At 59.6% G+C, this 43,342-nt stretch carries 43 protein-coding genes and 1 tRNA gene (1 of these 44 running past the window's edge); 41 read left to right on the forward strand and 3 right to left on the reverse strand.

Annotated features, from left to right (window positions below; genetic code table 11):
* From lolA to AC0GUR_RS17685, 14 genes are all read left to right on the forward strand, one after another.
* On the forward strand, nt 1-411 hold the 3' portion of the coding sequence (gene lolA, locus AC0GUR_RS17620) for an outer membrane lipoprotein periplasmic chaperone LolA (RefSeq protein WP_472878806.1). Its footprint begins 249 nt before the window's first position; 411 of the gene's 660 nt are visible here — the last part of the coding sequence; the start codon falls outside the window, past its left edge; the stop codon is at nt 409-411.
* Between the two features lie 6 nt (nt 412-417).
* Complete coding sequence (locus AC0GUR_RS17625; protein ID WP_472878807.1) at nt 418-1,080, forward strand: YoaK family protein; 663 nt, start codon at nt 418-420, stop codon at nt 1,078-1,080.
* Between the two features lie 139 nt (nt 1,081-1,219).
* Nucleotides 1,220-1,885: a response regulator transcription factor gene (locus tag AC0GUR_RS17630; RefSeq protein ID WP_472878808.1), complete on the forward strand. Its 666-nt coding sequence runs from the start codon at nt 1,220-1,222 to the stop codon at nt 1,883-1,885.
* Complete coding sequence (locus AC0GUR_RS17635) at nt 1,869-3,254, forward strand: histidine kinase dimerization/phospho-acceptor domain-containing protein (protein ID WP_472878809.1); 1,386 nt, start codon at nt 1,869-1,871, stop codon at nt 3,252-3,254. The genes AC0GUR_RS17630 and AC0GUR_RS17635 overlap by 17 nt, the downstream gene beginning before the upstream one ends.
* A gap of 116 nt (nt 3,255-3,370) precedes the next feature.
* Complete coding sequence (locus tag AC0GUR_RS17640) at nt 3,371-4,396, forward strand: efflux RND transporter periplasmic adaptor subunit (RefSeq protein WP_472878810.1); 1,026 nt, start codon at nt 3,371-3,373, stop codon at nt 4,394-4,396.
* A 1-nt stretch (nt 4,397) separates the two neighbouring features.
* Entirely contained in the window at nt 4,398-5,711 is a 1,314-nt protein-coding gene (locus tag AC0GUR_RS17645; RefSeq protein ID WP_472878811.1) for an efflux RND transporter permease subunit, read from the forward strand.
* On the forward strand, nt 5,599-7,467 hold the full coding sequence (locus AC0GUR_RS17650; RefSeq protein ID WP_472878812.1) for an efflux RND transporter permease subunit: 1,869 nt from the start codon (nt 5,599-5,601) through the stop codon (nt 7,465-7,467). Before AC0GUR_RS17645 ends, AC0GUR_RS17650 begins: the two co-directional genes overlap by 113 nt.
* 10 nt (nt 7,468-7,477) lie before the next feature.
* The gene (locus AC0GUR_RS17655; protein ID WP_472878813.1) at nt 7,478-7,789 is read left to right on the forward strand and encodes a DUF3240 family protein; all 312 of its coding nucleotides are present in this window, start codon (nt 7,478-7,480) and stop codon (nt 7,787-7,789) included.
* Complete coding sequence (locus AC0GUR_RS17660) at nt 7,786-9,081, forward strand: TolC family protein (RefSeq protein WP_472878814.1); 1,296 nt, start codon at nt 7,786-7,788, stop codon at nt 9,079-9,081. The genes AC0GUR_RS17655 and AC0GUR_RS17660 overlap by 4 nt, the downstream gene beginning before the upstream one ends.
* Nucleotides 9,082-9,178: 97 nt before the next feature.
* Entirely contained in the window at nt 9,179-10,528 is a 1,350-nt protein-coding gene (locus tag AC0GUR_RS17665) for a replication-associated recombination protein A (RefSeq protein ID WP_472878815.1), read from the forward strand.
* 66 nt (nt 10,529-10,594) lie between these two features.
* Nucleotides 10,595-11,170, forward strand: coding sequence for a hypothetical protein (locus AC0GUR_RS17670; protein WP_472878816.1), 576 nt, complete (start codon nt 10,595-10,597; stop codon nt 11,168-11,170).
* A 269-nt stretch (nt 11,171-11,439) separates the two neighbouring features.
* Nucleotides 11,440-12,720: a serine--tRNA ligase gene (gene serS / locus AC0GUR_RS17675; RefSeq protein WP_472878817.1), complete on the forward strand. Its 1,281-nt coding sequence runs from the start codon at nt 11,440-11,442 to the stop codon at nt 12,718-12,720.
* A 10-nt stretch (nt 12,721-12,730) separates the two neighbouring features.
* Complete coding sequence (locus AC0GUR_RS17680; RefSeq protein WP_472878818.1) at nt 12,731-13,093, forward strand: LrgA; 363 nt, start codon at nt 12,731-12,733, stop codon at nt 13,091-13,093.
* Nucleotides 13,094-13,200: 107 nt separating this feature from the next.
* Nucleotides 13,201-13,290: transfer RNA gene (locus AC0GUR_RS17685), tRNA-Ser, on the forward strand.
* A 228-nt stretch (nt 13,291-13,518) separates the two neighbouring features.
* On the opposite strand, the gene AC0GUR_RS17690 is transcribed toward AC0GUR_RS17685, so the two are convergent.
* Nucleotides 13,519-13,977, reverse strand: coding sequence for a hypothetical protein (locus AC0GUR_RS17690; RefSeq protein ID WP_472878819.1), 459 nt, complete (start codon nt 13,975-13,977; stop codon nt 13,519-13,521).
* Nucleotides 13,978-14,387: 410 nt separating this feature from the next.
* Here AC0GUR_RS17690 and AC0GUR_RS17695 point away from each other — a divergent pair, with 410 nt between their 5' ends.
* Complete coding sequence (locus AC0GUR_RS17695) at nt 14,388-15,332, forward strand: RDD family protein (RefSeq protein WP_472878820.1); 945 nt, start codon at nt 14,388-14,390, stop codon at nt 15,330-15,332.
* A 34-nt stretch (nt 15,333-15,366) separates the two neighbouring features.
* On the forward strand, nt 15,367-16,302 hold the full coding sequence (locus AC0GUR_RS17700; RefSeq protein WP_472878821.1) for an energy transducer TonB: 936 nt from the start codon (nt 15,367-15,369) through the stop codon (nt 16,300-16,302).
* 463 nt (nt 16,303-16,765) lie between these two features.
* Here AC0GUR_RS17700 and AC0GUR_RS17705 read toward each other — a convergent pair whose 3' ends face one another.
* Both AC0GUR_RS17705 and AC0GUR_RS17710 read right to left on the reverse strand, forming a co-directional pair.
* Entirely contained in the window at nt 16,766-18,547 is a 1,782-nt protein-coding gene (locus tag AC0GUR_RS17705) for an ABC transporter ATP-binding protein (protein WP_472878822.1), read from the reverse strand.
* Between the two features lie 7 nt (nt 18,548-18,554).
* Nucleotides 18,555-19,505: a glycosyltransferase family 2 protein gene (locus AC0GUR_RS17710; RefSeq protein ID WP_472878823.1), complete on the reverse strand. Its 951-nt coding sequence runs from the start codon at nt 19,503-19,505 to the stop codon at nt 18,555-18,557.
* A gap of 241 nt (nt 19,506-19,746) precedes the next feature.
* On the opposite strand from AC0GUR_RS17710, the gene AC0GUR_RS17715 reads away from it, so the two are divergent.
* From AC0GUR_RS17715 to AC0GUR_RS17835, 25 genes are all read left to right on the forward strand, one after another.
* Nucleotides 19,747-20,073: a hypothetical protein gene (locus AC0GUR_RS17715; RefSeq protein WP_472878824.1), complete on the forward strand. Its 327-nt coding sequence runs from the start codon at nt 19,747-19,749 to the stop codon at nt 20,071-20,073.
* Nucleotides 20,074-20,507: 434 nt separating this feature from the next.
* Entirely contained in the window at nt 20,508-21,827 is a 1,320-nt protein-coding gene (locus AC0GUR_RS17720) for a DUF1254 domain-containing protein (RefSeq protein WP_472878825.1), read from the forward strand.
* Between the two features lie 643 nt (nt 21,828-22,470).
* Nucleotides 22,471-22,737: a hypothetical protein gene (locus AC0GUR_RS17725; RefSeq protein WP_472878826.1), complete on the forward strand. Its 267-nt coding sequence runs from the start codon at nt 22,471-22,473 to the stop codon at nt 22,735-22,737.
* A gap of 96 nt (nt 22,738-22,833) precedes the next feature.
* The gene (locus AC0GUR_RS17730; protein ID WP_472878827.1) at nt 22,834-23,277 is read left to right on the forward strand and encodes a hypothetical protein; all 444 of its coding nucleotides are present in this window, start codon (nt 22,834-22,836) and stop codon (nt 23,275-23,277) included.
* Between the two features lie 2 nt (nt 23,278-23,279).
* Nucleotides 23,280-23,438, forward strand: a complete 159-nt coding sequence (locus AC0GUR_RS17735) for a hypothetical protein (RefSeq protein WP_472878828.1) — start codon at nt 23,280-23,282, stop codon at nt 23,436-23,438.
* 781 nt (nt 23,439-24,219) lie between these two features.
* Entirely contained in the window at nt 24,220-24,504 is a 285-nt protein-coding gene (locus AC0GUR_RS17740; RefSeq protein ID WP_472878829.1) for an energy transducer TonB, read from the forward strand.
* 107 nt (nt 24,505-24,611) lie between these two features.
* On the forward strand, nt 24,612-25,193 hold the full coding sequence (locus AC0GUR_RS17745; protein WP_472878830.1) for a hypothetical protein: 582 nt from the start codon (nt 24,612-24,614) through the stop codon (nt 25,191-25,193).
* A gap of 84 nt (nt 25,194-25,277) precedes the next feature.
* Nucleotides 25,278-25,643 carry a hypothetical protein gene (locus AC0GUR_RS17750; RefSeq protein ID WP_472878831.1) on the forward strand — a complete coding sequence of 122 codons (366 nt, stop codon included), beginning with the start codon at nt 25,278-25,280 and terminating at the stop codon, nt 25,641-25,643.
* A gap of 1,440 nt (nt 25,644-27,083) precedes the next feature.
* Nucleotides 27,084-28,457, forward strand: a complete 1,374-nt coding sequence (locus tag AC0GUR_RS17755; RefSeq protein WP_472878832.1) for a metal-dependent hydrolase family protein — start codon at nt 27,084-27,086, stop codon at nt 28,455-28,457.
* 734 nt (nt 28,458-29,191) lie between these two features.
* Entirely contained in the window at nt 29,192-29,956 is a 765-nt protein-coding gene (locus AC0GUR_RS17760; RefSeq protein ID WP_472878833.1) for a CPBP family intramembrane glutamic endopeptidase, read from the forward strand.
* A 344-nt stretch (nt 29,957-30,300) separates the two neighbouring features.
* Nucleotides 30,301-30,669 carry a hypothetical protein gene (locus tag AC0GUR_RS17765; protein ID WP_472878834.1) on the forward strand — a complete coding sequence of 123 codons (369 nt, stop codon included), beginning with the start codon at nt 30,301-30,303 and terminating at the stop codon, nt 30,667-30,669.
* Nucleotides 30,670-31,039: 370 nt separating this feature from the next.
* Nucleotides 31,040-33,004 carry a S41 family peptidase gene (locus tag AC0GUR_RS17770; protein ID WP_472878835.1) on the forward strand — a complete coding sequence of 655 codons (1,965 nt, stop codon included), beginning with the start codon at nt 31,040-31,042 and terminating at the stop codon, nt 33,002-33,004.
* A gap of 217 nt (nt 33,005-33,221) precedes the next feature.
* Entirely contained in the window at nt 33,222-33,689 is a 468-nt protein-coding gene (locus AC0GUR_RS17775; RefSeq protein WP_472878836.1) for a hypothetical protein, read from the forward strand.
* Between the two features lie 203 nt (nt 33,690-33,892).
* The gene (locus AC0GUR_RS17780) at nt 33,893-34,480 is read left to right on the forward strand and encodes an outer membrane beta-barrel protein (RefSeq protein ID WP_472878837.1); all 588 of its coding nucleotides are present in this window, start codon (nt 33,893-33,895) and stop codon (nt 34,478-34,480) included.
* A gap of 281 nt (nt 34,481-34,761) precedes the next feature.
* Nucleotides 34,762-35,211, forward strand: a complete 450-nt coding sequence (locus AC0GUR_RS17785) for a hypothetical protein (RefSeq protein WP_472878838.1) — start codon at nt 34,762-34,764, stop codon at nt 35,209-35,211.
* A gap of 197 nt (nt 35,212-35,408) precedes the next feature.
* Nucleotides 35,409-36,041, forward strand: coding sequence for a hypothetical protein (locus AC0GUR_RS17790; protein WP_472878839.1), 633 nt, complete (start codon nt 35,409-35,411; stop codon nt 36,039-36,041).
* A gap of 186 nt (nt 36,042-36,227) precedes the next feature.
* Nucleotides 36,228-36,629 (forward strand): energy transducer TonB, encoded by a 402-nt coding sequence (locus tag AC0GUR_RS17795; protein WP_472878849.1) that lies wholly within the window; start codon nt 36,228-36,230, stop codon nt 36,627-36,629.
* Nucleotides 36,630-37,434: 805 nt separating this feature from the next.
* Nucleotides 37,435-37,821 (forward strand): energy transducer TonB, encoded by a 387-nt coding sequence (locus tag AC0GUR_RS17800; protein ID WP_472878840.1) that lies wholly within the window; start codon nt 37,435-37,437, stop codon nt 37,819-37,821.
* Nucleotides 37,822-37,921: 100 nt separating this feature from the next.
* Nucleotides 37,922-38,404: a hypothetical protein gene (locus AC0GUR_RS17805; RefSeq protein ID WP_472878841.1), complete on the forward strand. Its 483-nt coding sequence runs from the start codon at nt 37,922-37,924 to the stop codon at nt 38,402-38,404.
* 95 nt (nt 38,405-38,499) lie between these two features.
* Complete coding sequence (locus AC0GUR_RS17810; protein WP_472878842.1) at nt 38,500-39,048, forward strand: SUKH-4 family immunity protein; 549 nt, start codon at nt 38,500-38,502, stop codon at nt 39,046-39,048.
* Between the two features lie 167 nt (nt 39,049-39,215).
* Nucleotides 39,216-40,001, forward strand: a complete 786-nt coding sequence (locus AC0GUR_RS17815) for a hypothetical protein (protein ID WP_472878843.1) — start codon at nt 39,216-39,218, stop codon at nt 39,999-40,001.
* 225 nt (nt 40,002-40,226) lie between these two features.
* Nucleotides 40,227-41,507 carry a tetratricopeptide repeat protein gene (locus AC0GUR_RS17820; protein ID WP_472878844.1) on the forward strand — a complete coding sequence of 427 codons (1,281 nt, stop codon included), beginning with the start codon at nt 40,227-40,229 and terminating at the stop codon, nt 41,505-41,507.
* 111 nt (nt 41,508-41,618) lie between these two features.
* Nucleotides 41,619-41,873: a hypothetical protein gene (locus AC0GUR_RS17825; RefSeq protein WP_472878845.1), complete on the forward strand. Its 255-nt coding sequence runs from the start codon at nt 41,619-41,621 to the stop codon at nt 41,871-41,873.
* Nucleotides 41,874-41,943: 70 nt separating this feature from the next.
* A complete protein-coding gene (locus AC0GUR_RS17830) occupies nt 41,944-42,279 on the forward strand; it encodes a hypothetical protein (RefSeq protein ID WP_472878846.1) in 336 nt (111 codons plus the stop codon).
* A gap of 91 nt (nt 42,280-42,370) precedes the next feature.
* The gene (locus AC0GUR_RS17835) at nt 42,371-42,628 is read left to right on the forward strand and encodes a hypothetical protein (protein WP_472878847.1); all 258 of its coding nucleotides are present in this window, start codon (nt 42,371-42,373) and stop codon (nt 42,626-42,628) included.
* Nucleotides 42,629-43,342: the final 714 nt, after the last annotated feature.

The raw sequence follows: 43,342 nt of genomic DNA on the forward strand, positions 1-43,342 counted from the left end.
GTCGCTGACGGTAGCCGCGTGTGGTTGTACGACCCGGATCTGCAGCAGGTGACGGTGCGCATGCAGAGCACCGAGGAGTCGCATAGCCCGCTGACCGTGCTTACCGACGTCAAGCAGATGGACAAGGACTTCAACGCGGTGGAGCAGGGTGAGCACGACGGCCTCTCCTGGCTACGCCTGACCTCCAAGGCCAAGGACCCGCAGTTTGACTACGCCGATCTCGGCTTCGATGCCAATGGCCTTGCGCGCATGGTGTTTCGCGATCAGCTGGGCGCCGTCACCGACATCCGCTTCTCCGGTTGGCAGCGCAACGTGCCGATCCCGGCCGAGACCTTCAATTTCGTGCCGCCGCCAGGTGCCGACGTCATTGGCGACCTGCCGGTGATGCAGACCCAGCCAATCAAGAACTGATCGCGCGTGTTGCGTCAGCTGCCGCGCTGGGCCTGGGTGGGTGGCGGTCTGCTGGCGCTCATCGCAGGCTGCATCAATGCGGTTGGCTATCTGTGTTTCCGGCATCAGCCGATCACGCATCTGACCGGCACTAGTACCGAGCTGGGGTTGGCACTGGCCAAGCTGGATACCGGCGAGATCACGCACTGGGGTCTCGCCATCCTGTCTTTCCTCATCGGTGCGATGCTCAGTGGTTTCATCGTGCAGCAGAGCACCCTCAAGCTGGGGCGCCGGTATGGCGTGGTGCTGATGATCGAATCCGTGCTGCTGTTTGCCGCCGGGCCGCTCATCCACCATCAGCACGATATGGGGCTTTATCTCGCCTCGGCCGCTTGCGGTCTGCAAAACGCCATGGTGAGTACCTATAGCGGCGCCACGCTACGCACCACGCATCTGTCGGGCATCTTTACCGATCTTGGTATCTACCTGGGCCAGCGTTTGCGCGGGCTCGAGGTGGATATGTTGCGCATCCACGTATGTCTGCTGGTGGCCAGCCATTTCATCGTTGGCGCCACTTTGGGTGCGATCGGCTTCATGGCATGGCAGGAACACGTGCTGCTGGTGCCGGCGACGCTCACAGGCCTGGTCGGGCTGGGCTACGCCATTTACCGGCATCGCCACGCAAACTGAGGCGTTCCGTAGCAGTGGGCGAGTGGATGCCTGGCATGCCCTATGATGCTCAGATGTTTCCTCACGCTTCGCGCACTCTGGCACTGGATTCGATCGCTCACTTTTCGGGCGACGTGGCTTGTGTACGTGCCATGCCGTCATGCGCCTGCTGATTGTCGAGGACTCCCCCGTGCTCGGGCGCGACTTGCGCGAGGCGCTGGCACGGGATGGACATGCCGTCGACCTCGCAGCCGATGGTGCACAGGCGCTGGCCTTCGCTACCTCGTATGTCTACGACGTGATCGTGCTGGACCTCATGCTGCCCAAGGTGGATGGTTGGGCTGTGCTGCAGCGGGTGAAGCAAAGTGAGGCGGCGCCCGGTGTGCTGGTGCTTTCCGCTCGAGATCAAGTGACTGACCGTGTTGATGCGCTGAATCTGGGCGCCGATGACTATCTGGTGAAGCCATTTGCCTACGACGAGTTGCTGGCACGCATTCTTGCTGTATCACGGCGCGGCTCCGGGCCGGTGCCACTGCTGCGCGCCGGTGCCTTGCAGGTGGATCCGCGTGCACGGCTTGCGCGGGTAGAAGGTCAGGTGCTTGCACTGACACCGAAAGAGTACGCACTGCTCGAAACCCTGCTGACCCAGCGCGGCACGGTGCTTGCGCGCGGCGCGCTGTTCGAGCACTTGTATGACGCGCGCAGTGAAGCCTCGGACAAGGTGATCGAGGTGCTGGTAAGTACCTTGCGAGGCAAGTTGGCGAAAGCAGGCCTGCCTGATCTGATCGAAACACGGCGAGGATTTGGCTATGTCATCGCCGCGTAGCTGGTTGCTCAGCTCCATTCACGGACGCTTGCTGCTCACCCTGTGTGTCGGCTTAAGCGTGCTGATGGCCGCGATGTTCGTCGGGCTCGACTACAGCATCGACAAGCGCATCTACCGCCAACTCGACGACACCCTGCTGGAGCGCGCCCGCGGCATTGTCGCCTTCCTCGAAACGCCCCCAGCCGATCTGGCCATGGCGCGCCTGCAAACGTTGCATCCGGCTTACGCAGGCGGCGGTCATACCGAATTTCTGCAAGTGTGGGACGCCGCGGGCAATACCTTGCTGGTCTCCGGCAGCAACGCGGCAGGGCGATTGACGCCACCAACCCAGGTGCCTGCCAACAAGCCGCTGTTCTACGACCTCGCCTTGCCAGACAACCATCACGGCCGGGCGGTGGCCCTGAAACTGTTGTTCCCTGGTACCGATCAATCTGCCGTGATCGCGGTGGCGGAAGAGCGCGAGCACGTCGATCGCTTTGAGCGTGGTGTGCACGTGGCCTTGTTGGGTGGCGTGTTTGGAACGGCCTTGTCGGCGGCGCTGTTGGCTATCGTCACAGTGCGTCGCGGCCTGCGCCCCTTGCTGCAATTCGGCGCCGCGGCTCGTCGGCCCAATGAATCACTGCAACTACCGCCACACCAGTTGCCACAAGAGCTGATTCCGTTCGCCGAAGCCCTCAATGATGCGCTGGCACGGTTGCAGGCGGGCATGGAGCGTGAGCGCCGCTTTTCCCGTGACGTTGCACACGAGCTGCGTACGCCGTTAGCCGAGATGCGCTCAGCGGTCGAGCTGGCGCAGCGTGATGCCGTGGCGCCGGCGTCGCTGGAGGGCGTGAACGAGGCCATCGACCGCATGCAGCGTTGCATCGATAGCCTGTTGGCGGTATCGAGTTACGAGTCGGGTCTTGCCAGGCCCGAACTCGAGCCCATGAACCTGGTGCCACTGCTTCGCCGTGCGGAGAGTGCCGGTGCACGAGTGAGGACTCAGCTCCCGGTTGAGGCCTGGGTGCAGTCCGACCCTGCATTGCTTGAGCGCATCATCGACAACCTGATGCTCAATGCGATGGAGTACGCACCTGAGGGCGATATCGTGCAAGTCGTGCTGGCCAAGCATACGGGTGCGTGGACACTGCGCATCGGCAATGCGGCTCCCGATCTGAGCGAAAGCGATCTGGCCCATCTCGGTCAACGCTTCTGGCGCAAATCGCCCGCGCGCGAAGCCAACCGGCACGGCGGACTTGGTCTGGCCTTGGCGGGTACGCTCGCGGGCGTGCTGGGCTTGCGTCTGACCTTCCAGTTGAGCGATGGGCTGTTGTGGGCCTCGCTCGGTGCCATGCCGGATATCGAATCCATCGCACTGTCCGAATTGTGATGTCCTGATCGCGCCATGCGGCGGTCGGTCGCAGCGCCAAAAACATCGGCACTCTTAAGCAGGGCCAAAGCTCCGCCTTTCGATACTCGTCACCCAGGCGATATGGGAGGCGTTGGATGTTGCGTTGGCTTGCAGGTATCAGTTGGGTCGCCCTGGCGACGGCCACGGCGTTCGCCGCAGAGTCAACGCCGCCCATACCCGTGGCGACGGTAACGCGCGTCGAGCGCATGCCGCTGGAGCAGCTCCCCGTCACCGTGCGATTACCGTTGGAAGGCACTGCCGTGGTCACCACGCCATTGCAGGGTGTCGTGCTGAACGTGTTGGTGCGTGAGGGCGATGCCGTCAAGCGTGGACAGCCACTGGCACGAGTGCAGAGTCGCGAGGCGATGACGCTCGGCGCAGATCTCGTCGCGGCGCAAGGCGTCTACAAGGTGGCGGCTGCCCAGGCAATGCGCGATCAACAATTGCTCGCCGAAGGCATCGTGCCCCAGGCGCGCGTGCAGGCCAGCGTGGCCGCGCGTGATGCGGCAGCAGCTCGACTGCACGAGTTGGAAGCCGCTCGCGCATGGACGCCGGCAAGCCATGCGGGCGCCGGCGTCTATGAACTGCGCGCGCCGCTGGATGGGCACGTTATCGAGCGTGCATTGCAGCCCGGCGCAACAGCCGAGGCACTCGCCAAGGCGTTCGTGCTGACAGCGGGCTCGAAGGTGATGATTGAAATGCGCGTGCCCGCATCGGCGGATGGTGGCGTGCGGCGTGGTCAGGAAGTGCGCACATCCGAGGGTGCTGTGGCGCGGGTAAATGAAGTCGGCGGCGTGCTCGATCCGGCAAGTCAGACAGTGTTGGTACGGGCCGACGGTGAGGCAGGCACCTTGCTTCCCGGCATGCAGACCAGTGCCACGTTATGGCTCCCGGCGCCTGCCGATGCAGTGTCGGTACCCGCGAGTGGCCTGCATGGCGAAGGCGCAGGCGCTCGGGTCTTTGTGCGGAACGGGCCGGGCTTCCGCGTGGTGGAGGTCGTGCAACTGGCTCGCGACGGCGATGCGCGTCGCATCGTACGAGGCAACCTGAAGCCTGGCGACGAAGTCGCCACCGGCTCACTCGATGTACTGCAGGCCCAGGCCGCCGCAGAAGGGCACTGACATGCTGCAACGCTTGATTGCCTTCTCGCTGGCCCAGCGACTGCTGGTGCTGGTCGCCGCACTGGGCTTGGTGGCGGCCGGTGTATGGGCGTTTCTCCGGCTACCTATCGATGCCTACCCCGATATCGCGCCGACCCAGGTCAAGCTGATTCTCAAGGCCCCCGGCATGACGCCGGAAGAGGTTGAGAATCGCGTGGTGGTGCCGCTGGAAATGGAGCTGCTGGGCATTCCACAGGCCGTCATGCTGCGTTCCACCGCCAAGTACGCCATTGCGGACATCACGCTCGATTTCACCGAGGGCACCGATATCTACTGGGCGCGGCAGCAGGTGTCCGAGCGTTACGCAGGCGTCGTGGGCGACTTGCCTGGCGATGTTTCCGGTGGACTGGCGCCGATCTCTACGCCGCTGTCGGACATGTTTATGTTCACCATCGAGGGCGGTGGCCTGTCACTTGCCGAGCGGCGCACCTTGCTCGACTGGACCATCCGACCCGCGCTGCGCACGATTCCCGGCGTGGCCGATCTCAATGCATTGGGCGGCGAAGTACACAGCTTTCTCGTGACGCCCGATCGAGCGCAGCTTTCTGCAGCGGGGCTGCATTTCCGTGACGTGATGGATGCCATCGAGCGCAACAATCGCAACGATGGCTCCGGACGACTTCGTGACGGCGACAGCGCATTAATCGTGCGCGCCGCGGGCGCCCTCGCCTCGCTGGACGACTTGCGTCAGGTGGTCGTGGCGGTGCGCGATGGCGTAGCGGTGCGCGTGGGTGATGTGGCCAAGGTCAGCTATGGCGCACTCACGCGATACGGTGCCGTCACCCGCGATGGCGAAGGCGAAGCCGTTGAGGGACTTGTGGTGGGCTTGCGCGGCGCCGACGCCTCGCAAACCGTTACCGCCGTGCAGCAGCGCCTGGCCGAGTTGCAGCGCAGCCTGCCGGCAGGCGTGCGCATTGAAACGTTCTATGACCGCAGCAGCCTGATCAAGCGCGCCGTAAGCACCGTGCAGGATGCATTGGTCGAAGCCAGTGTGCTCGTGGTGATCCTGCTGCTGCTGTTCCTGGGTGACGTGCGCGCGGCGATCGTGGTGTCGGTGACGTTGCCGTTGGCGGTGCTCTTTACCTTCCTGCTGATGCATGTCACCGGGATGAGCGCCAACCTGATGAGCCTGGGTGGTCTGGCGATTGCCATCGGCATGTTGGTTGACGCGGCCGTGGTGGTGGTGGAAAAACACCGTCAGTCGCCTGGTGCCTCATGCGGAGGGCAATGCAGTCGAGTTGCCCACCCTCTATCGGGTGTATCGCGCGACACGTGAAGTGGCTGCACCGGTGACGGCGGGTATCGTCATCATTGCGCTGGTTTTCATGCCACTGCTCAGCCTGCAAGGGCTGGAGGGCAAGTTGTTTGCGCCGGTGGCTATCACCATCGTGTTTGCGCTGGCGTCCTCGCTGCTGCTGTCGCTCACCGTGATTCCGGTGTTGTGCTCGCTCATTCTTCGCGAGGTAGCGCACAGCGATCCGTGGCTGATGCGGCAGATCGAACGCGGTTACCGGCCGTTGCTCGACTGGTCCCTCGCGCATGGCCGCGCCATGGCCGTGCTGGCCGTTGCCGGGCTGGGGCTGGGTGTAGTGGCCTACTTTCACACCGGCAAAACCTTCATGCCCACTATGGATGAGGGCGACATGCTGATGCAGCTGGTAAAGCCCGCCTCCATCTCGCTGGATGCGTCGCTGGATCTGGATCTGAAGATCGAGCGTGCCATCAAAGCAAAGCTGCCCGAAGTGGAGCATGTGGTGGCGCGTGTGGGTTCGGATGAGCTGGGCCTGGATCCCATGGGGCTCAACGAGACTGACATGTTTCTGCAGCTCAAGCCCCCTAAGCAGTGGCGCACGCCTGATGCTGCGTGGTTTGAAGATCAGTTGCGCGACGTGATGAAGGCTTTCCCCGAAGTGGAATACGGCTTCACTCAGCCGATCCAGATGCGCGTCTCGGAAATGCTGACGGGTAGCCGTGGTGATGTGGCGGTCAAGGTGTTCGGGCCGGATCTGAGTGTGCTGAATGGCCTGGCCAATCAGGTGGCCTCCATTCTCGAGCGCACCACTGGCAGCCAGGATGTGCTGGCGCAGACGCAAGAGGGCATGCGCTATCTCAGTGTGCAGATTGATCGTCAGGCGGCCGGGCGTTACGGGCTGGACGTTAGTGCGGTGCAGGACGAATTGCGCGCACAGCTCGAGGGCAGTCAGGCCGGTACGGTGATCGAGCGGCAGCGTCGCATACCCATCGTGGTGCGCGGCGCGGAGCGGATCGCTACGACACCGGAGCTATTCGGTCAGATCAGCGTGGCGCGGGGTGATGGTGGCGCGGTGCCGCTGGAAAGCCTGGCCGCGTTGCGCCCAACCAGTGGGCCGGTGCAGGTGCGTCGCGAAAATGCGTCGCGCTTCGCGCTGGTGCAGGCCAATGTCAGCGGGCGCGATTTAGTGGGCTTTGTTGACGAGGCTCGTGCTGCTGTCGACAAGGAAGTGCATTTGCCGTCGGGATACCACATCAGCTGGGGCGGTCAGTTCGAAAACCAGCAGCGTGCAGCGGCACGCCTTGGGTTGGTGGTGCCGGTGGCACTAGGCATGATTTTCCTGGTGCTGTTCTTCACCTTTGGTGCTGTGCGCGAAGCGGTGCTGATCCTGTGCAATGTGCCGTTTGCCTTGGTGGGCGGCGTGGTGGCGTTGTGGCTATCCGGGCAATACCTGTCGGTGCCGGCGTCGGTGGGCTTTATCGCCTTGCTGGGTATCGCGGTACTCAACGGTCTGGTGCTGGTGTCGTTCTTTAATCAGTTGCGCGCCACCGGCATGGCCATGTACGAGGTCGTGCGCGAAGGCGCGTTGCGCCGATTGCGCCCAGTGCTGATGACCGCATCCATCACTGCGCTAGGCCTGGTGCCACTGCTGTTCGCCAGTGGCCCGGGTTCCGAGGTGCAGCGTCCGTTGGCAGTAGTGGTGATTGGCGGATTGGTGACGTCCACCGCACTCACCTTGTTGTTGCTACCCGTGTTGTTCCGGCGCTTCTGCGCCCGCTGAGGAGCCCGTCATGCAAACTGAATTGAAACGCCTGACCCTGGTGGCTCCGCGCGCACTGGAAGAAGAGCTGGTGAACCTGCTGCTCGGCATGCAGCCTGCATTGCCCGGATTCACCACGACGCCGGTTGCCGGCCATGGTGAAAGCTTTGATGGTGCCAGCGTGAACGAACGCGTGCGCGGCCGCATCGACCGCGTGTTGCTCTGGCTTGTGCTGCCTGCAGACCGCGTGATGCGTGTGGTGTCTGCGCTAACCGGTGCGCTGCCCAGCAGTGACGTGGTGTGGTGGATTGAGCCCGTTGACGACATGGGGAGGCTGGCATGAAGCGTACGCTTCCCCTCTGGCTGGCGCTGGCTTGCCTGCCTGCATGGGCCGGCGAGTCGAGCGACGTCATGCTGCCCCCGCCGGAGCTGGTGCTCAGCGCCATCAGTCAGACGCCCGAGGTTCGTCTCGCGGAGGCCAACCTCAGTCGCGCCGATGCGCAAGCACACATGCGCGCGAGTGGCAGTTACGAGGCGCAGGCAACCGTGATCCCTCAGCGACGAAGAGTGGAGGGTGATCGCAATTACAACGAATGGGAGATGGATCTTACGCGCCCGATCCGTCTGCCCAACAAGGCGCGTCTTGATCGGGAAATCGGCGCGCAGGGGCAGCTGGCGGCGCAGCTGGGCCTGGAGGATGCGCATCACGCTGCCGCACGTCGGTTGCTCGCAGCATGGAGCGACTGGCAGCGTGCCAGGGCGCAGCGGTGGCAGCTGGGGCAATTGACTGACTTGGCCCGCCGCGACCGCGATGCCGTCGCGCGACGCGTCACCCTGGGTGATGCGGCCGAGCGGGAGCGCGTCGCAGCCGATGCGGCACTGGCGCAAGTGCAGGCGGCGTTGGTGGGGGCGCAATCTGCCGAGACGCAAGCGGAACTCACGTGGACCAGCGTGTTTCCGTCGCTGCCCCTGCCGCAGCGCGAGCCAGTCAGCGACTATGCGCCACCCGCACTGGATGGCAACGACGACACGTGGGTCGCCCAGATCGTAGCGCGTAGCCATGAGATCGGCGCCAGCGCCGCGCTGGCTCGTCAAAAGGATGCAGAGGCTCGGCGTGCTCGCGCCGATCGCGTGCCAGATCCTACGGTTGGCATCCGCGTACTCAATGATCTTGGCGGTCGCGAGCGTGCGTACGGTGTGGTGCTCGGCATCCCGTTGGGTGGCTCGTATCGAAAGGCGCAGGCTGCCTCGGCAAGCGCAGATGCCATGGCAGCTGAAGCCAGTCTGTCCATGGTGCAGCGTGACATCGAGCGCGAAGCGCGTGCGGTGGTGGCCGCAGCACGCGCGCATCGCAACATCTGGCTCAGTCAGCGGCAAGCACTTAATGCAGCTCGTGACAACGCAGCCAAGGCGGCTCGCGCCTATGCGCTTGGCGAGAGCGGCATCGCCGAGCTGCTCGCAGCCCGACGCGTAGAGCAGGAGGCATCGCTGGCCGAACGACAGGCGGCCATCGATGCATTGGATGCGGTCACGCGTGTTCAAGTGGATGCGCACGAGATCTGGCATCGCCACGATGACGACGAGCCACCGGTTGCCGACACCGGCCTGCCGAACCTGCCAACCATGGGTGGGTGACCGTCCGCCCGGTCTCCCTCGGCCCGTCTTGGCGCACTTCGCGCGTTCATGAACGTGCCGACGGGCTCGAAAGGGCCCGATGCCCTATCATTCGCCTATGTCACGCCGCGATATGTACGACGCCCCGGGCCTGTTTGCCGAGTCCGATGAGCTGAAACCCCTGGCCGAACGCATGCGGCCGCGCACCCTCGATGAAATCGTCGGTCAGCAGCGCGTCCTTGCGCCTGGCAAGGCGTTGCGGCGGGCGCTGGAAGCAGGGCGCGTCCATTCCATGGTGTTGTGGGGCCCGCCGGGTTGCGGCAAGACCACGCTGGCCTTGCTGGTGGCGCGCTACGCCGATGCTGATTTTCGCGCGATTTCAGCCGTGCTCTCCGGCCTCCCGGAAGTGCGCAAGGCATTGGCCGAGGCCGAGGCGAATTTCGCCCAAGGCCGGCGCACCGTGCTGTTCGTGGACGAGGTGCATCGCTTCAACAAGGCGCAGCAGGATGCGTTTCTTCCGCACATCGAACGCGGCGTGATCATCTTCGTTGGCGCTACCACGGAAAACCCGTCTTTCGAACTGAACTCCGCGTTGCTTTCGCGCTGCCGCGTGCACGTGCTGGAAGCGGTGACGGTGGACGATATCGTCGTTGCACTAAGGCGTGCACTGAATGACAGCGAGCGCGGCCTTGGTACCCAGCACCTGGAGATAGCCGACGAGTCGCTACGCCTCATAGCCCAAGCCGCCGATGGCGACGTGCGACGCGGCCTGACCTTGCTGGAGATCGCGGCCGAGCTTGCCGAAGACGGCCGCATCGACGAAACAACGCTTACCCAGGTGCTGGCCGATCGCACGCGCCGCTTCGACAAAGGTGGCGAACAGTTCTACGACCAGATTTCGGCGTTGCACAAGTCGGTGCGCTCGTCCGACCCCGATGCCGCCGTGTACTGGCTGTGCCGCATGCTCGATGGCGGTGTCGACCCGCTTTATCTGGCGAGACGCATGACCCGCATGGCCGTGGAAGACGTCGGCCTGGCCGAACCTCGCGCCTGGCGCATGGCGCTGGACGCCTGGGACACCTACGAACGCCTGGGCAGCCCCGAAGGCGAGCTCGGCCTGGCGCAGCTGGCGATATGGCTGGCCATCGCGCCCAAGAGCAATGCCGCCTACAAGGCCTACAACCAGGCGCGCGACCTGGTGCGCAACACCGGCACGCTGGACGTGCCCATGCATTTGCGCAACGCACCCACCAAGCTCATGAAGGGCCTGGGCTACGGGCAGGGCTATCAGTACGACCACGACGCTGAAGGTGGTGTGGCACTCGATCAGCAATGCCTGCCGGATGCCTTGGCGGGCACCGTGTTCTACGAGCCTGTGGAGCGCGGCCTGGAGCTGAAGCTGCGCGAGAAGCTGCTGAGCCTACGGGGGGCGCGCCGCGAGGCGCGCGAGCGGGCAGGGCGCGGGTAGTCCTTGCTGACTGTGCCGCCTCGGGCATAGATTCGTTGCACCCAAAGCCAAGCGGGAGTCGTCGTCATGCGAGTGCTCGTGGCAGCTCTGTTCGGTGGGATCGTGATGTTCCTGTGGGGTGCGGTGGCGCATATGGCGCTGGGCCTGGGCAATGTCGGCATGCGGCAGCCCGTGGCTGAGGACACTGTGCTCGCTGCGCTGCATCCAGGCCTGGGTGACCAGGCCGGTGTCTTCATTCTGCCTTCGGTGGACCCGGCCAAAATGGGCGACAAAGCCACCATGGACGCCTATTCGGCCAAGTCCAAGGCATCGCCCTATACCTTCATGGTCTATATGCCCCAAGGCGAGGACCTGTCCGACATGCGTGGCCAGCTGCCCCGGCAGTGGGCCTCGGACACTTTGGCGGCGCTGGCGCTGGCTTTCGTCATGGGGCTGGCCTCCTTCAGCTTCATTACGCGCCTCAGCATTGCGCTGGCTGCCAGCGTGTTCGCGTGGCTCAGCACCATGGTCCCGTATTGGAACTGGTACCGCTTTCCGACCAACTTCACGGTTGCTGCGCTGATCGAGCAAGTCGTGGGCTGGCTGCTGGCCGGTGCGGTGATGGCCTGGTGGCTGGGGCGGGACGGGCGGCGGACGGGGTGAGACGTGCCGCTCTTGCTCGTCATCCCGGCGCAGGCCGGGATCCAGAGCGTCGGTGTCCATCCCCCGGCGCAAGCCGGGGCCGAGGCGTATGTCGGATCAATATAAAGATTGCAGCAACCAGGAGTGCGAGTCGCGCCAAATTCACGCACTGAGGCCCTGGATCCCGGCCTGCGCCGGGATGACGAGCAAGCACGCAGCAGGCCCCGCATTGCCCCCCGGCCACCCCCACGGCGATAATCCTGCGTTCTGAGTCAAAACCTGGACCGATCATGCTGGACCCCGTATTGCTGCGTTCGCGCCTGGCCGAAACCGCCGAGCGACTCAAGGACACCCGTGGCTACGTGCTCGACGTAGCGGCCATCGAGGCGCTCGAGGGCCAGCGCAAGCAGCTCTCCACGGAAACGCAGGAGCTGCAGAACCTGCGCAATACGCGCTCCAAGGCCATCGGTCAGGCCAAAGCCAAGGGCGAAGACATTGCGCCGCTGATGGCCGAAGTCGCCGGTATCGGTGACAAGCTCAAGGCCAACGAGCACGCACTTGCCGACGTGCAGGCCAAGCTGGCCGATATCGCCCTGGGCCTGCCCAACATCCCGCACGAGTCCGTGCCGGTCGGTCAGGACGAAAACGACAATCAGGAAATGCTGCGCTGGGGCACGCCGCGCGCGTTCGACTTTGCGGTCAAAGACCACGTAGACCTCGGCGAGCGCCACGGCTGGCTCGATGGCGAAGCCGGCGCCAAGCTTTCCGGTTCGCGCTTCACCGTCATGCGCGGCCAGCTTGCGCAGCTGCACCGCGCGTTGGCGCAGTTCATGATCGACCTGCACACCGGCCAGCACGGCTACCTGGAATGCAACGTGCCGCTGCTGGTCAATGCCGACAGCATGCAGGGCACCGGTCAGCTGCCCAAGTTCGAAGAAGACCTGTTCTCCACCGTGGTGGGTGAGGCCAAGCGCTACCTCATCCCCACTGCAGAGGTGTCGCTGACCAACCTGGTGCGCGACACCATCCAGGAAGCAGATGCGCTGCCGATGCGCCTCACGGCCCACTCCATGTGCTTCCGCGCCGAAGCCGGCAGCTACGGCCGCGACGTGCGCGGCATGATTCGCCAGCACCAGTTTGAAAAAGTCGAAATGGTGCAGCTTGCGCGCCCGGCCGATTCGTATGCGCAGCTTGAAGAAATGGTCGGTCACGCTGAAAAAGTGTTGCAGCTGCTCGGCCTGCCGTACCGCAAGGTGATGCTGTGCACCGGCGACATGGGCTTCTCCGCCACCAAGACCTACGACTTGGAAGTGTGGCTGCCCAGCCAGAACATGTACCGCGAAATCTCCAGCTGCTCCAACTGCGAAGACTTCCAGGCGCGCCGAATGCAAGCTCGCGTGCGCAACCCGGAAACCGGCAAGCCCGAGCTGCTGCACACGCTCAACGGCTCCGGCCTCGCCGTGGGTCGCACGTTGGTCGCCGTGATGGAGAACTACCAGAACGCCGACGGCTCCATCACCGTGCCCGAAGCGCTGCGCCCGTACATGCGCGGCCTGGAACAGATCGCCTGATATCGTCGATATGAGCACGCCGCGCTGGGACAAAGTCGAGCTCGCCGCCAGCTACACGCTGCTGGCGATCCTCGCCACCGAACTGCTGACCCGGCTCGGCCTGGTCAGCATGTTCCCCATGCCCACCGTGGATCTGGTGCTCAGCATCATCGCTGCCGTGCTGGTCATCGGTGCCTTCTGGTTTGCCCGGCGCAGCCGCGCGCTGCGCCTCAGCATCATCGGCTTCGCCGCCGCCACTCAGCTGATACCCATGGTGATCCGTCAGCCGGTGCTGCTGCTTCCACTGCTCGGCGCCGCCATTCCGGTCGGCATCATGCTGTGGGCCATGTTTGCGTTATCCAAGAAAGAGCGGGGCATAACGCCTCATTCCTGATAGGATGACGACCCTGCAATGACGCGGCCCCTGGCTCGTCATTCCCGCGAAAACGGGAACCCTGTGACTTTACGGCTCTTGGCCCAGTCACTGGATTCAACAAACACGGAGAGATGGCCGAGCGGTTTAAGGCAGCAGTCTTGAAAACTGCCGTAGGTGTAAGCCTACCGTGGGTTCGAATCCCACTCTCTCCGCCAGATACGAAAACGCCCCCGCACGGGGGCGTTTTCGTATCTGGCGGAGCGACTGGGTGAGAACCCACCGGTTCGACGGATTTGCCTGGAGCAAATCCGGACAGCCGAAGGCTGGCCCCGCAGCGCGCAGCGCGAAGGGGTTGGGTGCATGGACGCACCCAACCATCCCACCCTCATCAGTTGATTGTCGCTTCCGACCCAACGCGGACGGGCCGAACTTACTTGCTTGCCCTAAACCAAGTCGCTACCACTCAAAACGTCCATCGTGCGCCCGGCGGGGGCGATCAAGAGATGCGTGGGCAATTTCGAGTTTATTGCTCTAGCGCAAGGCCCGAAGTCGTTGATGGTCTCCGATATGCTGATCCGCACTCCATTGTTGGCATGGAGGATGATCTTTCCATAACCATTGCCTTGGGCGTACTTTGCTCGAACAACGTCGGCAAATTCGATCTTCTTGAGAAAAAAAGCGCCCGTCCGTATGGATGTTGCGTCAAGGATTACGCGAAAGCGATAGAGATATATGACGAATAAGGTGCTGACTAAGAAGTACGCCGCCACGACCACTCTTCCAGCGAACAGGTGCGTTAGATTTGGCTGCGCCGCCACCAGAAAACCTAGTGCGTAGAGGCTAATGAGGTAGAAAAGCGGCGTACCTCTGGGCCACCGGTATGTCAAATATTCGCCCATCATCAAGCCTTCGTGTCGTGCCGTTGGTAGCAGCCCAGCTGTAGCCTGATCCGAAAACGCGTCCGTGGCGCCCGGTGCCAGGGGAATACGCTCGGTGGGTTCCTTCTGCGCACCCTTCAGGTCTCTGTGTGGGAGTATTTGCTAGCCATTGCAGACCTGGAAATAACAAAATGGCAGGAGAATGTAACGCGCGTGCATAAGCGGCTCATTGGTCGATTCAGCCAATAAAGGACGTGTGCTCCAGCCCTGGTTTCTGAGAAGAGGGGTCAGAGCGCTGTTTAAGCCCATGCTCGAGCAGAAAAGCACTCTGACCTTCTTGTTTGAGCGACCAACAATCAGAAACCATGGTGCCTAGCGGTTACCCGTGAGAATTCGATCCGAGGCGGGTCGCGGGCCATTAACAGGGGAATTTCATGAGCTTGATGGAATCAGGGGAAGTGCCGTCGCTGGACATTGCTGGATTCTGGCGTCGAACGTTTGCGTTCGTCCTTGATGCGCTTCTTCTTGGCATTCTCGGTCTAATCGCTGGCAGCGTGTTTTTCGACACGTTTGCCCGTATGGGCGCCTATGGCCGTCTGGTCGGCTTCTTGGTGGCCATTGCTTACTTCGGCGTCTTCAACAGCCGAATCGCCGGAGGCCAAACGGTCGGCAAGATGGCGTTCTCGCTGCGCGTGGTCGGGGCAGACAAGCTGCCGATTTCGATGGGTCGATCCTTCGCCCGGTATTTGGTCCTTGGTGTTCCCTACTTCCTCAATGGCCTACCTTTGAGCCTGTCGGTGACCATGTCGTGGGTTGGGTACCTACTGACTTTTGTCGTCTTTGGCTTGGGTCTCTCGATCTTGTACCTGTACGTCTTCAATCGCCAGACACGCCAGTCCCTTCATGACCTGCTGGTAGGCTCCTACGTAATCAGGGTGGATCGGAATGAGCCTGGCCACGTGCTAAAGCCTATATGGCGTGGCCACATGGCGGTTGTCGGTCTATTGCTGGCGGTGTCCCTCGTCGCTCCAGCAGTTGCCCAACACTTTATCGGCACAAAATGGTTCGCTGACCTGATGCCCGCCTACAACGCCGTCTCTGCACAACCACATGTCACTCAGGCATCCATCAGCAAGAGCCTGTTTGTGACGCGAGGCAAGCGGGTTAACACCGTTGTGGCATCACTCGTTCTTGATGCGCCGATGCAGAATGACGAGGACTTTGCGCTCAACACAGCCCGCGTCGTGGCAAAGAACTTTCCCGGCTACGTCAACGAAGATGGAATTGTTATCAACCTCACCTATGGGTTTGATATCGGCATCGCGTCTAGCTGGTCGCGTCACAACTATCAGTTCAAGCCAGAGCAGCTGATGGAATGATTACCGGCCTTTATGTGCGAGACGAACTGCTGTTGTGAGCCAGGAGAACAAGGGGTGGTTCAGAGTGATTTTGAAATTCGCTTTGAGAAAAAAGCGCTCTGACCCCTTTCGTTTGTCTCTTATCGAAGGGGGCAGCACTGTGCAGGCACTGGGCAATGAACCCGTATCACACTCGGCAAAATCAAACCAAGGGAGAGATATGCGCAAGTGGATGGCAGTGGTTGGCATCGCGTTGCTCGCATCAGGCTGTAGTGACAATCCGGGCCGACCGACGGCTCAATCGAATGTACCCATGCCAACGGAAGCCTCAAGCTATCCGCTTGGTGATGCGCTGCCGCGGCAGGACCCCTTGCATTTTTCGCAGCCCTACTACCCTGGCTTCGATGCACTCTTTGGTATCGAAGGCACGACGGTTGTCCTCGCGCTGATTGCACCGGATGGTCATGTCCTTGTCGCGCAGGTGGAAAAGTCTTCGGGCCGGAGCGAGCTGGACGATTCCGCCATTACGTCGGTGCGTCAATCGGCTTTCATTCCAGCACGCAAAAATGGCGGCGCCACCAAGAGCACCGTGCGTATCCCCATCAACTTCAACGCCAACTATTCGAAGCGTGGCATGTGGCCTGCCACGTATTTGAATCCCCGCTACTCGCTGGACCGTCGAACCTTTCCGTACCCCTCGGTGCAAGCCGCGTTCGACAGCCTGTCGGCCCAGGCGATCGGCGGGAGCAACCGTGATGGCCACCTGACGACGTTCCGGCTCTATGGCAGCGGAGGATCCGGCAATGAGGAGTGGGCCTTCACGGATATGGGCACGCCACATCAGATGGCCATTCGCTTTGTTTTTGGCGGAACGGAGAAGTCGCCGGAGGTTATGGTTTCAGCCATTTGCGAGGAAGGCCCTAAGGTTTGCCTGGAAAGGAAGCCCTGGCTGCTGATGGGACCTTCGTTTGCGAAAGGCATTCAGAAGTAACGCACCGCAGGGGTTCGGGTCGTGCCATTGCCGAGTGCTCAGTGTCCGCTTCCGACCCAAAACAGACATTGCGGCTGATCGCCAACAGCGTTCTGCGGTATAGCGGAAGCAGGACGCGTTACGCACCCAAAGCAATAACGATTTGATCTAGGCTCGAGGTCGGTACATGCCCAACGGCACTACCAGAAGGGGGCGGTCTGTTAGCTCAGTTTGCCGCACAGAGCTCGAACTCAATCCCGAACGGTATGCACAGGCGCGTCGGCTTCGGAGACTCATGCACCAGTTTCGAAGAATTTCAACCGGATTTGCCGGATAGTCAAAAAATTGAATGCTGGGGCCGCACTGTATGCGCGACTGGCTGCGCCCCGGCGCCTAGACAGACAGCCCGCCTGCCTTCGCCCTGGGGCGCAGCCAGGCGCGCATACATTGCGGTGACGGGTACGTGGAATAGATCAGGGCATCTCTAGGCTAACGCCCTGGGCGATGCCAGGATCTGGCCGTAAGTTCCATCTCGGACGATCTTGCCGCCCTCCAGCTCGAAGATCAGATCGCAGCAGCACAACGACTGGGTTCGATGCGCGACGACGAGTATCGTGCGGCCGCCTCGCAATGTGTTGAGCATCTCGACGATCTCGGTCTCGGCAGCCATGTCAAGCGCGCTCGTCGCTTCATCCATGATCAGCACCGAAGCATCGCGATACAGTGCTCGCGCGATGGCCAGCCGTTGTCGTTGCCCGCCGCTCAAACGGCTGCCGCGCTCGCCGAGGCGTTCTTGCAGGCCGTTAGGAAAGGCGGCTACGCACTCCTCCAGGCAGGCCTGTCGCGCCGCCGTTTCCACGCGCGCGACGTCGATTTGCTCGGCGGGGACACCCAGTGCGATGTTCTCCGCAAACGTTGCATCCAACAGGAATGCTTGCTGCGGAACATAGGCGATGGTGGAGCGCCATGCGTTCCAATTCGTGGTATCGAGCGTCACACCGTCGACCTCAATGCATCCCGATTGCGGCGCGAGCAATCCACTGACCAGATCGAGCAGGGTTGTCTTGCCGGAACCATTGCGTCCTATGAAACCTATGACCGAACCTGCGGGAATGACGAGCGAGACGTTTGATAGCGCCGCGGGGTCGTTCGCTGCATAGTGAAAACACACCTCGTGCAAGCTTATTTCCTTGCGCGGTCTGCCGTGCCACATCTCCTGTTCCGATTCGCTGGGTGCCGGCGTCTCCTCAGGAGGGATGCGGGGCATGTCGACGTTGATGCTGACGAATGCGGGGTGGTCGGCACGAATCTTCACCACCGAGGTAAACGCCTGATGCAGCAACGGTAGCAGTCGATAGGCGGCAAACCCGACGAAGCTCAATTGCGCTACCCACGGGCCGGCGGCGCCGGCGCGGCTGCGAAAATACAGGGCGACGCCAACGAGGCAAATGACCGTCACGCATTCGAGGATATATCGCGGACTCTGCGAGACGGCAAAGATGCTGAACAACGCGCGCGAGTAGTCCCTGCATTGCCGGGCGAATCGCTGCACGAACAGCTCGTGCCCCTGGATCAGAAGAATTTCCTTGATGGCGCCCAAGCTCTCATTGACTGTGGCGACACGCTCGGCGCCATGGCGGCCCGCAGCCTCTCCGTAGCGCAGCAACTGCCCGCGGGCAAAGGCGTAGATCACTGCATAGATCAGGCCCAGCCCCGCAAATACGGCCACGGCGACCGGGGCATTGAGCCACACGATGGAGGCGACGACGCAGAGGACCGTTACGGCATTGGTTACTAGCAGGAGTCCTTGCTGCAGCAGCCCCGATGTCACTCGCGCGGTCTCGTGCAGTACCTTGGTAGCAAGCACTGAGCTGTTGTTGCGCAGATGGAACGCGTAGTCGCGTAGCAGGTATCCATGGAACAGGCGAACGTAGAGCGTATCGCCGACCTGGTAAGCAAACCGATTGATCGCCAGCTGCCCGAACAGATTCACCACATTCGACAGCAGGACCATCCCGGCAAAGGCCACTCCTAATGCGATCAGGAACGAGGTCTCGCTGCTGAATTGAAAGCGCTGGAAAATCGCTTGCAGGATCGCATTGTGCCGGACGATGTCCGGATTCGCGAGTGCGGTGAAGAATGGAACGATGGAAGCTATGCCGCCTACCGTGCAGATGGCCATCACGATCGACAGCAGTTGCAAACCGACCAGCCGCCACCGCTGACGATGATCGAGCAGGCGCCAAAGAGCGAGTGCCGTTGACATGAGGGGCTCAGGAATGCCGAAGCCTGAGCGCGTGACGCGCCCGGCGCAGGACGTTCTGCACGGGTGTTGGAACTAGTGCCCGCGCGGTCGCTTCCGTCGCGGTCGACCACCACTGGCTGTAACGCCACGAGTAGTGCGCGCTTCCAAGCATCGTGGCGAGAGCGGATAGCTTGAATCCATGCACTGCCTGACTCCTCGCGAGGAATGCGCAAGCGATGGCGAGCCGCTTGCGCACGATCGCCTGGGTGTGGGGGCCGGTGGCGTATCGCCGGACCTTCTTGAGCGCCAAGACGACGTCCTGGCAGGCGCTCACATCATCGCAGTAGTGCTCTGTGTGGCGTCGGATCATGACGAGCGGCTGATCGATACAGTCGGCCGCACCATGTAGCGCGAAACGCGCCGCAAGTTCGTAGTCGCCGCACAACCGGATCGACTCGTCATACGGGCCTACCTCATCGAAGAATTCCCGGCGGACCACGACACTCGACTGCATGATCGTGGTGTGGGCATTCATCAGGGCATCGATGATCCAGCCATCCGCCGCACTGAATTGTGGTGCCCTGGACAGGGGATTCAATGCTGCGTCCACCATGCGGAATCCGGTGTAGCTCCATTTCCGGTCGCGGTTCGCGCGCAGCGAGACGACCTGAGTTTCCAGCTTGGTGGGAACCCATAAGTCATCGGAATCGAGAAAAGCGATGTATTCACCAGACGCCTCACGCAACCCAGCGTTGCGGACGGCCGAGGCGCTACCGCAGTGCGGGAGTCGCAGCAGCCTGACTCGCCGTTGTTGCTGTTGCAGCTGGTGCATGTACTCGACCGTTTCGCTATCGGAGCCGTCATCGGCAAGAATCAGCTCCCAATCCGAAAAGGTCTGCGCGAAGACGGACTCGACCGTAGCGCGCAGAAAGTGCAGGCGATTGAATGTCGGCACGATGATCGAGACAACAGGTCGCATGATGTTCTCCGATCAAACTTGTCGGAGGACCGGGGAGGCGAATAGCGTGTTCCGGCGATTGCGCGGACGCCCGCAAGTTTCTGGGCGTTCGCAGGCCAAGATGGCCGGAATGCGCAAGGCCTGTGCATTCCCCTTTTTGAAGACTTTGGCGGTAAGCATGACCTGCGCCTCCATAGCTCGAGCTGGAGTATACGTCGCGCAAAGATGTGCGTAAATCCAAGTATTTACATGGCATTCGGCCATGTTTTTTGGCTATCCGGCAAACGTGGTTGAAGGAAGCTATTTGGAGACCATGCTGACGAGACCCACGCACTCGCTGTTAGTCATGATAGTGGCCGCCGCACCGCTTGCCACGCTGTCCGCCGACCGTACAACCCAACTGATGCGTAAGGTCGGCGAGGCTGTCGCGGACGGTGGTTGTGTGGTGCTGTTGCAGAAGCAGGACACGGTGGCGGCCGACGGCTGCACGACCGCCGCCTACGTTGCCGACAACCCTCTGAACCGTTGCGCGATTCGAGACCGCCACCCGGGGGTCAAGACGAACCAGGACGGTTCGATCACTCTGTAGGTACAACATGACTCGCCGGGAAAAGACTAAAGAGTCGATCTGGCTGCCTGCTTCCAGGGAAGGGGTAATCAATAGGGCGCTTCGTGCCTATAACCCCGAGCCTTCGATTCTGGGTAGCACTTGGATTCCACCTACCGTCAAGCGATCCGCTTGAAGTCGGTTGATCGGCGACGAGGCATCCTGAGGGGGAATGGGTGAGGTCCGCTTCCGACTGCGGACCGTCCAGTGACGTACGTTCGAGCAGTTGATCTTACGTAGTTCTACCGAATGCCGCGGCGTAAATGTACCGACGCAGGGTACCTCATGGCGTGCTGGAATGGCTCGACATCAACCCGCGAGGCCAAGTCATGCCCACCTTGATCCGGTCGATGGTTTTGCTCGCATCGCTTGGCTTGCTGGTTGCTCGCGCCACGGCGGGTGATGCGGATAATCCCATGTCTCGCACCATTGAGCGGCGGGCCGTGGAGGTCGCCAACTGGGGCATGTCGGCGGTGAATACGGATTTGATGCGCCAGGAAATGCTTGCCAAGACACAGGGCAAGATCAATCAGGTGCTTTATTGGTCGCGGCCAGCGGATGCGAAGAATCAAACGCTCACCCCCAACCCAGACAGCATCTACTTCATGGTGTTCTATGACACCAAGGACGTCGGGCCGATCGTCATCGAGATTCCGCCAGCGGATACAGGATCATTCGCCGGCAGCATCGTTGACGTTTGGCAGATGCCGCTGGCGGACATCGGCCCCGACGGCGAAGACAAGGGTAAGGGCGGCAAATACGTGATTCTTCCGCCTGGGTACACGGGTGAGAAGCCAAGCGGATACATCGTGCTTCCCAACGACACGTTCAGCGGATACGCACTCCTTCGCTCCAATCTTGTAAGCCATAGCGATGCCGACATCGCTAAGTCTGTGGCCTATGGCAAGCGCATCAAGGTCTATCCACTCAGCCAGAGCAACGCACCGCAGGCAACCAATTTCGCCGATGCCTATGGTGTGTTGTTCGACGCCACCATTCGGTACGACGCCAGTTTTTACCAATCGCTGGATCACGTCATCCAACACGAGCCATGGCTGGATCGCGACCGCGCCATGATCGATCCTCTGCGCACGCTCGGCATCGAAAAGGGCAAACCTTTCAAGCCCGATGCAGCGACCACCCACCAGCTTGACAATGGCATACGCGAGGCACACGAATGGCTTGCTGCGCGCTATGACAAGGGCTTTCCTCAGTACAACCCGGGGATCAATTGGACGTTACCCACTCTGCCGGACATCATCGCCGCGTATGGCAACGCCTATGGCGACCCGAACGCCTACCCTGTGGATAGCCGCGGCGTGAGTTACACCTATGCCTTTATTGGTATCAAGCACCTCGGTGCCGCTCAGTTCTATCTGATATCCATTAAGGATAAGAACGGCCAGGCTTATGACGGCGCCAAGACCTACCGACTCACCGTGCCTGCAAATCCACCAGCCAAACAGTATTGGTCGGTGACGGCCTACGACCGCGAGATACACACCATCCTCAAGACAGCGTGGGCAAGCCGCTCTTCACAGATCCCTGGCTTGAAAAAGAACGCCGACGGTTCGGTCGATATTTACTTCGGCCCCAAGGCCCCCGAAGGCTTGCACGAGAATTGGGTACCCACCGACCCCAAGCGCAAGTTTGAATTGATGTTCCGTTTTTACGGGCCCGAGAAGGCGCTGTTCGACAAGGTCTGGAAACTTCCGGATGTTGAGGTCGTCCAGTAGCGTCCGCTATGGGTTGCGACTTCAACCGGTCAACGCAACACCTTGATGAAATCGTTCTGCGCGGGATTTCAAACCACTCCCCGTTCCGGACTGCCCGACTAACGATCCCGCACTGCCAATAAGCCAGATCACCCCTGGAATTAAGGTACGTCGCGCCGACCGGCTTTGGAGCAATGAGTCTGGGCTCCGGACGTCATCGCAACGCACCTTCTGTTGGCACAGTGTCGGGGTGTTGCGTTGGCCGGGTGAGCTCGCAATTCAAAGCAGGTGCTGCAGAATCTGGAGAGGTAGGAATTTTTCGTAGTTCAACACCAGCGATATGGTCGCGATCAAGTATCAATCGTCGTCTGGTCTGGTCGCTTCTTCGGAGCTTGTCTGCGGCTGATCGTCATACTGAACGGCGTCAAATCCCGAAGAAAAGCGCGGTTCTCCGTGAAACACACCAAGCTCAAAGAGATCTTGAAGCCGTAGTGACGACCCCTGAGTCACCCCTCGATTCCGTTGGTCGCATGCGGACGGCTAGATGGCTGCGCATGCCTGCCGCTACTCCCCGGCGGCGTGGAGAGTTGTCATACTCGGCGCCAGGGAATCTGGGTAATGCCCGCCTTTCTGGCGGGCGGTCACCAGAAAAAAAGGGGAGGATATGGGGCTTTGGTCAGTCTTGGCCGTAGGGCAGGGCTTCTTGCGGTCCGAAGGAAGCACTAGCTTCGAGCTATATGGTGTCGTCTCGGCCGGCGACCCAAATGCGGCGCTTTCAAAAGCCATCGATCTCGCTACACGGCACTGGCCGGAAATCGGGCAAGGCGCTCAAGCTTCCGATGCCGGAGCCGTCATCCATGCCGAGGAGATCAATGAGGTTGCCTTGGTTCCCGGCATAGAGGTCGACGTCGTCGACGTCTCCTGGATCTAGGTGCGAAGCCCGCAGCCAAAAGCGGGCAGATGCCTGGCTGGCGTAACAACACGGTTGTCGATTCCAAACGGTCTTCCAACAAGGGGGTAGGACTTCATGAAATCGAAAGGCTTGATACTGGCTGCGGTAGGCGTGATCGTCGTCGTGGGCTTTTTGGTGCAGCGAAGCTACAGCTCGAACGCGCTGCCCGAGAGAAAGCTTGATCCTCAGAAGAACGCAATGCCGTTCGAATCGCTTCAATTCCAGCCAATCGATCGCGCCAGCTACGATCTGGGTTACGAGGCTGGCAAGTCGGCTAGCAGCGCGAGCAAGACGCCCTCTGACTGGGTCAGCTACTGGTTGGGCTACGGAGAGGAAAAGCGTGCCGAGGGCGATACGCCGCCGCGCGCCGGCAGCTTCGCGGACCTCCTGCATGAAGACCAGCGTTGCGTCCAGGGCGAGGTCCTGACCGTACATGGAAATACCTATGCCAAGACCAAGGACGCATCGGGAATCACCTTCCTATGCAACCGATTCACGGTGCTGGCGTCCGGTCATTGAGCATGGCAAGTCTGATCGAGCGGGGCCTGAAGGCAGCTTCGGCCCCGCTGGCAGGACCTTACAACTGGTTTAAGGATAAGAAGCAGCGCGTTCTGATCGTTGGCGAACCTTACTTTCATTTCGCACTTGCCGCCTGGAACAAGGTGCGCGGCCCATCGTAAGCGTCAGACACTCTGACCAGACTGATGTCCGCTCCCGACCCGAAGCGGACATTTGCGGTTGTTATGGCTGCGACGCGGTAGGGACGACAGAACGGGTGAGAGTATCAATCTGGTGAGAAAGCGAGCCAACGTGTTGCTTGTGATGGCGCTGATTGCGTGGCTACTCGCAGGCAGCGCGGCCTACCCGCGTTTAACTACGACGGTCGATGGCACGGTGACTGCCGCGACAACTTCTTGCGCCTCACCACAGGGTGGTCGCTGCTCGACAAGATATGTGGTGCGTGGCAAGGACGGGACTGAAGCGACATTTGTCGCAGGGGCAACTGATGGCGCTCTTCCTCGGGAGCTTCCTATCGGAACCGTTATATCTAAAGGTGCGTGGCACCTCGCGTACTCTTTAAACGGACAGCCGGTAGATGACTTCCCGATGGGGTTCTACGCAGGTGTCGCCCTCATCGGTTTTTTATGTGCTGGTCTTTGGATCGGTGGCTTCAATCCCAAAAGGCGATAGGCTGAGCCATAGCCCTTGTGGAGAGCCCGCTTCCGACCCGAAGCGGACAGAACGTTACCCGGGTCCAAGGGGAGAAGAATGCGTAGCTTTTATTTAGTCGCCGCAGCGCTGATGCTTGGGGCCTGTTCTCATCAAGAAGTGGCGCGCCCCGCACCTGCATACCCACGAGACCAGGCATCTGCCGGGCAGCAAGCATCTGCTGGCAGCACGAAGCCGACCACTGCTCAGATGATTTCGCCGGACAACCTCCCGCCCACGCGTGGATCGGCAATGGACATCACGTATGCCTCGCAACACCAGCCGAAATACCCAGCGGCGGCCATACAAGGTCGTCATGAGGGTATCGTCCGAGTCTTGGTCAAGGTTGGCGTGGATGGCCAGGTCACAGAGACAAAAATCGAACAGAGCAGCGGCTACTCCGAGCTGGACGAGAGCGCCGCGACCACTGTTAGCGGTTGGAAGTTCAGTCCCGCCTACAGGGATGGTGCGCCAGTAGATTCGTGGACGCGAGTGCCGATCAACTTCTCACTGCCCAAAGCGGCTGCCACACCCTGAGCTTTGGTCGTTTCGCGGGACGCCCGCTTCCGACCCAAGGCGGACATTGCGGTCGGCCAATGGCATGTTCAGGACATTGTGAAGATTCAAACAGGACAGGGGGTGTCATGCGTTTTTCAGTTCTGGTGATTGCAAGCTTCTTTTGGATGATGTTCGGTGTCGCCACGGCGGGTGAGTCATCGACTCCGCAGCGGGTTGATAATCAGAAGTCGAAGGAGGACATGTGCAGGGAAACGATCTGCCAGCACAACGTGAGGGTGCTGTTGAAGCAGAAAGACGGGGCCGTGTTCGACAGGACGTTTGCGCTAATGCCTGGCGTTGTGCAGCCACACTGGCTGGCGATACTTGCCGGGCAGTCGTTGCATATCGAGGCTGACCGGGTCGAAGACCACCTGACCAACTTCAAGGTTGTCGAATCTGTGGAGCATCCCGAGAAGACGCTCGACATAACGCTCGAGCAATCCGATGACGGCAACATGATGCTGAAGGTGAGCAACCCCTTCGATCAGCCGCTCAAGTTCAACATGGGCATGATGCCGCTGGATAGCGATCGACTCCTGAAAACCTCAAGTTGCCCGGTCATGGCCCGCGGTTCGTCATTTGAATCCTGGCCGCATCCCATCTTCCAGGTCGTGCTGGCCCAGCCACACTTTATTGACCCGAGCAAGGGAAAGGTCGCCTGCGAATAGGTAGCCGGGTTTGAGTAGGTCCGCTTGCGAAACGAAAGGGACTTAAGCGGTAAGGGCTATATACGTAACGACAGGGGCGAAGAGATGAGCAGGGAGTGGCCTTTCTATCTGGTGATTGCCCTCGCGGCCTTTCCAGCTCCTTTGGGAATCTTTTCCGCCGTGGCCTTCAACGTGAAAACGTACTTGTTGGTGCGGAACGTCCAGAAGGTCTATGGACAAATGGGGCGGCAATGGCCCTTTTGGACCAGCCCAGAAAGGCAGGTCGCCTTCGCGCTATCTCCCGATCAGATCGCGCAAGACGAACCAGAGGTGGCGACGATAGAGAAGGCCGTGCTGTTGCAGCATCGCCGGGGGATGAAAAGGCTTTTGCTGAGGACGTTTGCCGGCATGTTTGGTTCCTTCGCGCTTGCTCTTGTGTTGCTCCTGGCGATCCGGGCGCTAAGCCAATAATTTAGACGGGCCATTGCGTCCGCTTCCGACCCGAAGCAGACATAACATCAAGCTCAACTAGGAGGGGAGTGTGAGCCACGATCTGGCCTTCTTTGCGCACGTACCGGGCATTTCTGAGGCAGGTGTGCGCAATTCGTATCGAGCTTATTGCGAAGGGCTGTGGGCTGACTCTGGAGCTGAAAGCCCTGTATTGGCGAAGTTTGTACGGGCGCTTGAGCTTCGTTACCCATCTCTAGGTGCACTGGAAGACGAGAAGTTGGACGGGAGCCCTTGGTCCTCAGAGTTTGATCGAGGACCCACACACCTGATTGTTTGCATGGCCTTCAGCAGGGCGGCTGAAGTCGGTCAGGTCATTTGGGAGTTGCTCCAGGAATTCCCTTTGGTTGTTTATGACCCGCAGGCTGATGAAGCCTTTTTCGGGACCGATAGACTGCCGCCCACTTCTCCCACTAAGTCGCGGCCATGGTGGCGGTTCTGGGGATAGTCTCGGACACTAGGGCGTGGAGCGACGTCCGCTTCCGACCCGAAGCGGACACTGAAAATCGGGGAAGGAAATGTCGAAAGCGTTCCGCTTCTATGACGTGCTAGAGCCCACCGGTAGTGGCCCCAAGACCATTCGAGTCCACGCCAGGGTTCACATGCTTAGTGTCCAAGAGGGTGGTCGGACCAGCCCAGTAACGACTCGGTATCGACCAAACCACAACTTTGGCGGGGCTACCGATCTGACCTTTTACATTGGTCAATTCGAGGTTCCGGGGGAACGCTGGATTGCGCCCGGTGAGACTGCCGAGCTAGTGGTCGAGTTCCTAAACGTAGTGGGGATCGCGGAGCTATTGCAGCCCGGGCGACACTGGCGGATTCAAGAGGGCGGAAAGCTAGTCGGTGAGGCCGAGGTGATTTCTTTACTTTGACGGCATGTCCGCTTCCGACCCAGAGCGGACAGTTTTCCCAGGTCACAGCACTAAGTTCGAGGCAGCAAATGATGAAGAGAGCTCTTCGTAATCTAGGCTTGGTCCTGGTGTGCGCCTCTTGCGTTGCAGTGGGCGTCTCCTTGTACTTCGCGATGGGGCAGTTGTGGCATGCCCCGCACTGGGCGAGGCTACTCGTTCTAACAGTGAGTCCAATGGTTGGCGTAACCATCGTCAACGTGCTGCGCGGCAAGTCGCGCGACATGCTCTGGCTGCCAGAGCAGCGAAAGCCCTGAGTCGAGGGCAATATCAGGGCAAGATCTGATTCCGACCCATGGCAGGCCTTCGCGAACTCGCAAGTGACGTATGTCGGCGGCCAACCAAAACCCCGATCGAGCAGCTTTTCCCTCTCTGCAGGGATCCCGTTGAACGTTACGGCAGTCTTGTCCGCCGGAGCTGCTGGCTGAACATCACACACCTATCACGCAGTCGCGCTTATTAGCTGCCTAGTCCATAAGAGAGGCACCTGGCCATGCAGAAGCTGCGCGTAGTGCTGCGTCTCGTCATCGGGGTTCTGGCCATTGCCTCTGTCGTCAAAGCTGAGCCTCAGGCTCACACGCCTGGCCAGAGCACGCCCGCACAGGTGCTATTCGAGAACGTCCGTATCTTCGACGGCACGGGGGCCGCGCTATCGGGGCCCGCCAATGTACTGGTACGAGGCAATCGGATCGAGCGAATATCCACCGCGCCTATTCCCTCTGATGACACGGCAGGTGCCACCATCATCGCTGGCGGTGGCCGAACGCTGATGCCGGGGCTGATCGACGCGCACTGGCATGCCACCTTGGCTCGCCCGACGCCAGCCCAGGTAATAACCGCCGACATCGGTTACAGCATGATCGATGCGGGCCTGGAGGCCACCGACACGCTCATGCGTGGATTCACGACCGTGCGCGACCTGGGCGGACCAAGCTTTGGCCTTAAGCGTGCCATTGACGAGGGTCTCATTCCCGGCCCCCGTATTTTCCCGTCGGGCGCCTTCATTACAGTGACGGGCGGCCATGGTGACTTCCGCCAGTTGTTCGAAGTGCCCCGGGTCGATGGCATGCCCTTGACGCGTATTGAGCAACTCGGAGGGGCGGTAATCGTGGATTCCCCTGACGAGGTAACCAGGCGTGCGCGCGAGCAGTTGATGCTAGGTGCATCGCAGATCAAGCTGACGGCGGGCGGTGGCGTCTCGTCACCACATAGCCCCATCGACGTCATCGCCTTCACCTCGGCCGAGCTGGAGGCGGCCGTGAAAGTCGCCAGTGACCGCGGCACCTACGTCGAAACGCACGCATTCACCCCGGCAGCCATCCAGCGTGCTGTTCGGGCAGGCGTCAAAAGCATTGAGCACGGGAATTTGATGGACGAGGAGACCGCGAAGCTGATGGCCGAAAAGGGCGCATGGCTCAGCATCCAGCCCATGCCTGAGGGGTTTGAGAATATCTTCCCTCCGGGCTCGGATCAGCGCGCCAAGGCACTGGAGGTACTGGCAGGCACGGATCGCGCCTACCAGCTAGCTAAGAAATATCACCTCAAGACTGCGTTCGGCACCGACATTCTCTTTTCCCCCGAAATGGCCAAGCGCCAGAATTCGTTTCTGGTGGAACTCACCAAGTGGTACACGCCAGCCGAGGCCCTGCACATGGCCACGGGTGAGAACGCCGAGCTGCTCGCGCTGTCTGGCGAACGGAGCCCCTATCGGGGGAAGCTCGGCGTCGTCCAGGAAGGTGCGCTCGCCGATCTGTTGCTCGTAGACGGTGATCCAGTGAAGGACATCAAGCTGATTGAAGATCCGGCGAAGAACTTCCTGATCATCATGAAAGACGGGCGGATCTATAAGAACACAGTGCCAAAGTGAAGGCGCAGCCATCTGTAAGAAGCCCCCACTCGACGGATGGCAGGTTGTAACCATGAAGATGGTTCTGGGCGGACGACGCATTCGTCGACGTCTTCTGAAAACGGTACCGGGTTGCCTTACCTAAGATCACATGGGCGGTGTTTTCTAGGTCGATGTGCCGCGCGGGCCTTGGTGGGCCGATTGAGCATGGCCTCGATGCATGCCTGAAACTTTGGTGGCCCCAGCGCCTTCTCTTGGCGGAAATGCGCTCGTAAGTCAACCTGGTACCGTTTTTTAAAGTGAAGCCTGATGTGCGATGAAACTTGGGGGAAGGACATTGGCGAAATCATGGAACCTGAATTGGCGCACTCGGCTCGTGATCACATGTTTCGCACTGGGATATCTGCTCGTTCTTAGGCCATGGAACCAACCCAATCCTTCGGTATCCGTTGACTCCTACTCGTGCGCAGGCGCCGTGTTCACTTTGGCCCTGCTTCCAAGAGGCACCCGGCTTTGGATAGCTATGGCAGCGGCGCTCGGCATAGGGCTAACGATCTTGATCGTGGGCTTCCATCTGGGCTAAGTCACCGTCCGCTTCCGACCCGGAACGGACATTGCTAATGTCTACCTTCGTTAGAACCGTAGGCAATTTCATGGCAGACGGGGTTGCGTTGCGGTCCATGCCGCGTGTCGCAACATGTATAGCCGGACGGCGAGGTCCGCATATTCAGTAGTCAGGCCTCTTTGGGAGACTCATGGAAACGTTAGATCTCGTGTATTTGGGCCTGGTTGCTGTGACATTGCTCGCTGACCAATTTGTAATCTGGCCGCGCTTTGTCCGGTCCTCCCAAACGGAGCCTCAACGAGCCCGGCTGGCGCTTTGGAAAAGCTGGATGGGAATGCTTTGGTTTCTGTCACTCGCCGCAGCTTTGTTGTGGATTTATCTGCATAGGCCTTGGGATTTGCTGGGCCTTCACCTTCCAACGGGATGGCGGATTTGGACCTCTGCTGGAGTGGTCCTTGCAGTTGTCGCTTTATATACACCCACCATTTCCAAACTCAGCAGGATTTCTGCCGAGCGAAAGACGACCCTTCGTGCACGATTTGGCGACCACGCGGAAATGCTGCCGCAAACACAACGGGAGCTTGTCTGGTTTATTGCCCTATCTCTGACGGCCGGATTCTGTGAGGAGTTGATATTTCGCGGCTACCTCATTTGGGCACTCCATACAGTCGTTGGCCTGTGGGCGGCGGCGGCGCTTTCGTGCCTCGTCTTTGCCTTGGCCCATTCGTATCAGGGCGTCAGTGGAATCATCAAAACCGGGGCGATCGGCGCCTTGCTCACGGTGATCGTCCTCGCTTTTGGCTCCCTAATCCCCGCAATCGTGATCCATGCGCTCATCGATGTTGCGCAAGGCGTCGTGGCGTGGCTAGTGCTTCGCCAGATCCCCGACGCAAAACAGGCGGTCGTTGCAGTCAGTAACGCTTCCGAGCAGGCGAGCCTGCGGACTAAGGCCTGACAACTCATTCAAGCCGGCGCCGCTTCGAGGTGCGGCTTAATTCAAGCGTTAGGCACAGTAATGAAGGCCACTAGCCGCGCAACTTGATGCGATCGCTCGCGAGTGCGGGGCTAGATGCTTCGCGGAAAGGCTTCATTTGGACGGGAAGCGGCATGGCAAGGGCGTCTTGAGATGGGTCCATGAATCTTGCGGTTCTGTTCCACCCTGGGAGTCCGTGGATCTGCAGGATGCAGATCCTGGGACACACTGGCAGAATTGGAATGTCTGCTTCCGACCCGGAGCGGACGCTTCCAAATGCGGCCGAGATTGAAGAACAGCCCATTTCCCGTGGTGAATAGACAGCCATGACTTCAGAAAACCCAGCTGACAAAGTTACATATCACGTCATCGTTGATGGGCTCGATGAAGAGGCGCAGCGGGTAGTGATGCGGCACTTCGAGACAAAGCGGGGAGGTGCTCGTCCGCATGACCTTTCCCTCTACGTATCCATCAAGATGGATCTAGAACGAATCGCGGATGGCGTGTCATGGCTAAATGACTCGATGGCGGGTCGTTTTCATGGAATCCACATCAAGGCAAGTGTCGAAACGGACCTGAACTGGGCGGAATTCGAGCTGCCAATACAGCTCACGGAAACCGCATCGACACATAACGTCGGCATCAGGGTGTTTTTCGCCTCTCGGTGGCGAGCGCCCAGTGTCGCCAAGGCCTAGAGCATTAGGTCCGCTTCCGACCCATAGCGGACATCGCGTTGTGCCAATCCGTGACGTCGGATAAGTCATCTGATACGACGGTGTGGATACTTGCGACGCAAGAAGCGTCGTGACACGATTTCTCGGGGGGAACTAAGTCAACCGTAGTCATCGCAATTTATTGCGACACTCTGTGAGCACGCTTTGATTGCTCGCCGGGTGCACAGTGATGCGATTGTTGCGTGTGTACTGCGTTGACTGATCGAGCGTTCGGCAGGGTAGCCTGGCCACCGAGGCCATCATCCGTGTCTTGAAGTCGAGCCCCTGCATGGCTGAAAGCCGGCGGAGAGAGTTCGCTGGCTTATTTGAAACGCGCGATGGGGGAAGGGGCGTGCATCGATCGACCAAGACCGCCTTGTGCGGCGCTGTGATTTGTTGCCTGGCGGCTTTCGCCGTTCGTGCGCAGCAGGTTCCCGCATCTGCCGGTTATCAGGTGAAGCCATTGGCGCCGAGGGCGGAAAACGCCAGTAGCGCGGCGCCGACGGACTATAGCCTCGTGGTCCGGCTCGTCGAGCGGTTCCAGTACGTGCCCCAGGCTCCCAATGAGGCGTTTTCCTCGAAAGTGCTCCGTGTCTATGAAAGTCAGCTTGATCCGGAGCGCTTGTTCTTTACCGCCGAAGACATCACCAGTTTCCAGCTGCAGGCTGCGCAGCTCGCGGCGGGCTTGAGGTCCGACGACACCAGTGTTCCCGAGGCTATTGCGCAACGACACGCTGCCAGGGTGGAAGAGCGCGTGCGTCGCGCCATCGACCTGCTGCAAAAAGGTTTTGACCTGGATACGCGGGAGACTCTGCCGACGACCCAGCCACGCGAGGAGGCGTTTCTCTCCAATCATGATCTCGACGAGCGCTGGCGGAAGATCGTCAACAGTGACTGGTTAGAACTCAAGCTCGATGGACTGAGTGACGCGGCCATTCGCGCGACGCTGGCAGCGCGCTACCAATCATTTCAGACACATCTGCAGCGTGGGGACACGCAAGACGTGCTCGCGCGGTTCCTGGACGCGTATGCCCTGGCTGGTGCCGAAGGGAGCCGATACATGGCTCACGATGACAGGCGCGATGGCTACCTGCCCCGGCTGGGTCTTGCGTTGAAACAGGATGCCGATGGACCGCAGGTGAGTGAGCTGTCGTCGCGGGTGACCCAGCGTTTCGCCAACAGCATCCACCCTGGCGACAGAGTCGTTTCCGTAGCAATCGACCAAGGCTCAACAATCTTTTTGGATGGCTGGAGCCTGGCCGAAACGTTGGCCCTGCTAAGTAGCCCCGATGCCGCCAACGCGGCGCTGCACTTCACGCTACGCGAGCAGGGAGTCGCGCCGGGCGGTCCGCTCAAACATGTGACGCTCAAACAGGGAGACTTGCTCGATGAAGGCAAGCCGGCCCTCAGGGACATCTCACTGGGTGACGCTGACAAAGCCCATGTAGCGGTCATCTCGTTGACTACGTTCTACGAGGATTACCAGGCAAGGTACCTCCATAGACCTGACTACCAAAGCGCCGCGCGCGATGTAAAAGACCTCCTGCTGAAGGCAAAGGAGTCCGGGGCGCAAGGTGTCGTGCTCGACTTGAGGGGCAATGGCGGCGGCGCAAGTCAGGAAGCCGCCGACGTTGGCAGTCTGTTTGTTGGCCAACGCCCGCTGTGGCGCCTGAGGAAATCCCAGGGCCTGGAGCTCATGCAGGGAGACGTCACGGAGCCGGTATGGACCGGGCCGCTGGCCGTGCTGGTTGATAGCGGCAGCGCGGGTGCCGCGGAAATGGTCGCTGCCGGGCTGCAGGACAACCGGCGTGCGCTGGTGCTTGGCCGCACGACGCAGGGCATGTGCAACATGGCCAGCGTGGTCGACCTTAGCCACCTGGACCACACGCATGCGAGTTCAACGCACGGTTCGCTCAAGCTTACGGTGGCCACTGCTTTTCGTGCCAGTGGCGACAACCTCACCGGACATGGTGTAACGCCGGATATCGTCATGCCTTTCAATGCGGCCATCGCGCACATGCCAGGGCCGCCTTTGATGACGTTCGAATCTATCGGAACGTCACCCGCCGTGCCGATGCTGGAGTTGTCCAGGATCATGCCTCAACTGCAGCGAGCCCATGATGAGCGAATGGCCCGGTTTCCAACGGACGGAAACGCCGTCGATTTGCCTGTCGATCGGTGGCCGTTGGGCCTGGCGCAACGCAAAGTGCTTCGCGATGCAGCCTCGGCCCTGGCTACCACTCCTTCGCGCGACGACGCCCTGTTGCAGGAAGTCGCTCTCATTCTCGCGGACGAACAGCGGATGCTTTACCACTAGTGCCATACCTGGGCTGAGCACGACTTGGGCGTCACCCTCACCCATTTAAAGGATCGACGGACGTTCGTCCGAGCACATGGACTGAAAGGCTGCTGGTTGGAAGCATCGCCGACACCGAGTGCCAGGAAGATTGAAGGACGTTTGCTATCGACCCGGGGGAGGTGTCGATAGGGACGGTCGCGACTGAAGTCATTCATGACGAAATCAGGGGAAATCCATGTTTGGCAGAACCAGGGAAGCCGTGAAAGGGATCGCTCTTGTGCTCGCCTGCGCACTTCTGGCGAGCTGTTCAACGAGCGTCGTAACAAAGTCTCGATCGACGACTCAAGCCAAGAACTTGAGCGACAGTGAGGCGGCGATCATCGAGACGCGGCCTGCAACCCGGATCCTGTCCATCGACGGCGAGTCTCTGCCGGAATTCAGGAACTGGAGTTACGTAACTCAGGTTGTGGCAACCCGGGTAACGCCTGGTGAGCATGTGCTGATGCTTCGCGTCGTTATGTATAACGGCAATACGCGAGATGCTGTCCCTCTTCACATTCGTGTCGAGGCAGGGAAGCGGTACGACGTGTATCCGGTGAGTGAAAGCCAGACCTTTCACGATGGTGATCTGGTTAGCTTCACTATCGAACAGCAGTATTCCGGCGTCAGCAAGGAAGGCCTTGGCGGACCATCGCCGCGCTGAATCAGACCAGACAACCGATGCGTCGAACGGCGGCCGGAGTGCACACGATGGTCAATTTTCCCGCCGGCCACCTTGCAGAATTTTCCGCCTTCGGTCGATACCGAGCCGCGCGAAAGTGGGAGAGCGAAAGCTCATAGGAAGGGGCAATACGGTCTGGCAATGACCTGTGTTGCCCAATGTCACTAACTTGGATGGAAGGAATCATGCGTAAACTGCTACTTACGGTACCGATGGGTCTTGCAATGATGTCGGCACCTATCGCCAGTCACGCCACGCAGGGTGGAAGCAGCGATATCTTCGTCAATGGCAGCGTCGGTACCTCGCACGCCGACATTTCTGGCCTGACAAAGCACAACGACACCGGGTATGGCTTCAACATAGGCTATCGCTGGAATGACACCTGGGGTCTGGAAACCGGTTACGTTGACCTCGGCAAGCCCGAGGCCAAGGGATATCTCATCAACGGCTATCCCTACAACCTGAAGCTTCATGTGTCAGGTTGGACCATCGGCGCCAATGGCAAGCTCAACTTTGCGCAGCATTGGTTCGTCAGCGCGCGCCTTGGTGCCTTCTTCTCCAATAGCAAGTTGACGGTGGATGGGTATTCGGGGGACTTCACCGCCCACGATACCAATCTGTATGTCGGTGCAGGCGTCGGTTACAACTTCAATCGAAGCCTGAGCCTGGGCCTCAATTTTGATCGCTACGAAGCCAAGGCCAAGGGCATCCTGACGGGCACGAACAACCCGTATCTGCTCTCGGGAACGTTCGAGTATCGATTCGGCATCTGACGTTCTGGCCAGTTTGGAAAGTAGACGGAGTTGCGTACGGGCCGCGCATGTTCGGCCCGTGCGCAGACCTTGTGATCGAACTTGCAACCAAGAATCGAGAGTTGGCGCCTGGCTGTCTGGCCAGCTGCCGGCGACTTCGAGCGAGCAACACTGGATCGCTAGCTGGTAGGGGAAATGCAGATAGTTATGGCCTCGTCGACTGCAGTGCATCGACGAGCCAACGGCGGTTTTCGATATTTGAGGAGAGGTCAATGCGGAATTACCTGGGCCTGGCAACCAGCTTGACGCTGCTTCTGCTTGGCGGCTGTATGACCCTGAACGAACCAGCCATCGCGTATCGTGACAAAGCCCATCCACAAGCGGATACGGCGGTCTTCGCAGTGCAATCTACCCAGAAGACGGACGATGGCAAATGGCTTTCCGGGTCCGTGGAAAGAGTGGACGGAAAGTCGATGAAAGGGCTCAGCATGAGCTTGACCGAACCCGTTTGGGTGCGTGTCCTCCCTGGCGATCACACGTTCGACGTTATCTACGGCAAGGTGGGCCGTTTCGCCACGCGGACATTGCACGTGCCCGACATGCAGCCGCGCCACGTCTATGTGGCGTGGATAGAAGACCACGGTGAAACGTACAGCATGCAGGTCAAGGACCTGGGTGAGCACAGCAACTTCACCGAGCACCTCCCTTGGGGGACGTCCACCAAGAGCGGCGACTTCCAGGCGACCTTCTGAGCTGCCTCGACTGGCCTTTGATCCGACGTGGCCACTGCCATCGCGACACACACCACATGTGCCGAACGAGATCGCCTCGTCACCACCGAAGCAAAGAAAGTACAGCGGTTGGAAGTACCGGAGCCCGAGGGCCTTACCAAAATTCTTGATCGACGCGCTGTCCCAATTCAATTCCAACAGGAAACAGGGGTTTCTTTATGAGGACGTTGAGTCGCGCCGCTGTCGCCGCGCTCGTAGTGACGTTGTCTGGATGTGTTGTTGTGGGCGTAACGCCGATTGAAAAGCACGACGTCAAACCGGACGGTGCGTTCGGGTTGGTGGCGGGAAGCTTCGCCAGAGAGAAAACCACCGACGTGGCCTTCATATTGCAAAACACAGACACCGGTAAGGAATTCGTGATGTCGTTTGGCGACAACACATTGCTGCCCAAGGACATCCCGGATCAGGTGGTCGCCATCAAGCTTCCGGCCGGGCATTACACGGTATCGGAGTGGGAGACATTCGCGACCCTCACCAAGGAGCGATTCACCAAGTCGCTTGTCACCAATCCTTACATCTCCGCCCCATTCACGGTTGAAGCGGGTGCCGTCACGTTCCTTGGCAAATTTCTGGTCCAGGGGAGTTCCGGCGTCAATGAAATGCGCTGGCAAATCCGGCCGCAACCAATCAGTTCTGACCACGCCCATCAGGCCTTCGTCGCAGCGTATCCCGCCTTTGGTGACAGTCCGTTCGCTTGCCGTGTTTGTACTGACACGGTCCCTCACACGACGCCAACACCCAAGGTCTACGCTTTCCCCACCGTCCAGCCTCAGAAGCCTCAGACCAACTAACACCCGGCGTGGTGCAGATATCGGCCAGTATTCCAGGGCGTTATGTTGTGCTGTCTAGAGGTAATGCCGGTCGCGTTGTCATAGTCAACAAACGGGAGAGTCTCCATGCGGTCAATGGTTCTGACAGCGATGCTTGCATTTTTGTGTGGCTGCGCGACGAGTCCGGTGTCGCACACCACGCCCAGAATGCTCACCATTACGCCTCCCTGGGATGAAGCAAACGCGGACGTGAAGCCCTACTCCGTTCCCTGGCCCAAGGGCGCCGACGGGTCGTTGCAGTCGGGTGAGACCATTGTCCTGGCGCTCATCAATGCCGCCGGCACAGTTGACAGGATTCGTGTTGAATCCACATCGGGAAGTCCAGCGCTTGATATGGCTGCCGCCGAAGCCGTGCACCGGTGGCACTTCACGCCTGCCAAGCGCAATGGTGTTCCAGTCGATGGCTATGTACGAGTTCCCGTCGTGATGGACTCGCGACGTAACTGGGCGAGTCAACAGACGTGGGTGTCGCCCAGGACTGGGCTACCGTCCCCTCGGTCGGCCTGGGGGCAGCTCACCCAGCCGAAATCGTTGGACGGCACGCAGTAGCCCTTGGACAAACGTCCGCCTTCGACGCAACGCGGAGCTTATGTGCTCTCACCACAAAGCCGCCGACTATGCCAAAAAATAGGGGAAATCATGGAACAAGTGAATGTTAGCGTTGGGCAGTGGGCGCGCAGCCTGCCTGATTTTCTTAGCTACTTTCGACACAAGCCGTGGAGTTTCAGGGCACGGGGAATAGCGCGCCGCGCACTCCAAGTGCTTTGCTCGTTGCCTCTACTTGGGATGACGGCATGTATGGCGAGCGGTCCGTTGTATAAGCCAAGTGCGGCCCCCAGCGATGACCAATCTCTAATTTACCTCTATCGAATCAATGCGCCCTACGGTAGGGCCGTGCCGATGAGAATCGAAGTCAATGGAGTGATAACCGGAATACTTCCGAGCAACTCCTACACTTCCGCGTACGTTCCTGCTGGCAATGTCACTGTGTCGGCGACGCGGTGGTATGACTTCCAGTACCCAGATGCCAAGCGTGTCACCGTCTCTGGACCTGCCGTAGGTGGCGAAACGTATTACCTTCGCGTATCTCAGGTTCAAAACGGGGCGTACGTTACGACAAAACTGGAACGCGTTCCGAGTGTCATTGCGATGGATGAATTGAAAGATCTTAAGCGTGCAGAGAAGGACAAGTAATGCTTAGTACCTTCTAGCTAACCGTGGCGGCCGCTATTGAGAGAGGCCAGGATGTCCGCTTTCGACCCGGAGCGGACACCGGAACTTCCTGGTAGACCACGATACCGCACTGGCCGCGAGCTGCCACAACAGGGTCGCAGAAGAAGACAGGGGGAATTTGATGAAGCGCTTACTGTTCTTGGCCTCGTTGGCCTTGGTTGGCTGTGCCTCGCAGCCGGCTAAGGTGCCAACAGGCACCGCTAGCACCAAGATACTTTCTATCCCGCAGCATTATCAGAACACCTCGCTGGCATCCCGGATGTACTCGGTTCCCTGGCCCAGAGACGCCAGCGGCGTCTATCTTTCGGGGACAACGACCATCATGGCGCATGTCGCAGCGACGGGAGATGTCCTGACCGCCAATATAGAGACGAGCTCTGGGCACAAGGAGTTAGACGACATAGCTCTCGAAGCGGTTCGTCGCATGCATTTCAACCCGTCTATTAAGGGTGGTGTAGCGGTGGACAGTTATGTCCGCATTCCGATTCCGATGAATCCCAACGGATGATTGGCTCAATCTAGGGCGCGTAGGTTGTCTGCTTCCGACCCATAGCGGACCTGACTTTATGAACAGTTGATCGCGATGTAACGAGCCAAGGGAAGCTTTAATGAAACAACTTGTTCTGGTGCTCTTCGGAGCCTCGTTTCTTTTTCTAGGATTGACTGGATGCGTCTCGAGCGCCAAGCCACAGATCGTGTATAGCGATAAGGGGCACGCGCTTTCAGACACATCTGTCTTTTCTACCATTGGGGTTAATCCAGGAGCCTTGGTTCAAATCACTTCCGTGGATGGCCAGAACACTGACTGCGTCATGGAAGGGTGTCCAGTTTGGGTTAGAGTTCTACCCGGCCACCACACATTTCACCTGCGCGTCCAACAGTTCATGTCGTTGACCCTGAAGTATGTGGGCGTTGAGGATGTGGACGTTTCGGAAATGAAGCCAAGACACGTATACGTCTTGAATTACGTCATTTCGGATGATCACAAGGAAATTCGCGGTGTGGTCGCTGATCTGGGCGAGAATTCCGGCTACGCGCTTCCCCAGAACATAGGTGGCATGCACAGCACAACGCCACCTGTGACGTTTTGATATCCGACGCAACAGCAATGTCCGCTTCCGACCCATAGCGGACCTAAGGCGAGCGTGGCACTTTGCTACGCAACTGGATGCAAGGGGTGAGATGGATGGAGCCGTATCAGCTTATGGAGGCCTGGAGAGAAGCCGGGGAACGGTTGGTGATCTTCTCTTCGGCAGTCTTTGAAGGTTTACCAGTTCCCGCTGAGGCAAAGGCCTTTCTAGGCGAGGTCGGTCTCCCCGCATCCGTCGCCCCCTTCCTCGATTTCGCCCAGCCAAAGGTCGGAGTGCTCCCTACTGTCGCTCAGATCTGGCGATTGGAAGACGCCGATTTCCACGGCTATTACGTTATTGGCTCAAATGGCTCGGGGGATTCGATCGCAGTTGGCCCGGCGGGCGCGGTCTACTACTTGAACCATGATGCTGGATTCCGCCCTTGCTACATCAATAAGGACGTTCGGACGATGTCTGAGGTTCTTCTGTGCTATCGGCAGATGGTTGCAGATGCCCTGGCGGCCGGTGGGCCAGATGGCTTTCTAGACGGAGCCGTAACCTCGGAGTCGACGACCGCGATGCGGAGGCTCTTGGAGGGGCGAGATCCCCAAGCACTTGCCGAAGGATCAATGTGGGCTGAAGAGCTGGAAGCATTAGGCGGCTAACAGAAGGTAAGTGTCTGCTTCCGACCAAAAGGGCACGATTTCCAGCAAGGCCATTTGGATACATCGAGGGAGGCGTGAGACGCCACTGACATCAGGTCCTGCTTGAGTACTTGACTGCGGTGCGTAAGATCTGTGTCAGGGGCAAGGGGCCAACTACAGGGGAAGCCATGAACGTCGTAATTGTGCGAGGCCCTGCTTTGCGGTGCCGTTTCATCGTGCCTGCAACCATACTTTCTATCGCCACCATCATCTCCGGGTGCGGAACGGATCCAAATCGTCTGAAGGCTCCGACGGGAATCACTTGTATAGATCTAACGGAGCCAATGTCGTCTACTGGCACCTATGGCCTCGATCATAAGTGGACCACTAGATTGGAGAGAGGTCCCTACTGGTCGGAGAAGGTAGACGCGAAGGGGACTTTTTATCGTGCCCCACCGGGAGGCGTGTCACTCACCGGGGAAAAAGGTGTTGGCTTTCCTGGTCAGCCAACCACATCAGATGGCGGGTTCTATATTCCCAACGATCCAAATGAGCCCGTCCGACTTTATCGATATGCCTCCACAGAAGCGGCGCCGGCCGAGGTGCCGCCGGAAGGTGCAAATTGTTCGACTGCCATCTTTGTGAAAGACCCAGCCACATCAGGCGTCAGCCTGTTGGCCTTCGCAGAGGCCGGGGCGCTGGGCGGAGCGGCGGGTGGTGTAGTTGGTCGCAGCCTCGCAGGCCATGGCATGAGCTATGGGCACGCTGCTGGCGTAGGGGCGGCAGGTGGCCTAGCAGGTGGATTGATCGTTGCCGCGATAATCAATGAAGGTGAAGGAAAAATCGTCGGCGGGCTTCAGGTCAAAGACGCCCAGTTCCTGGAGAAGCTTAGAACGCTCGCCAATGACAAGGTGCTTGTTAGTCAAGCGCAGATCCATTCAGCGCACGATGGCACGCCAGCAAAAACGGACTGAGCTTGCGAGCCAAGGAGCCGCATTGAAGCAAAGGTGCTGCCCTTTGTCAGTGGGAAGGGGTGGAACTCGGATTGCCAAGGTGAGATCCAGCAGCCAGTTCAAGATGAGTCGTAAGCTCCGCGTTCGACCCGCAGCGGACAGTTCAATCGAAGAATAACGGTACCAGGTTGAGTTTTTAGACATTAATTGCTTGGTAGGTCCGACGGGCCGGCCTGAGGGGGGAGTGTGGATAGATCGGTACAACAATTGTCGATGTGTGGAATTGTTCTGCTTCTTGCCGCGTGCTCAACTTCAGGTCAACTGAAGGACGGTGAGCAATCGTATAAGTCGGGAGAATTCACCGCGGCAAAAGCAGTCTTTGAGCCGTTGGCGGCAAAAGGCAACGCTGAGGCGCAATACCGGCTGGGCCTGATGTATGAGGATGGTCAAGGCGTCGAAGTGGATAAATCTCGTGCCGACCAGCTCTTCGCACAATCGGCGGCGCAGGGGTACGCCGACGGAATCAATGCCTTCGCTGCTGATCTGGAAGAGGGTTCCGGTATTGATGCGGACTTGCCACGTGCCGTTGCTCTCTATCGCAAGGCTGCAGATATGGGCCATGCCAAAGCGGAATACAACCTGGGGCGAATGTACGAGCACGGTAGGGTCGTTCCTGCCGATCAAGCGAAAGCCGCAGAGTTGTACTTGAGGTCGGCAAAGCAAGGATACGCGATGGCCGAATACAACCTCGGGCTCATGTACGACGATGGCCGAGGCATCGTCGAGGACAAGAAACAGGCAGCGTACTGGTACGGTGAGGCGGCCGCACAGGGAAACAACATGGCCATGAACAACCTAGCCATTCTGTATGAAGATGGCGAAGGCGTAGCTATCGACTTGAATAGGGCCGTCCAGTTGCGTACCGAGGCTGCCAATAAAGGCAATGTCGAGGCACAGCGGCATCTCGGTCGAATCACCGAATGGGGAAAAGGCGTTTCTCAGGACCCGAGTGCGGCAGCACGCTGGTATCGCATGGCGGTCGATGGTGGGGATGCGGCAGCCGCTGATTACCTCGCAAGCATGTACTACGACGGGCGTGGTGTTGAGAAAGACTACACAAAGGCAATGTTTCTGTATTCCATGGCAGCGGCACGTGGCAATGTCGACGCCGTCAACAGTCTTGGAACGATGTACGTCAACGGCGAGGGGGCCCCGGTAGATTACCTCCACGCCGAAGCGCTATTCAGGGCAGCCGGCGACTCGGGAAATGCCAATGCCATACTCAACCTTTCGGCGCTCTACTACGATGGAAACGGCGCCGCGGCGAACGACGTATCGGCTTATGCCCTTGCAGATGCCGCCGCCGTTGTGGACGAGCACATTCGCCTCAAGGCCACCGGACAACGCGACCTGATCGGCCGGTCGATGAATGGAGCGCAGATACAGGAAGCGAAGCGCTTAAGCGCAAACATCCTTCGCGTTGGCGTAGGAAAAGCGCTCGACGAGGTAAGACGCGCGCCACGCTAAGCAAATCAAACTATCGGCCGGCCGCGTTTTGACGAGTTCTGCTGCGATGCCCGCTTCCGACCCACAGCGGACATCACAAAACTAGGTGTCACAAGATGGAACTGGTGCCTGATGATCGATAAGAAGCTTCAGCCGGTCGAGTGGGCCTCGTTCGTGTATGAACTCGAGGACGCTCGAGAGCATCTCGAAAACCTGATAAAGGACCTCGAGCAGGAACCGGACTATGGCGAGCCCGAGCTCCGTATAGATCTAGGACACGTGTTCGCGCATCTCAACAGGGCTTGGCGGCGAAGCGCCCGAGATGTGGACGAAGCCGAAAGGGAATGGGCATCCCAGTTTCCTGATGACTTGACACCGGTAGGCTAATGTCTTCTTCCGACCCGGAGCGGACATTGCAAATGCCTCCGACGCCGCGAATGTATTCGAGTACTGCGAGGTGGAAGTTCGCAATCTTTTTGTGAAGGATCAATTATCTATGGCGTACTTTCGAGTTCTGCTCTCAGGTAGCGGCATCTCAATTGTGCTTGAGGACCACGCGCAGCCTGCAATTGGGTTCTTTGCGACTCGATTCATCAAGGCTGAAAACAGTGCGCGAGCAGAACTACTGGCCAAGAAGTCGGTGCAGTCAGAATGGTGCCCTGGAGGTCCCTATGCAGATGCCAATAAGGGCGCAGTTCCATTATTGACGACGGAAAGCGTGGATTCGGTTGGCTTGCTTGCCGGTTTCGTCAAGCGAAATTTGAAGGGCTACTCGTTCTATCTACGTGACTAGGCGTAGCCAATAATGTACATGAGCGACGCGTGTCCGCTTCCGACCCATTGCGGACATCGGTAACTTGTAGATCGACCGCTTGGAGAGGGCGATGCGCGCGTCATTGGAAGACTGGAACAATGGTTGGACTGAGGTCGAAGTGAGCCTTTTTGCCTCAGATATCGATCGCCTCATTGCCTTACTGCAAATGATCAGAGCCGACCCGGATCAGCACTTTCATGCCACCAGCAACTTTGTCGGCACGGGTGGAATCGGTCAGATAACGTTTCAGATTCAACGGCCAGGTGAGACAGATAACCTGAGTCTTGGTGGCCGGGCTATGGGCGAAGGCGAGTCTATTAGCCCGTGACGAAAAGCGTCCGCTCCCGACCCGTAGCGGACAGTTCCTGCACGATTGGTCCTGACAATTGGGCGAATGAGCGAGGTTGCAAGTGCGAATACACCGATACACAAGTGGACCCGGCAAGCCTGCTTTGCTATGGCTGACGTTGGCCGCGCTCCTGCCGCTGTCGTTTTCGTGCTTCGCTAAGGCAACCGAGTTGTCATGCGAGGGAAGTGCTGAGGGCGCGAATTACGCGCTTCACTTGTACTTGGATGGCGCGACTGTCACGGGTTTTCGACTCGAAAGTGCTGTCCAAAGCGGGGACGGTGATTGTGACTTGGAGGCTTCTCGGGATGCGCAAGCTGCTTCGCGGTTCTTGAAGTCCGAGTGGACTTCAAATGCTGGGATCACGACGATTTCCATCAAGGACACCGACGGCTTTCATGACCCCAAAGACTATGCGACGGTAGAGATTCGAAGGGGCTCGGGAGGCTATTCCCTGGCATATCACATGGACGGCGCCGCGAGCGTATGCGGCGTTCGGGGTTACCTGCCAAGTAAGGTGGTGCTTGCCGCTGGGCAGAAGCACTGTAAAGAGGGTTAAGCCGGGACTGAACCAGTTCTTGGGCTGGAATTTGGAACAGCAGTAAGGTCCGCTTGCGACCCATAGCAATGAGATGGACTCCTCTCCGTCTTCGGCATCAAGTGCCAGACTGGAAGCGATAGAACCAGTCGCGAACG

It is taken from the genome of Dyella sp. PARNA 12/25, from assembly GCF_055702865.1.

What these genes read in the sequence shown, in the direction of transcription:
- AC0GUR_RS17630 (WP_472878808.1), top strand. Translation starts at nt 1,220, where the DNA reads ATGCGCCTGCTGATTGTCGAGGACTCCCCCGTGCTCGGGCGCGACTTG.
- AC0GUR_RS17635 (WP_472878809.1), top strand. Translation starts at nt 1,869, where the DNA reads ATGTCATCGCCGCGTAGCTGGTTGCTCAGCTCCATTCACGGACGCTTG.
- AC0GUR_RS17640 (WP_472878810.1), top strand. Translation starts at nt 3,371, where the DNA reads ATGTTGCGTTGGCTTGCAGGTATCAGTTGGGTCGCCCTGGCGACGGCC.
- AC0GUR_RS17645 (WP_472878811.1), top strand. Translation starts at nt 4,398, where the DNA reads ATGCTGCAACGCTTGATTGCCTTCTCGCTGGCCCAGCGACTGCTGGTG.
- AC0GUR_RS17655 (WP_472878813.1), top strand. Translation starts at nt 7,478, where the DNA reads ATGCAAACTGAATTGAAACGCCTGACCCTGGTGGCTCCGCGCGCACTG.
- AC0GUR_RS17660 (WP_472878814.1), top strand. Translation starts at nt 7,786, where the DNA reads ATGAAGCGTACGCTTCCCCTCTGGCTGGCGCTGGCTTGCCTGCCTGCA.
- AC0GUR_RS17665 (WP_472878815.1), top strand. Translation starts at nt 9,179, where the DNA reads ATGTCACGCCGCGATATGTACGACGCCCCGGGCCTGTTTGCCGAGTCC.
- AC0GUR_RS17670 (WP_472878816.1), top strand. Translation starts at nt 10,595, where the DNA reads ATGCGAGTGCTCGTGGCAGCTCTGTTCGGTGGGATCGTGATGTTCCTG.
- serS (WP_472878817.1), top strand. Translation starts at nt 11,440, where the DNA reads ATGCTGGACCCCGTATTGCTGCGTTCGCGCCTGGCCGAAACCGCCGAG.
- AC0GUR_RS17680 (WP_472878818.1), top strand. Translation starts at nt 12,731, where the DNA reads ATGAGCACGCCGCGCTGGGACAAAGTCGAGCTCGCCGCCAGCTACACG.
- AC0GUR_RS17690 (WP_472878819.1), bottom strand. Translation starts at nt 13,977, where the DNA reads ATGATGGGCGAATATTTGACATACCGGTGGCCCAGAGGTACGCCGCTT.
- AC0GUR_RS17695 (WP_472878820.1), top strand. Translation starts at nt 14,388, where the DNA reads ATGAGCTTGATGGAATCAGGGGAAGTGCCGTCGCTGGACATTGCTGGA.
- AC0GUR_RS17705 (WP_472878822.1), bottom strand. Translation starts at nt 18,547, where the DNA reads ATGTCAACGGCACTCGCTCTTTGGCGCCTGCTCGATCATCGTCAGCGG.
- AC0GUR_RS17710 (WP_472878823.1), bottom strand. Translation starts at nt 19,505, where the DNA reads ATGCGACCTGTTGTCTCGATCATCGTGCCGACATTCAATCGCCTGCAC.
- AC0GUR_RS17715 (WP_472878824.1), top strand. Translation starts at nt 19,747, where the DNA reads ATGTTTTTTGGCTATCCGGCAAACGTGGTTGAAGGAAGCTATTTGGAG.
- AC0GUR_RS17720 (WP_472878825.1), top strand. Translation starts at nt 20,508, where the DNA reads ATGTCTCGCACCATTGAGCGGCGGGCCGTGGAGGTCGCCAACTGGGGC.
- AC0GUR_RS17725 (WP_472878826.1), top strand. Translation starts at nt 22,471, where the DNA reads ATGGGGCTTTGGTCAGTCTTGGCCGTAGGGCAGGGCTTCTTGCGGTCC.
- AC0GUR_RS17730 (WP_472878827.1), top strand. Translation starts at nt 22,834, where the DNA reads ATGAAATCGAAAGGCTTGATACTGGCTGCGGTAGGCGTGATCGTCGTC.
- AC0GUR_RS17735 (WP_472878828.1), top strand. Translation starts at nt 23,280, where the DNA reads ATGGCAAGTCTGATCGAGCGGGGCCTGAAGGCAGCTTCGGCCCCGCTG.
- AC0GUR_RS17740 (WP_472878829.1), top strand. Translation starts at nt 24,220, where the DNA reads ATGGACATCACGTATGCCTCGCAACACCAGCCGAAATACCCAGCGGCG.
- AC0GUR_RS17745 (WP_472878830.1), top strand. Translation starts at nt 24,612, where the DNA reads ATGCGTTTTTCAGTTCTGGTGATTGCAAGCTTCTTTTGGATGATGTTC.
- AC0GUR_RS17750 (WP_472878831.1), top strand. Translation starts at nt 25,278, where the DNA reads ATGAGCAGGGAGTGGCCTTTCTATCTGGTGATTGCCCTCGCGGCCTTT.
- AC0GUR_RS17755 (WP_472878832.1), top strand. Translation starts at nt 27,084, where the DNA reads ATGCAGAAGCTGCGCGTAGTGCTGCGTCTCGTCATCGGGGTTCTGGCC.
- AC0GUR_RS17760 (WP_472878833.1), top strand. Translation starts at nt 29,192, where the DNA reads ATGGAAACGTTAGATCTCGTGTATTTGGGCCTGGTTGCTGTGACATTG.
- AC0GUR_RS17765 (WP_472878834.1), top strand. Translation starts at nt 30,301, where the DNA reads ATGACTTCAGAAAACCCAGCTGACAAAGTTACATATCACGTCATCGTT.
- AC0GUR_RS17775 (WP_472878836.1), top strand. Translation starts at nt 33,222, where the DNA reads ATGTTTGGCAGAACCAGGGAAGCCGTGAAAGGGATCGCTCTTGTGCTC.
- AC0GUR_RS17780 (WP_472878837.1), top strand. Translation starts at nt 33,893, where the DNA reads ATGCGTAAACTGCTACTTACGGTACCGATGGGTCTTGCAATGATGTCG.
- AC0GUR_RS17790 (WP_472878839.1), top strand. Translation starts at nt 35,409, where the DNA reads ATGAGGACGTTGAGTCGCGCCGCTGTCGCCGCGCTCGTAGTGACGTTG.
- AC0GUR_RS17795 (WP_472878849.1), top strand. Translation starts at nt 36,228, where the DNA reads ATGCTCACCATTACGCCTCCCTGGGATGAAGCAAACGCGGACGTGAAG.
- AC0GUR_RS17800 (WP_472878840.1), top strand. Translation starts at nt 37,435, where the DNA reads ATGAAGCGCTTACTGTTCTTGGCCTCGTTGGCCTTGGTTGGCTGTGCC.
- AC0GUR_RS17805 (WP_472878841.1), top strand. Translation starts at nt 37,922, where the DNA reads ATGAAACAACTTGTTCTGGTGCTCTTCGGAGCCTCGTTTCTTTTTCTA.
- AC0GUR_RS17810 (WP_472878842.1), top strand. Translation starts at nt 38,500, where the DNA reads ATGGAGCCGTATCAGCTTATGGAGGCCTGGAGAGAAGCCGGGGAACGG.
- AC0GUR_RS17815 (WP_472878843.1), top strand. Translation starts at nt 39,216, where the DNA reads ATGAACGTCGTAATTGTGCGAGGCCCTGCTTTGCGGTGCCGTTTCATC.
- AC0GUR_RS17825 (WP_472878845.1), top strand. Translation starts at nt 41,619, where the DNA reads ATGATCGATAAGAAGCTTCAGCCGGTCGAGTGGGCCTCGTTCGTGTAT.
- AC0GUR_RS17835 (WP_472878847.1), top strand. Translation starts at nt 42,371, where the DNA reads ATGCGCGCGTCATTGGAAGACTGGAACAATGGTTGGACTGAGGTCGAA.